General features: G+C 46.2%; 44 protein-coding genes. 22 read left to right on the top strand and 22 right to left on the bottom strand.

What is annotated here, in order from left to right; translation table 11 throughout:
• Positions 1-160: 160 nt before the first annotated feature.
• Positions 161-373, top strand: a complete 213-nt coding sequence (locus tag QUA33_RS18940) for an Hfq-related RNA-binding protein (protein ID WP_333097600.1) — start codon at positions 161-163, stop codon at positions 371-373.
• Positions 374-487: 114 nt separating this feature from the next.
• Here the strand turns inward: QUA33_RS18940 and QUA33_RS18935 are convergent, their stop codons facing one another.
• Complete coding sequence (locus QUA33_RS18935; protein WP_333150222.1) at positions 488-2,803, bottom strand: cation:proton antiporter; 2,316 nt, start codon at positions 2,801-2,803, stop codon at positions 488-490.
• Positions 2,804-2,921: 118 nt separating this feature from the next.
• Between QUA33_RS18935 and QUA33_RS18930 the strand changes: the two genes are divergently transcribed.
• The 8 genes from QUA33_RS18930 (at position 2,922) to QUA33_RS18895 (ending at position 11,427) form a co-directional block, all read left to right on the top strand.
• On the top strand, positions 2,922-4,016 hold the full coding sequence (locus tag QUA33_RS18930) for an acyltransferase (RefSeq protein ID WP_333150218.1): 1,095 nt from the start codon (positions 2,922-2,924) through the stop codon (positions 4,014-4,016).
• A gap of 566 nt (positions 4,017-4,582) precedes the next feature.
• The gene (locus tag QUA33_RS18925; RefSeq protein WP_333150217.1) at positions 4,583-5,644 is read left to right on the top strand and encodes an NADH:flavin oxidoreductase/NADH oxidase; all 1,062 of its coding nucleotides are present in this window, start codon (positions 4,583-4,585) and stop codon (positions 5,642-5,644) included.
• A 168-nt stretch (positions 5,645-5,812) separates the two neighbouring features.
• Complete coding sequence (locus QUA33_RS18920; protein ID WP_333150215.1) at positions 5,813-6,106, top strand: hypothetical protein; 294 nt, start codon at positions 5,813-5,815, stop codon at positions 6,104-6,106.
• 28 nt (positions 6,107-6,134) lie between these two features.
• Positions 6,135-7,040 carry a D-hexose-6-phosphate mutarotase gene (locus QUA33_RS18915; protein WP_333150213.1) on the top strand — a complete coding sequence of 302 codons (906 nt, stop codon included), beginning with the start codon at positions 6,135-6,137 and terminating at the stop codon, positions 7,038-7,040.
• A gap of 332 nt (positions 7,041-7,372) precedes the next feature.
• Entirely contained in the window at positions 7,373-8,899 is a 1,527-nt protein-coding gene (locus QUA33_RS18910; RefSeq protein ID WP_333150211.1) for a phosphomannomutase/phosphoglucomutase, read from the top strand.
• Between the two features lie 52 nt (positions 8,900-8,951).
• Positions 8,952-9,179 (top strand): hypothetical protein, encoded by a 228-nt coding sequence (locus QUA33_RS18905; RefSeq protein ID WP_333150210.1) that lies wholly within the window; start codon positions 8,952-8,954, stop codon positions 9,177-9,179.
• Between the two features lie 560 nt (positions 9,180-9,739).
• A complete protein-coding gene (locus tag QUA33_RS18900) occupies positions 9,740-10,681 on the top strand; it encodes a M23 family metallopeptidase (protein ID WP_333150220.1) in 942 nt (313 codons plus the stop codon).
• A 209-nt stretch (positions 10,682-10,890) separates the two neighbouring features.
• Complete coding sequence (locus QUA33_RS18895; RefSeq protein WP_006631395.1) at positions 10,891-11,427, top strand: late competence development ComFB family protein; 537 nt, start codon at positions 10,891-10,893, stop codon at positions 11,425-11,427.
• A 251-nt stretch (positions 11,428-11,678) separates the two neighbouring features.
• Here the strand turns inward: QUA33_RS18895 and psb29 are convergent, their stop codons facing one another.
• On the bottom strand, positions 11,679-12,392 hold the full coding sequence (gene psb29, locus QUA33_RS18890; RefSeq protein WP_333150208.1) for a photosystem II biogenesis protein Psp29: 714 nt from the start codon (positions 12,390-12,392) through the stop codon (positions 11,679-11,681).
• Between the two features lie 342 nt (positions 12,393-12,734).
• Between psb29 and QUA33_RS18885 the strand changes: the two genes are divergently transcribed.
• Positions 12,735-13,355 carry a chromophore lyase CpcT/CpeT gene (locus tag QUA33_RS18885; protein ID WP_333150206.1) on the top strand — a complete coding sequence of 207 codons (621 nt, stop codon included), beginning with the start codon at positions 12,735-12,737 and terminating at the stop codon, positions 13,353-13,355.
• Between the two features lie 235 nt (positions 13,356-13,590).
• On the opposite strand, the gene QUA33_RS18880 is transcribed toward QUA33_RS18885, so the two are convergent.
• Both QUA33_RS18880 and hemF read right to left on the bottom strand, forming a co-directional pair.
• On the bottom strand, positions 13,591-13,953 hold the full coding sequence (locus QUA33_RS18880; RefSeq protein WP_006631392.1) for an STAS domain-containing protein: 363 nt from the start codon (positions 13,951-13,953) through the stop codon (positions 13,591-13,593).
• A 57-nt stretch (positions 13,954-14,010) separates the two neighbouring features.
• Entirely contained in the window at positions 14,011-15,054 is a 1,044-nt protein-coding gene (hemF, locus tag QUA33_RS18875) for an oxygen-dependent coproporphyrinogen oxidase (RefSeq protein WP_333150204.1), read from the bottom strand.
• Between the two features lie 281 nt (positions 15,055-15,335).
• On the opposite strand from hemF, the gene QUA33_RS18870 reads away from it, so the two are divergent.
• From QUA33_RS18870 to QUA33_RS18855, 4 genes are all read left to right on the top strand, one after another.
• Entirely contained in the window at positions 15,336-16,406 is a 1,071-nt protein-coding gene (locus tag QUA33_RS18870; RefSeq protein WP_333150202.1) for an Mrp/NBP35 family ATP-binding protein, read from the top strand.
• Positions 16,407-16,537: 131 nt separating this feature from the next.
• Complete coding sequence (locus tag QUA33_RS18865) at positions 16,538-16,729, top strand: NAD(P)H dehydrogenase subunit NdhS (protein WP_006631389.1); 192 nt, start codon at positions 16,538-16,540, stop codon at positions 16,727-16,729.
• Positions 16,730-16,897: 168 nt separating this feature from the next.
• A complete protein-coding gene (locus tag QUA33_RS18860) occupies positions 16,898-17,590 on the top strand; it encodes an HAS-barrel domain-containing protein (RefSeq protein WP_333150200.1) in 693 nt (230 codons plus the stop codon).
• 143 nt (positions 17,591-17,733) lie between these two features.
• Positions 17,734-18,036, top strand: a complete 303-nt coding sequence (locus tag QUA33_RS18855) for a Rieske (2Fe-2S) protein (RefSeq protein WP_333150198.1) — start codon at positions 17,734-17,736, stop codon at positions 18,034-18,036.
• 180 nt (positions 18,037-18,216) lie between these two features.
• On the opposite strand, the gene QUA33_RS18850 is transcribed toward QUA33_RS18855, so the two are convergent.
• Together QUA33_RS18850 and xrtO are read right to left on the bottom strand one after the other, a co-directional pair.
• Positions 18,217-21,117 (bottom strand): TIGR02921 family PEP-CTERM protein, encoded by a 2,901-nt coding sequence (locus QUA33_RS18850; RefSeq protein ID WP_333150196.1) that lies wholly within the window; start codon positions 21,115-21,117, stop codon positions 18,217-18,219.
• Positions 21,095-22,666 (bottom strand): exosortase O, encoded by a 1,572-nt coding sequence (gene xrtO, locus QUA33_RS18845; protein ID WP_333150194.1) that lies wholly within the window; start codon positions 22,664-22,666, stop codon positions 21,095-21,097. The genes QUA33_RS18850 and xrtO overlap by 23 nt, the downstream gene beginning before the upstream one ends.
• 142 nt (positions 22,667-22,808) lie before the next feature.
• Between xrtO and smpB the strand changes: the two genes are divergently transcribed.
• The 3 genes from smpB to QUA33_RS18830 all read left to right on the top strand — a co-directional run bounded on the left by smpB (position 22,809) and on the right by QUA33_RS18830 (position 24,937).
• A complete protein-coding gene (gene smpB, locus QUA33_RS18840) occupies positions 22,809-23,276 on the top strand; it encodes an SsrA-binding protein SmpB (protein WP_006631384.1) in 468 nt (155 codons plus the stop codon).
• Positions 23,277-23,984: 708 nt separating this feature from the next.
• Positions 23,985-24,710 (top strand): tetratricopeptide repeat protein, encoded by a 726-nt coding sequence (locus tag QUA33_RS18835; protein ID WP_333150192.1) that lies wholly within the window; start codon positions 23,985-23,987, stop codon positions 24,708-24,710.
• Complete coding sequence (locus QUA33_RS18830) at positions 24,707-24,937, top strand: Osc7112_2153 family protein (RefSeq protein ID WP_333100508.1); 231 nt, start codon at positions 24,707-24,709, stop codon at positions 24,935-24,937. The genes QUA33_RS18835 and QUA33_RS18830 overlap by 4 nt, the downstream gene beginning before the upstream one ends.
• Positions 24,938-25,219: 282 nt before the next feature.
• Here QUA33_RS18830 and QUA33_RS18825 read toward each other — a convergent pair whose 3' ends face one another.
• The 9 genes from QUA33_RS18825 to QUA33_RS18785 form a co-directional block, all read right to left on the bottom strand.
• Positions 25,220-26,668 carry an IctB family putative bicarbonate transporter gene (locus tag QUA33_RS18825; RefSeq protein ID WP_333150191.1) on the bottom strand — a complete coding sequence of 483 codons (1,449 nt, stop codon included), beginning with the start codon at positions 26,666-26,668 and terminating at the stop codon, positions 25,220-25,222.
• Between the two features lie 170 nt (positions 26,669-26,838).
• On the bottom strand, positions 26,839-26,985 hold the full coding sequence (locus tag QUA33_RS18820; RefSeq protein WP_333150189.1) for a hypothetical protein: 147 nt from the start codon (positions 26,983-26,985) through the stop codon (positions 26,839-26,841).
• A complete protein-coding gene (locus QUA33_RS18815) occupies positions 26,960-27,847 on the bottom strand; it encodes a histidine kinase dimerization/phospho-acceptor domain-containing protein (protein WP_333150187.1) in 888 nt (295 codons plus the stop codon). The genes QUA33_RS18820 and QUA33_RS18815 overlap by 26 nt, the downstream gene beginning before the upstream one ends.
• Positions 27,848-28,004: 157 nt before the next feature.
• Positions 28,005-29,447: a 1-acyl-sn-glycerol-3-phosphate acyltransferase gene (locus tag QUA33_RS18810; RefSeq protein WP_333150185.1), complete on the bottom strand. Its 1,443-nt coding sequence runs from the start codon at positions 29,445-29,447 to the stop codon at positions 28,005-28,007.
• Between the two features lie 440 nt (positions 29,448-29,887).
• Positions 29,888-31,894, bottom strand: a complete 2,007-nt coding sequence (locus QUA33_RS18805) for a ribonuclease R family protein (RefSeq protein ID WP_333150183.1) — start codon at positions 31,892-31,894, stop codon at positions 29,888-29,890.
• Positions 31,895-32,195: 301 nt separating this feature from the next.
• On the bottom strand, positions 32,196-32,411 hold the full coding sequence (gene rpsR / locus QUA33_RS18800; protein WP_006631377.1) for a 30S ribosomal protein S18: 216 nt from the start codon (positions 32,409-32,411) through the stop codon (positions 32,196-32,198).
• Between the two features lie 168 nt (positions 32,412-32,579).
• Complete coding sequence (gene rpmG / locus QUA33_RS18795; protein ID WP_190658616.1) at positions 32,580-32,768, bottom strand: 50S ribosomal protein L33; 189 nt, start codon at positions 32,766-32,768, stop codon at positions 32,580-32,582.
• Between the two features lie 38 nt (positions 32,769-32,806).
• A complete protein-coding gene (locus tag QUA33_RS18790; protein ID WP_333150181.1) occupies positions 32,807-33,340 on the bottom strand; it encodes an RDD family protein in 534 nt (177 codons plus the stop codon).
• Between the two features lie 106 nt (positions 33,341-33,446).
• Positions 33,447-33,689, bottom strand: a complete 243-nt coding sequence (locus QUA33_RS18785; protein ID WP_333061297.1) for a DUF7219 family protein — start codon at positions 33,687-33,689, stop codon at positions 33,447-33,449.
• A gap of 633 nt (positions 33,690-34,322) precedes the next feature.
• On the opposite strand from QUA33_RS18785, the gene QUA33_RS18780 reads away from it, so the two are divergent.
• On the top strand, positions 34,323-34,727 hold the full coding sequence (locus tag QUA33_RS18780) for an anthrone oxygenase family protein (RefSeq protein ID WP_333150179.1): 405 nt from the start codon (positions 34,323-34,325) through the stop codon (positions 34,725-34,727).
• Between the two features lie 56 nt (positions 34,728-34,783).
• Here the strand turns inward: QUA33_RS18780 and QUA33_RS18775 are convergent, their stop codons facing one another.
• The 3 genes from QUA33_RS18775 to QUA33_RS18765 form a co-directional block, all read right to left on the bottom strand.
• On the bottom strand, positions 34,784-35,047 hold the full coding sequence (locus QUA33_RS18775) for a hypothetical protein (protein WP_333150177.1): 264 nt from the start codon (positions 35,045-35,047) through the stop codon (positions 34,784-34,786).
• A 519-nt stretch (positions 35,048-35,566) separates the two neighbouring features.
• Positions 35,567-35,941 (bottom strand): DUF4087 domain-containing protein, encoded by a 375-nt coding sequence (locus QUA33_RS18770; RefSeq protein ID WP_333150175.1) that lies wholly within the window; start codon positions 35,939-35,941, stop codon positions 35,567-35,569.
• Between the two features lie 4 nt (positions 35,942-35,945).
• Positions 35,946-36,566 (bottom strand): hypothetical protein, encoded by a 621-nt coding sequence (locus QUA33_RS18765; protein ID WP_333150173.1) that lies wholly within the window; start codon positions 36,564-36,566, stop codon positions 35,946-35,948.
• 102 nt (positions 36,567-36,668) lie between these two features.
• Between QUA33_RS18765 and QUA33_RS18760 the strand changes: the two genes are divergently transcribed.
• Both QUA33_RS18760 and QUA33_RS18755 read left to right on the top strand, forming a co-directional pair.
• Positions 36,669-37,376, top strand: coding sequence for a hypothetical protein (locus QUA33_RS18760; protein ID WP_333150171.1), 708 nt, complete (start codon positions 36,669-36,671; stop codon positions 37,374-37,376).
• Between the two features lie 222 nt (positions 37,377-37,598).
• On the top strand, positions 37,599-38,477 hold the full coding sequence (locus QUA33_RS18755; protein WP_333150169.1) for an SGNH/GDSL hydrolase family protein: 879 nt from the start codon (positions 37,599-37,601) through the stop codon (positions 38,475-38,477).
• A 109-nt stretch (positions 38,478-38,586) separates the two neighbouring features.
• On the opposite strand, the gene QUA33_RS18750 is transcribed toward QUA33_RS18755, so the two are convergent.
• The 3 genes from QUA33_RS18750 to QUA33_RS18740 all read right to left on the bottom strand — a co-directional run bounded on the left by QUA33_RS18750 (position 38,587) and on the right by QUA33_RS18740 (position 42,800).
• Positions 38,587-39,486 carry a DUF4436 family protein gene (locus QUA33_RS18750; RefSeq protein WP_333150168.1) on the bottom strand — a complete coding sequence of 300 codons (900 nt, stop codon included), beginning with the start codon at positions 39,484-39,486 and terminating at the stop codon, positions 38,587-38,589.
• Between the two features lie 232 nt (positions 39,487-39,718).
• Complete coding sequence (locus QUA33_RS18745) at positions 39,719-41,215, bottom strand: carotenoid oxygenase family protein (protein WP_333150165.1); 1,497 nt, start codon at positions 41,213-41,215, stop codon at positions 39,719-39,721.
• Positions 41,216-41,345: 130 nt separating this feature from the next.
• A complete protein-coding gene (locus tag QUA33_RS18740; protein WP_333150163.1) occupies positions 41,346-42,800 on the bottom strand; it encodes a folate/biopterin family MFS transporter in 1,455 nt (484 codons plus the stop codon).
• A gap of 262 nt (positions 42,801-43,062) precedes the next feature.
• On the opposite strand from QUA33_RS18740, the gene QUA33_RS18735 reads away from it, so the two are divergent.
• Both QUA33_RS18735 and QUA33_RS18730 read left to right on the top strand, forming a co-directional pair.
• Entirely contained in the window at positions 43,063-43,524 is a 462-nt protein-coding gene (locus QUA33_RS18735; RefSeq protein ID WP_333150162.1) for a cupin domain-containing protein, read from the top strand.
• Between the two features lie 6 nt (positions 43,525-43,530).
• The gene (locus QUA33_RS18730; RefSeq protein WP_333150160.1) at positions 43,531-44,166 is read left to right on the top strand and encodes a class I SAM-dependent methyltransferase; all 636 of its coding nucleotides are present in this window, start codon (positions 43,531-43,533) and stop codon (positions 44,164-44,166) included.
• A 380-nt stretch (positions 44,167-44,546) separates the two neighbouring features.
• Here the strand turns inward: QUA33_RS18730 and QUA33_RS18725 are convergent, their stop codons facing one another.
• A complete protein-coding gene (locus QUA33_RS18725; RefSeq protein ID WP_333150158.1) occupies positions 44,547-44,936 on the bottom strand; it encodes a hypothetical protein in 390 nt (129 codons plus the stop codon).
• Between the last annotated feature and the right edge of the window lie 114 nt (positions 44,937-45,050).

Genomic DNA, 45,050 nt, shown 5'->3' with positions numbered 1-45,050 from the left:
TATCCTTGCTCTTCGCTGTGCTTATCTCAACGGTCAACTTTCACTTTGATGTATTTGCCAAACTGAGATGCACCCCGCTTGTAGTTGGGACACTAAGGGTTAAACGGTATAAACAGAAGAATATGGTTTAAGGTAATATTTGACTATATTTTTCTGAACTATGTCTGAATTTGAAACCGGATTGCCCAGCGTTCGCTTAATACAAAGCTACATCAAAGACAAACAACAGGTGGAGATCAAACTCCTGACCGGCGACTTACTAGCGGGCAGAATTTTTTGGCAGGATAATAGCTGCATTTGCCTCCTCGATCCCTCAGAAACACAAATTCTGATCTCGCGGCCAGCAATTGCTTATCTCAAACCCAACGGCTGAGGAGAGGGGGAGAGAGGGAGAGTGGAAAAATCTTCCCTCTTCCCTCGAACCTCTTCCAACTTCGGTCATCCTGACCTCCGTTACATCCGTTACAAAATCCGTTGCCGAACTTCCCTAATCGCTAAACAGCTTTTCGCTGACTTGGGCCTTGACCAAAGGCAGCTTTAAAGCAGGTTGCGGCACCGGTGGTGAGGCCGTCCGCTGCATCAAGCCGAGCTCGTAGAAGCCGCCGCACAGCAGCAAACGATCGCCTTCTTGCAAATTGCTAGTTCCGTCCGGCCAGCGAGTAAATTTCCCTTCCCGGCGGATCGCCCGCACCTGCACCCCGTACTGGGTCAGCAAATCTATCTCTGACAGTTTTTTGCCCGCCCAAGGGCTGTTGGCTGGCAGTCTCAGCCACTGGCAAGAACTGTCCCCCTGCGGCACAGCAACTTCCCCTTTCGCCAGCAACTCAAAACTGATGAGTTCTTCCGGTTCTCCCACTACAAAAAGTCGATCGCCCGAGTGCAAAGCTGTCTTGCCGTTAGGATAATCAATTTCCTCGCCATTCTCGCGGACGATCGCCATCACGCTGACCCCTGTCAACTGCCGCAAGTTAGTTTCTTCCAGAGTCATGCTGGCGATGGGAGAACCTGACGGCAAGTTGTACCACTCGCTGTTCATATCTCGAACCGCCACTTTCAAATCCCGCGAAACAGCCAAAGGTTCGCGCGGTGGCCGCAATTCCAGATAGCGGCTGCTGCGAATTTGCTGCACATCTCGCCCGATCGCGGTTGCCGAGAGTCCCATGCCAGCCAGCAAGTGGGAAGACAGTTCTAAACTGGCTTCAAACTCCGGCTGCACAACTTCCCAGGCCCCCAGTTGGTAAAGCAGTTCGATGTCTTTATCTTGGTTCGCGCACACCACAATATCCAAATCCGGGACTAATTCTAAAGCCCGCTTCAGACACAACCGAGTGCTCATGGGATCGGGAAGGGCGATCGCCATTGCTTTTGCCCGTTCCACCCGGGCGGCTTCCAATACGTGCAAGCTGGCAGCATTCCCGTAAATGTAAGGAATTCCTTGGACTCTGCACTCTTGAATTCTACTTTCTGACTCGTCGATCACCACAACTGAACAGTTGCGACTTTGCAGCATTTTGACTAAAATTCTGCCTACTCGCCCGTAGCCGCAAACCACAACATAATTTTGTTCCGGCAAAGTTTCAGCTATAGCCACAGGTTGAGATGTTTCGTCAAAATAGCGCTGCAAAGGCCCGAAATTTTCCGCCCATTTCAATAACTGCGGCACGCTTCTCAATACAAACGGAGTTAGCACGAGGGTGACGGCTGTCGTTCCTAAAATTAACAGGTAAACGTTCCGCGAAACCAGCCCCATAGCTTGGCCGGCACTAGCGAGTACAAAGGAGAATTCTCCTATTTGAGCTAAGCCCAAACCTGCGATCAATGCTGTTTTTAGCGGATAGCCAAATAGTCGGACGATCGGCGCGACGATCAAGAATTTGCCGACAAATACTAGAAATACCAGTCCCAGAATTAATTCTAGATGGTTCCACAGAAACACCGGGTCGATTAACATTCCGATCGTGACAAAAAATAAGGATGCAAAAATATCTCGTAAAGGCTCGACATAAGTGAGAGTTTGGTCGGCATATTCAACTTCTGAAATCATCAAACCCGCCACAAATGCGCCCATCTCGATCGAAAAACCCAAATATTCTGTCAGCAGCGCAATTCCTAAAGCCAAAACCACAACTCCCAGCAAAAACAGTTCCCGACTTTCTGTTTTCGCCAGGTAGCGCAGCAACTGCGGTACGATCCAAATGCCCGCGACTACAGCACCGATCGCAAATAACCCGATCCGCACTAGGGCCCACGCTACCGTCATGCCGATCTCTTCTGCTGGCTGATTGAGTGCCGGCAAAACTGCTAGCATTAACCCCAAGGCTAAATCTTGAACTACTAATATTCCCAGCATGACTTGACCGTGGGAAGTACCGGATTCATTGCGCTCCATCAAGCACTTGAGTACAACTGCTGTCGAAGAAAGCGACAGAATCGCTCCTAAAAACACGCCTTGAGCGGGCGATTCTACCCAGCCTACAGCCAAGGAAATTGCAGTAGTAATGGCGATCGTCAGCACAATTTGCAAGCCCCCCCCGCCCAAACTAATGGCTTTTACTTTCTGGAGTTCGGCGAAAGAAAATTCCACTCCCAAGGCAAATAACAGAAAAGCAACCCCGAATTCAGCCAGGGTGTCTACCTGAATTAATTCTTTAATCAGCCCCAAACCGGCCGGCCCAACTACGATCCCTCCCAGGAGATACCCGAGAATTACCGGCTGTCGCAACAGCGATGCAAAGAGTCCTCCTGCTGCGGCAGCAGCGAGAACTAGAACTAAGTCAACGATCAGTCGGAAGTCTTCTTGCACAACTTTATGAAAAAAGTATAAAGTTATATTATAGTATCTAATGTGTTGACTATATTTGGCGCGTTGAATATAGTTGATAAACCAGCACAACTGCCACCCTTGACCCAGGTATTTTCTCATGGCACAGAGTTCAACTCCTCACAAAAAGCTTAACCTCTTGCAAGTTTATCGAGGGATTGCGGCTGTATTAGTGGTAATGTTTCACCTCAACGAGATGAGCGGCGAGAGATTAAATCAAGTTACTTTTTTTAATTTATTTCAGGCTGGGTGGAGCGGTGTTGATTACTTTTTTGTATTGAGCGGTTTTATTATGGTGTATGTTCACCGATCGGCGATCGGTAAAAAAGACCAGTTAAAATCATTTTTAGTCAAACGCGGCGTGCGAATTTACCCCATATACTGGATAATTACTCTAACAGTTTTGTGTTTTTTCCTAGTAATTCCAGGTTTTGCTAACAATAAAGATTTAAGTGTGGGACAGGTAATTGTATCGCTGCTCTTGATTCCTCAAAAGGACAAGCCCATTCTGGATGTAGGTTGGACTTTAACTTACGAAATATATTTTTATGTATTGTTCAGCATAGCTATTTGGCTGAAGCCCAAACATTCTGCGCCTATACTTTCGGCTTGGCTATTGGTAACGATTTTAAATTTTTGTAAATTTATAAACTTTCCCAAATCTTTTTTCTTGCTAAGTCAAGTATTTGGTAATATGAATCTAGAATTTGTTTTGGGCTGCTTGGCTGCCTGTATTGTGATTAAATATAATAATAAGATTGGCAAGTACAGGTGGATATTATTTGGAATAGCCAATTTAGGATATGTTATTCTAGGAATTCTCGTCGCATGGGGAAACATAGAGTTTGAGCGCGTCACTACTTTTGCAGTGCTAGCAGCTCTGTTAATCATTGCTGCTACCTCGATAGACCTCAAGGATTCCCCGAAAATTCCTTATATTTTAATTTTTTTGGGAGATGCGTCATACTCGATATTCTTGACCCACGGGCCTCTGATTTCAGCAAGTACAAAAATTCTCCAAAAGGCGAAATTAGAAAAATATTTTGACGGTTTCTTTGCTCCGGCTCTACTGGCAATGTTCGCCGTAGTTTTCGGTTGCATATTCTACTCTTTGATAGAAAAACCATTGACAGTTTTTCTGCGGAAAAATATTGTTGAAAAAATGTTTACTCCCAACGCAGAGAGCCGAATTTAAAAAATCCGAAGGTTTGCCGCTTTGGGAAGTTAAGAATCACGATACTGTCTGCTGTGAAATTAATCTCCTTCTAACGGGTTATTGTTACTTTCGTACTCCCAAGCCTAAACTGTGATTTTATTGCTCAAAAACGCACTCGGTCGAGATATTTGAGCTGTATACTGACAAGCCCTCGGAGACTCGAGATTATGGGGATTATGGACAGCCATCTCTATGCACTCGCGATCGAGTCAATTGCCATTGAACGTCTGATTGTGTCAAGCCAGGGGAGTCAAAGTGACGAGGATTAGGTGAAAGCTGCAGTAGCACCTGTAAAGACTGCGCCAGAGCCGATCGAGTCCCTAACTGCAGGACACCCGTATGAGCTAGCTCGGTCACGAACTGAGCATTGCCGATTTCTACATAATTCCCCTCTTCACCTACCTATCGCAGACCCCAGAGTACGAAGCAACGATCGCGCGAACTTCAAAGCTGCGGACTGGGTGGAATGAGGTCAGTCAACTTCCTACTGTGAAGAAAGTCTGTACTTGAGATCTGTGCACTTTATAACTTAAGGGTTTACAACCATGTCGCATTTATTTGAGCCATTGGATCAACGCGGTGTTACATTCCGAAATCGCATTGCAGTTTCTCCCATGTGTCAATATTCAAGCGTTGATGGATTCGCCAATGATTGGCATTTGGTTCATCTCGTCAGTCGAGCCCTAGGAGGGGCAGGGCTTGTCATGACTGAAGCAGCGGCGGTCGAGCCTGAAGGACGAATTACGCCGCAAGATTTGGGAATGTGGCAAGATCCTCACAGTGAAATGTGGGCGCGAATCGTCGAGTTAATTCACCGCAACGGTGCAGTTGCGGGAATTCAACTTGCTCATGCAGGTCGAAAAGCCAGTACAGCAGCTCCGTGGGATGGCGGCGATGTGCTTTCGGAATCCCAAGGAGGATGGACTTCGATCGCCCCTAGCGCCATTCCATTTGAACCCGATAGCCCCGCCCCGATCGCTGTGAGTATCCAAGACATTCAAAACTTGACCGCATCCTTTGTTAAGGCAGCTCAACGCGCCCTCGAAGCAGGATTTGACGTAATAGAGATTCATGCGGCTCACGGCTACCTACTGCATGAATTTATGTCTCCTTTGAGCAATCAACGGACAGATGACTATGGTGGCAGTTTTGAGCATCGCATCCGGTTTTTATGTGAAGTCGTACAAGGGGTGCGAAATGTTTTGCCGGATCGAACACCGCTTTGGGTTCGCATCTCTGCAACCGATTGGGTTCCACATGGTTGGGACATTGAACAAAGTATTGTACTCAGCGATAAATTAAAGTCACTGGGCGTTGATTTAATCGATTGTTCTTCAGGTGCAATTGTACCGGGTGAAAAGATTCCGACGGGTGCAGGTTATCAAACTATTTTTGCCGATCGCATTCGACGCGAAGCCAAAATTGCTACCGGAGCAGTTGGTATGATTACTGCACCCGCGCAGGCCGACCACATCATCCGTACAGGTCAAGCAGATATGGTATTACTTGCCAGAGAAATGCTGCGCGATCCTTATTGGCCGATGCGGGCTGCGAAGCAACTACGTCAATCAGTGCCTGCTCCAATTCAATACGCTCGCGCTTGGTAATTAAGCGGCTTTGCGATCGCCCGGGCGATTGCCTATGCCATTGACAGCCCGGTGATGTGGATGCCAACGAAACGATCGTCCGTCCGACTCGTCAGCAGTTGTAAAGTGGGGCGCATGAAAGTCGAGCGACTCAACGGAATTTAACCCAATGGCTCAACGGGAGACCGAATGGCTGGTGAAATGCACTACATTCGAGGTTGCACAGGTAAGCCGTTGCTGCTGATTCACGGTTTTGCGCGAAGCTGGCGATCGGGGCATCCCATCCTCAACGAGCTCGCTGCTAAACGAGATCGGCTTGCTTACGGAGAAATCAGCAAAGTTTGTCGGTGGGTTCGATCGCACATCGCCTCGCGATCGGTTGGCACTTCCAATCTTTTTGTCGGAGGGCGTGGTGGTGTCGATCGCACCTTCCCCCGTCAAACCCAACAATCTAATCAATCTCGCAACCATAATATCGGATAATTGTAAAGCAATTAACCAAGCTAACAGCATGAGTATTGACCAATTAAACACAGACTACGGCATTGCCGGCCACCTCACCTTCGCCACGGGAAACGGTGGTTTCCCGATGATTCACATCGACAACGGTCAAGCCAAAGCCTTAATTTCTGTGTATTCCGGTCAAGTTCTCTCTTTTCAACCAGCCAGCGAAACTACAGATTTGATGTTCGTTAGCGAAAAAGCCTACTACGCTGAAGGGAAAGCCATCAAAGGCGGTATACCCATCTGTTGGCCCTGGTTTGGCCCCGATCCCGAAGCCTTGGGGCGTCCGAGTCATGGGTTTGTGCGGAATCGTCTCTGGAATGTGCTAGAAACCGCCACAACCCCAGACGGCGCAACCAAAGTCACTCTAGGACTCAAGGATACCGATGAAACTAGAGCAATTTGGCCCCAAGCCTTTGAACTGGCGATCGCAATTACGATCGGCACCACCCTCACTGTAGAATTAATCACCCGCAATCTAGGCGACAAAGCATTTCCCCTCACGCAAGCTTTCCACACCTATTTCCAAGTCGGCGATATTAACCGCGTGCAGGTTTTAGGTTTAGAAAATAGCCAGTATCTTGATAAAGCGGATGGTGGTGTCGAAAAAACTCAAGTGGGTGCAGTGGTAGTAACAGGTGAAGTCGATCGCATTTATCTTGATGTCACCAATGAATTAGTCATTGACGATAGCGCCCTCAATCGTCGGATTCGCATTAAATCATCTGGTAGTAAATCCGTCGTAGTGTGGAATCCCTGGGTGACAATTTCTGCAAATATGGCCGACCTTGATGATGCAGATTATCAGCGTTTACTCTGCGTAGAAACGACCAATGCAGCTACAGATATTGTGGAAGTTCCCCCTCATGGTGAGTTCCGCTTGCAGGCCATTTACAGCGTTGAACGCGACTAAGGAATTAGAGCTTAATTTTAGCGGTGATGGAGCCAAAATTCCCAGTAAGCTGTTCAACATTGCAATTGAATATTTTGGGCGTTGCTCAAATCCCACCCACAAGACTGGGATTGTTTCTTTAAATACAACTTAAATGCCGATTAGCTGATTGAATTGAAAAACTCTGTCACCCTAATGACTAATAATACCAAATCCAACATTTCTCCCCGGTTTATTTCTTAGTCCGCGAAAGAGGCTCGGCGAATCTGACTCGAACTGTCTAGCCACAGACGAAAGTTTGTACGATCGGTTTCAACCGCCGACTCCGATATTTTTACTTACCATCAATTATTATGCAAATCTTCAACTGGACAAAACTTCAAAATGGATCGGACATTCGCGGTATCGCCCTCGAAGGCGTTCCCAATGAACAAGTCAACCTAACGCCCGAAATTGCGACAATTTTAGGTAAATCCTTTGTCAGTTGGCTGGTGCAAAAACTCAATAAACCAGCGGCAGAATTAACGATCGCGATCGGGCGTGACAGTCGCCTATCAGGGCCAACCTTAATGCAAGCAGTCATGGAGGGAATCGCCTCAGTGGGTGCAACCGTGTACGACTTTGAAATGGCCTCAACCCCCGCCATGTTTATGAGTACCATTACCCCTGGTTTTGATTGCGACGGCGCGATTATGCTCACTGCTAGCCATTTGCCATTTAATCGAAATGGCTTAAAGTTTTTCACTGCCAAAGGTGGATTACAAAAGCAGGATATTACAGATATCTTAATACTAGCCCAAAGCAATTACTTTGAGCCAGCCTCATCGCCCGGTAAGATTACAAAGCATGATTTTATCTCAGTTTATGCTAACCAATTTGTCACAAAGATTAGGGAATCAGTCAATCACCCCGATAACTTTGAGCAGCCGCTGAAAGGATTAAAAATTGTTGTGGATGCAGGCAATGGTGCTGGCGGTTTTTATGTTGATAAAGTCTTAAAACCTTTAGGTGCAGACACCACGGGAAGTCAGTTTTTAGAACCCGATGGTACTTTCCCCAATCATGTGCCAAATCCTGAAGATAAACAGGCAATGCAGTCAATTTGTCAAGCAGTAATTGAACATCAAGCTGATTTTGGGATTATTTTTGATACCGATGTCGATCGCAGTGCGGCTGTCGATCGAGTTGGCAAGGAACTCAATCGCAATCGCTTAATTGCGTTGATTTCTGCGATCGTATTAAAAGAACACCCAGGCTCTACCATTGTCACCGATTCTATCACCTCTGATGGCTTGACACAATTCATCGAACAGGATCTAAAAGGCATTCACCATCGCTTTAAACGCGGCTACAAAAATGTGATTGACGAGTCGATACGCCTCAATGAAGCCGGACAGGAATCATGGCTGGCGATTGAAACCTCTGGACATGGAGCTTTGAAAGAAAATTACTTTTTGGATGATGGCGCTTATTTGGTCAGCAAATTATTGATTGAATTGGCTAAGTCAAAACTAGCCAACCAATCTTTGCCAGATTTAATTGCGAATTTAAAAGATCCCGAAGAAAGTGTAGAATTTCGGATTAAACTTGGTGTAGATGATTTCAAGGCTCACGGATCTCGCGTTATTGAGCAACTGCAAGAATTTGTCTCAACGCAAGCCGACTGGAAAATAGTTCCCAACAACTACGAAGGTCTGCGAATTTCCTGCACGTCAGCTAGCGAATCCGGCTGGTTTCTGTTACGATTATCACTCCACGATCCGGTGATGCCTTTGAATGTTGAGTCTAATGTTAAGGGTGGTGTTGCTCACATAGTCGCTCGGCTTTTAGCTTTTTTCCAAACCACCGAATCCCTTGATTTTTCGGCACTATCGATCTAAGTTTTACTGGTGTCAGACAATTACTAAACCCAACCCAAGGAGGAATTTAATCATGTGGCTTTTAATCATAAAATGTTCTGCAGAAAGCTGGGATATCCATTCCAAAGCTTTCAAAGCCATCGCGGCCAAATATCCAGCCACGCCTTCCTCTTCCAAAAAGATGAAAGGCGACGGTCAACGCATCATGGAATATCAGCTTGAGAATGTCAATGATGTAGAGGAATTTATGGAAGAATGCTTGACGTTAGATGGTTTCACTGCTACCTTTGAATCCCTATAATTCTAGGCGATCGGATTATAGCAAGTCTCAATTTTTATCTCATACCATTTTAGAGGTGAGATTTTAAAATTGGAAATCAATAATATTTTGCCAAAAACAGGCTACAATAACTAGAGAGTTAGAGGAAGGTTCTCGGAAAGTAAACCGCCAAGAAAAAATTGATTTAACTGCTCTTGAGTTAAAAATAATTCTGTTGTAGCGCCGTGAACTATAACTAATACCAATTGTTAAAAACAATGTAATAGTACCTAGGACTGATAAAATATAATCATCCGGTTATAGATGAAGAGTGTTTCTGTTATAACTTGGGCTGTCCTAGATTTGTAATGGAAATTGTAGTGTGAGCGTCTGCCTCAAGCGGGCTTTCCTCCCCGCACTACGGGAATTCTTATTATTCTTATCACCTCAAGTTGAGTATTTATTTAAGTTAGTATCTCATCTCCAAATTTTTGACCAAGCTTTTTACCTAAGGCTTTTTCTCTCGACTTATTGCGGATTGCTATAGTTAGTCTAGATAGTTAAAAATATATCAGCGAGACAAAGATTAAGGACACCTAGTGATGATAATGACTGTGATTCGAGGCAACGGCGGGCTAAGTGCCGAAATAGTTACGGGTCGGATTTGGCGGTGGGGGCAGTTGAAAGCAAACAAGCTAACCGCCAGTTCGATCGGGGGAATTGTTGCTGGCTTTCTGAGTTTTGCCCTGCCGGTGCAAGCTTTGCAGGTAGTTGTGACGCCGACAAATCCAGAACTGGGAGATACGCTGTCAGTAATGATTCAGGTTGACGGTAACGGGGGGGAAACTCCAAAAGTTTCTCTCCAGCAAAAAAACTACCCCGCGTTTCCCATCGGCAACGGCCGCTTTCGTGCCTTGCTGCCGACGACGCCGGTAGAGAAAGCCGGTGCCCGCCAAATCCAGGTCACAGGTGACGGACAAGTGCAGAAGTTGAGCGTGCAAGTGCGCGATCGAGATTTTCCCACTCAATCTATCTGGCTTCCGCCTGGGAAAGACGAGGAAGGTACAGATGCTGAATTCGATCGCGTAGACGCATTTAAAGCACTGGTGACACCCGAAAAATTTTGGGACGGCAAATTGTTGCGCCCCAACTCCGGCGAAATTACTACTATTTACGGGGTGCGACGTTATTATAATGGGGTGTTTGCTCAAGACTACTACCACCGCGGCGTTGATTACGCAGGTGCTTACGGTTCCCCTGTCGTGGCACCGGCAGCAGGTCGGGTGTCTCTAGTGGGACGCGAATCGCAAGGCTTCAAAATCCACGGGAACGTGGTTGGTATCGACCACGGTCAGGGGGTAGCAAGTATTTTGATGCACCTCAGCCGGATTGATGTCAAGGAAGGCGATGTCGTGAAAGCCGGTCAAGTAATCGGTGCTCTGGGGTCAACGGGGGCTTCTACAGGCCCTCACCTGCACTGGGGACTTTACGTGCACGGGCAGTCCGTCGATCCTGTACCTTGGCGGCTTCAGGGAGTTGAGTAGGAATTTTTACAGGTTTTGACGGATTTATCAGTCAATTATGGGGTAAGTTTGTGGCTGGGGTGTGCAGATAACTGTTATGGGTTATCTGTAATTGAGTTAGGATTTGTATAAAATTTCTCAACTCAACCCTCACAACTCAAATCTCAAGACGCTAACCATCGCGTCTTCACAAAACTTTATTAATGATGCCGTTGAGCGGGGACGCATATATGAGTATTGAAAAAATTGTTGAACAGGCTTTGCAGGATGGTTATTTAACGCCGTCTATGGAAGCTGAGGTGGGACGGATCTGCAATACGGCTTCGGAATTGTCGATCGAAGAGTACATGGCTCTCGATCGTCTGATGGGATCTTTGTTGACTGGCGAAGTTGTGGTTCTCCCACGCAAACAGTTCATCAACGTTATGGAAGAGTTGGTACTCAGCGATGCGATCGCTAGGGTGGCCGAAATTGAGGCGACGAGCGACCTGAGTCTGGATGTGGGAGATATTGCAGCTTATGCCTTAAATAGGCTGCCACCTCTGTACGCTACGACAGAAGAGGGCGCTCACTTTCAAAGGGCTAGGGCTAAAGAGCAACTTCACGATTTGATTTCCAAAGAAGTCAACGCAGCCATCGCCCGCAACTTAGACAGACCCGACACCCCAAACCCGACAGCTTTGGGCAAGTCTTCTGGAAACGAGGTTCTTTCACAGCTAAGCACTTGGCTGCAAGCTAACGCCACTAATTTTGAACCCCAGCCTTAGTACGACCCCAAAAGCTCTATTTCAGTTAAGCCGATCCCGCTCAATTCAGAAAGCGGGATTTTTAGTTTCTGAGCAACCAACATCTGAAGGCACAAGGTGGAAGCCAGAATTCAAGAAGAACAATTAAAATTTAAGATTTCTTTATTTTGTGTAAAAAATAAAAAATCCCTCTTTCTTATTCCTTGTTCCTGACATCCGTTACATCCGAAGAAAGCGAATCCGTTGCCAAACTTCCTGCTTCCCTGAAAGGATTAATTGTTGCTGTCAGAAGAGTCTGCCGAGGGGCCAGCGGTAACTTTTGTTTCTCGCTTTTCGCGTTTTTTCCGTTCCGCTTGGATGACATCTTGAAGCACTATTCGCGCTTGAGCCATTTTTTCTAAATTGCTGCGGTACAAATCTAAATCTTTGCTAACTTTGTCTTCTGGCAGGTGCAAGGCCGCACTGACTTTAGCGATCGCACCGTTTCGCGTTTCTTGGTCTTTTACTAAGTTAGGATCAGCTTTTTCTAACAGCGAGAACAAACCGATCGCGAACAAGCGGCTGTACTTAAATTGAGGGTTGCTGGCTATCGCCCCTAAAGACGCTTGCAAATCCGCTGTATCTTCAAAGCTCGTCGAGCGATCGAGCCACGAGAGCAACTCTTGTCCGGAAAGTCGCTCTGCCAAGCTTTCCAATCGCTGAGCGTCTTGCTTGTAGCGCTCTGGCTCGTCTTCTAGGGACTTGCACAAAGCGTTAAAAATCGAAACTCTGTCTGCTTCTGGGGCGTACCCAAGCATGAATCGATCGAAAGCTGTCACTACACCCAAAGCATAAATCGGGTCGTATTGAAAATCGGCATTCGCCGAAAGCAAGTGCATTTCTACCATCAACTCTTCCACCACTCGACGGTAAATTGAGTTGATCGGTCGAGTGTGAATCGTATAGAAACTTCGCTTAGTATCTGAAACAGTACGGTTATTGTTCACCTGAGTCTTATAGATAAATAATTTTGCCGTAGCGGGCGTGCCAGCGCGGCGTGAGTAAAGTCGGGGGAGTCAATTCTGCGAGCGGGCTGACAAAAATTGCCAGTTTTTTTTAAGCGTTGCCACCTCCTTGCGAGAAAAAAAATTATCAAAAATATTTTACGCGCGATCGGCAGCAACAATTAATATGTCGCAATAGGAGGGAAAAACCCCAGTATCTTTACAATCATAGCTTAGCTGGGATCGCTCATAAATCTAATCTTCTGACTTGCCCAGCCTAGATATGGTCTTGCATATCACAATAATTTTTTTTGTCAACCCCTAATCGTGAAAAATCAAACAAACATGACAATTTCTCCTGAATTAATAGCTTTAGCCCAATACATGGCGGGCGAATTTGACAACCGGGAACAAGCGCTAGCAGAGCCGACGTGGTACGTCCACCTTCGTATGTGGCAAAGACCACTACCCGTTCCGTTATTTTCCGAACCCAGCATTGCCTTGTTTGCCGAACAAGCCAACATCCTGGAATTAGACAAGCCATACCGCCCCCGCATCGTGCAACTGAGGCACTCACAGATAGCGCCGGGACTTATCGAAGCTCAGTATTATATGTTCCACGACATTACAGCCGTCAAAGGAGCCGGTTGCAACCCCGACTTGCTTGGAAAGCTAACGAAGGAACAAATCCAACTCCTCCCCGGCTGCACCCTGTCGGTTGCAGTGCAAAATTTAGCCTCAAACAGCTATCGCTTTCGGGCATCTTTGCCGGAGGGCACTCGCTGCGGCTTTGCCTACGGGGGGCAAAATTACCAAGTAGACTTGGGATTTGAAGCCGCAGGCGAGGAATTTCTCAGCTACGACAAAGGAATAAACCCCACGACAGGCAAGGCTATCTGGGGAGCTTTAATGGGCCCTTTTAGATTTGTCAAGCGTCAGGATTTTGCTGCTGAGATATTGGTTTGAAGCAAGAAACAAGGAAGAAAGATTTAGCTATCTAGGATAGAAGGCAAGACTTTACCTTGACCTATTCTTCTACTTTAGTGTTTTGGTGAACCCCTCAACCTCTCAAGAAAGGAAGAAAGCATAAGGAAGCTGGCAAGAATTTACCTGCTTCCTGTTCTTGTGCAGGGTTCCGGCGCATTTTGTGAGCCTCAAGCTTAAATTGCGCTTACACCGCAACCGATGCAAGCGGGAGCGGTCAACTTGCGCGCGGCACCCCCTCTAGAGCTTCTTCTTCCGTTTCAAAGATTTCAAACACAGAATCCATCATGGTGACTTCAAACACCAGTTTGGCTTCGGGATGAACATTGCAAATGCGGAAACTTCCCTTAACTTTATCCGCATCCCGCATACCTGCTACAAGTGAGGTCAGGCCAGAGCTATCGATAAAGTTAACCTGACCAAGATTCACTACAACATGGCGGCTAAGTTTGGAAATACACTCTTGCAACTTGAGGCGGAATTGCCAAGCTGTAGTGATGTCCAACCGTCCTGTCGGTGCTAAGACGATAACTGTTGTACCGTCTTGAAGCGTGTGGGTTTTTTGATCAATATGAATCACTGACCCTTCCCTCAAATTTATTATCTATCGCGGTGGTTACTGTCCCAGTAGTTTAACTCAGGTCGGTGACTGCTGAGGCATCCAATTCGCCCAATCTTGCGGTTTTAAGAACTTCGAGTAGAGTTCGGCTTCGGGAGAGTTGGGTTCTGGCTCGTAAGAGTATTCCCAGCGTACCAAAGGTGGCAGGGACATTAAAATCGATTCGGTGCGTCCGTTGGTCTGCAAGCCAAAGGTCGTGCCTCGATCGTACACCAAGTTAAATTCAACGTAACGGCCGCGGCGGTAAAGTTGGAAATTACGCTCGCGCTCGCCGTATTCTTTCGATCGGTGCTTTTCAATAATAGGGGTGTAAGCCGGCAAAAATGCCCGGCCACAATCCTGTACGAAGGCGAACAGCGACTCCCAAGTTCTAGGTTCCGGCACGCCGATGTTGTTGCTGCACTCAGCGGCTTTGCCTTTGACATGATGGTCGCGGTAAAGCGCGCCTTGAGCGCTTTGGTAGTCAAAAAACAGACCGCCCACGCCGCGGGTTTCTTGGCGGTGGGGGAGGTAGAAATATTCGTCGCACCAGAGTTTAAAGGTCGGATAATATCCGGGATGGTGGCGATCGCAAGCTGCTTTCAGAGTTTTGTGAAAATGAGCTGCATCCTCAGCGAACGGGTAATAAGGAGTCAAATCCACACCGCCGCCAAACCACCAAATCGGGCCGGCCTCAAAATAGCGGTAATTCAGGTGAACCGTAGGCAAGTAGGGATTGCGGGGGTGCAGCACCATCGAAGTGCCCGTTGCATAGAAATCGTGACCGGCAGCTTCTGGGTGCTTTGCCAAAATCAAAGCCGGCAAACTTTCGCCCCACACTTGGGAAAAATTGACTCCCCCTTGTTCAAACACATCGCCTTCCCGCATGACGCGAGAACGTCCGCCGCCGCCTTCGGAGCGTTCCCAAGAGTCCTCCTTAAATTTGCCAACGCCATCGAGCTGTTCGAGGGATTGACAAATTTCGTCTTGTAGGGTTTTCATAAATTGGCTGACTCTAGCTCTCGAGTCAGCGGGTGGCAAAAACGGGGAAGTGGCTGTTTTAAGTGTTGTAGAAACTGTCATCCGATTTTAGATTTTAGATTTTAGATTTTAGATTGAAGAATTGCGACCACGGATCAATTCGGGGATTGTGACCAAATTGCTTTCGGTCGTAGAAATTCTTGCCGAGCGCATTTGAGTTTGAGATTGACCGTGAGTCCCAAATCCAGTCGTCATGTAATTATGCCACCGCAGGTCTGCAAATGATCGCTATGAAGTTACATTAAAAAATAGCAATAAAAATATACTTAAACCTGCGATCGAAAATTCGCTAACCCAATTGCAGAGCTATGGTGGAGAACACAATGCCCAATACACTCGATGTTAGTTCAGTCTTAGAAATCCTGCGACCCGTGCAAGACCCCGAACTGCAAAAGAGTTTGGTGGAATTGAACATGATTCGTAACATCAAAATTGACGGCGGTGTCGTCAGTTTTACTTTAGTGCTGACCACGCCTGCTTGCCCGCTGCGAGAATTTATTGTCGAAGATTGCCAAAAAGCGGTCAAACAGTTGCCAGGAGTCGAAAAAGTGGCGGTGGAGGTGACAGCCGAGACGCCGCAGCAGAAAGGAGTGGTCGATCGCCAAGGCATTGAAGGAGTTAAAAATATTATCGCAATTTCCAGCGGCAAAGGCGGCGTCGGCAAAAGCACGGTGGCGGTAAATGTGGCAGTAGCGCTGGCGCAAACTGGCGCTAAGGTGGGTTTGCTGGATGCCGATATCTATGGACCCAACGACCCAAATATGTTGGGTTTGGGGGACGCGAAAGTCATGGTTAGGGACGGAAAAAGCGGAGAAACCCTCGAACCCGCTTTCAACTACGGCGTCAAATTGGTGTCGATGGCGTTTTTAATTGACAAAGACCAGCCCGTGATTTGGCGCGGCCCGATGTTGAACGGAATCATCCGGCAGTTCCTATACCAGGCGAATTGGGGCGATTTAGACTATCTGATTGTCGATATGCCTCCGGGTACTGGAGACGCGCAGTTGACAATGGCGCAAGCGGTGCCGATGGCTGGTGTTGTAATTGTGACGACGCCACAGACTGTGGCTTTGTTGGACTCTCGCAAGGGCTTAAAGATGTTCCAGCAGTTGGGAGTGCCGGTGCTGGGAATTGTGGAAAACATGAGCTATTTTGTGCCGCCGGATATGCCAGACAAGCAATACGATATTTTCGGTTCCGGTGGCGGGGAAAAGACTGCTGCTGAGTTGGGAGTGCCGCTGTTAGGCCGCATTCCGCTGGAAATTCCTTTGCGGGAAGGTGGCGATTCTGGGGTGCCGATCGTGGTGGGGCAACCGGGTTCTGCTTCAGCTAGGGAGTTGCGGGCGATCGCGGGCCGCATTGCCGGTAAAGTTTCCGTAGCAGCCTTAGCCTAACAAACTCTCGTTTCTGGGCTTTGCCTCGCGTTTTCCTGTACACGAAGATTTGCCTAGTTCTCAGGCTCTGCTTGGGAACTAGAAACGAGAAAAGGTAAGCTATAAACAGCCAACTTAACATTCACAGAATTATGATTTTTCCAGGTTCGGCAGTTCGAGTTAAAGATAAGGGTGAGATTTACTACGCCTTTCAAGGACAAGTTCAGCGAGTTAGTGATGGGAAGGTCGCGGTACTGTTTGAAGGCGGGAATTGGGACAAGTTGATTACGTTCCGGCTGTCGCAGTTGGAACTTGTGGATGCTACGGCTGGTCGCGTGAAATAGTTCAGTAGTCAGCGGTCATTAGTCATTGGTAATTGGTAATGGGTAATTAGTCATTGGTAATTGGTAAAGTACCCAAGACCAGGCTACTAACTGAAGACCCTTGACAACCAGCACAAAACCAATGGCTAATGACTACTAACTAATAACTAATAACTAATAACTAAAACTATGCGTTTACCTTTACCCCAATTTGCTACAAAAGAGCGCCATCCCGATCGCATTGCTGAGGTAATCGAGACGGCAACGTCGGAATTTTTGGCTCAATGTTTGGAACCGGAAGACTTAAGTTTTCCCGTGATGCCGCCTTTTGGGAGTTGGGTGAAGGCCGAGGATGAAGAGTCGAAAAATCAAATCTACGGCGTGGTTTATTATGCCACGACTAGCCCGATAGACTCGGTGCACCGAGCTCGCGCTTTGGGTTTATCCCTGGAAGAGTTGCGGGAAGAACAACCGCAGATTTTTGCGATGCTCAAAACCGAGTTTCGAGTGGCGATTGTGGGGTTTGAGGCTGCGCCGGAAAGGTTCAACGGTCACGGGCCATCTAGGGGTAAAATTTATCAGTATTTGCCGCCGCGCCCGCCGCAAATTCACCAGGCAGTTTATCGCTGCGAACCCGATGAGGTGATTGATTTTACCGTGCAGTTGGATTTTTTGAGGACGCTGCTGGGGGTGGCTAATGCGCCGGTGGATGCGCTGACGGCGGCGGCGATTCGGGAGATTTATCAGTTGCGGATGCGCGATTCCCTTCGGGATAGCTACGCTTCACGATCTTGGTTGGTGGAAGCGGGGAGGAGTTTGAGTGTTTTGCTGAAGGATGATTACGACAGATTGAGGGTGATTTTGAGCCAGATTCATCCGTAGGGAAAAGCTGGAATAAAATAATCTGGACTTACGCAAAAAGTGGTTTGACCCGCTACGGATAGCAGTAAGGTGTGCAAGGCGCACCCTACATAATTAGGTTCTGCGTAAGTCAAAGTCGGGTTTTTTCGGAGGAAAAATATTTTATGTGGGTAGAGATAACAGGGCTGAATCAAGTTCCCGAATGGGATATTTTGAAGGTAAAAGTTGAAGGTACTTCGCTGATTTTGAATCGTCAAGGCCTGAATGTCACTTGTTACCGCAATGCTTGCACTCATTTAGAATATCCGATCGACATGGGTAAGGTAAGCAGCGGTATCATTACCTGTCCGTTTCATAAGTATCAGTACAAATTAGATACTGGTAGATGTTTGAATGCACCCAGCGATGCCCTGGAATCTTATCCGGTAAAAATTGAGGGCGATCGCGTTTTTGTAGACATAGATTAGTTATTCGTTATTAGCTAAGTCCGACAGGGGTTTAAACCCCTGTCTCATAGCTCAAGTCGTCTCAAGACGACTGTAGATTAGTATTTGATATTAAGTCCGGCTTAAATACCCCCTCACTCTCCTAGTCTGCGGAGGCAGACTTTGTTTGACAAGGAGCGGTTTCAACCGCCGAACCATCTTTCAACCTACCATTTTCGCGCGCCGCTGACGGAGGAAAACCGCTAAAAGCCCGATCGCACCTACCGCCAAAAGCAGCCATTCTTCGGGTTCAGGAACCCCCGAAACATTCAGAGGATTATTCGGCTTAGTTAACTCCTCCTTACCAGATTCTACCTCTCTGTCAAATCGATCGCTCTTAGCTTCCGCTGCTTTTAGTTGCTCCCTTTGCGCGTCATTAACTAACACAATCATCGAAGAATAAGGCGTCACCACTTTGAAATTTTTAGCTACTGCGTGCATTGCATCCAGTTGCGTCAATTGATTGGAACTTTTCTGCTTGCTAAGTGCAGTTATTAACTGCCGCGCAGCTATCGGTTTAAAGCCTTCATTGCCGGCATTTTTTGACTCTGCGACGGCCGCCGATTTTGCAATTTTTTTCGGCTGCGGGGTTTTGGCATAACTCCAAGCATAGCCGTCAACAACGCTAACTGTAGATTGACCCGAAGCTGCTGTCGTTGCTACTCGCTGCATCGCCTCTTTCATATCTGTAGAAACTCCGCCGCCGCTATCTTGAATAAGCTTCAATGTTGCGTCGTCGTAGCCGGGGGGCAAACCTCCCAAATGCACTGTCCATAGCGGTGCAGAGATGGAAAGTTTAGGTTTGCGATCGTCCGACAATTCGTAACTGTGGCGATCGCTCACCACAAATACAGTATCGTAACTTTTATCGCCCCGCAACTGTGCAAACTGTTGCAGCATATCTTTGAGCTGGATTGTACCGTAAAACGTCACCTTTGCCGCATCGAAATTGCGTACATCTTCCACCAACTTAGGCGGCATTCCCGCAGCGCTGGCGACATACAAATCAACAGCATTTTTGCCTTCTGCATTAGCTTTCAACCATTCAAAAGTCTCTTTTACTTCTTTATTTTCCGCCACCATGCTGCGAGAAGTATCGAGAATAACTGCAAACTTCTTGCGTTGCGGTAACAAGTAATTTGCATCAGCCAACGGCTTAGCAGAAATGATATTTCCTCCCGGTAGAACCGCCTGCTGCGCTGTTAGAGGTTGCTGTGCGGCGGCGGGCAAAAAGGGTGGCAGCCAAGTTTCTCTTGCTTCTTTCCCGCTGTATTTTACCTCTTTTCCGGCGATCGTGCGGCGCGTATTTTGGTTCCAAAAAATGTTGCGTTTCTCAGCCAAAACAGGCATAGCCCAACCCTGCGGCTGGCGCATGACTTTGTAAGTAAGCCACAGGTGCATTTCCGTTGGCCCTTCTGTTTGGGTGAATTCTCGTTTGGCCGGGATTGGAAAAGCGCGCAAGCGGTATTGTTTGGGGCCAATTTGTTCTAGCAAAGCCGGATCGACTCTTTCTACTACCTGTTGGTTGTAGACTTGCTGGGCCGCACCGCGAGGCGATACAGTAAATGCAAAACGTTTGTTTAAATCGCCAGTATCGCCCAGCCAAACTCCTGTAACTGCGGCGCTTTCCGGCAGCGAAAAGTAGTAGAATACTTCTTGCAAGTTCGGCGTTTGATTTTTGTAAACTTCGTAGAGTTGAACGTCAGCCCAGTCGCCGTTTTCTTTGACAGTCACTTCTTGCGATTGCAACCATACTTTTTCCTGATTGACATTCAGCAAACCCGCTTTAGCTTCTTCCTGGTTTGAGGTTGACTGTACCGCGTGTTTTACTGCTTCTGTGTCGCCTTTTTGCAGTTCCGTATCGAAGAATTCGCCGTAGAGTTTTTCGGCTTTTTCCACATCAGCACTAGAGCCTTGATACAAAAACGGCGACATTAAAAAATTATAGCTGTTCTGCAAAGTTTGAGCCGCGCCGTCAGGGAAAATCCAACTATTTTTGTATATCTCATAAATGTGGTTGTTTTCTCCTACAGTGCTCAGGTAGCGGTAAGGGGACAAATAAGCGTTAACTAAGCCCGCTCGAATCATATCAGACTTGGCTAATAAAGTTTGGCGGCTGCTGTCGTTTGCGGGGTGATTCGCTAGCATTTTCAGTGCTGCAACTTGTGGCTGCTGCTGCAAAGCGGAGAAAATAGCCAGCCAAGCTGCTATGACTCCCAAACTTCCGATTAGCGCTTTATTTTTCCCGTATTGTGCAGCAAAACTCTGCCATATTTTCCGCCCGGAATGAATGTAGAGAAAGCCGTATAGCGAAGGCATGACAACGAATAAGCTACAGGTTAAACCAAACAATATAAACGATAGCGGTATCCAAATTAAAGCCGAGGCCCACGCCCCGTATTTAAACATTTCCAGAAATTGTGAAACCCATGTAAACTTAAAAAATTGAATGACGACAAATAAGAGTCCATAAAGTGTATACAATGCCACAGGTACAGCGTAATAAAGCAGCAATGTTGCCGCCCAAGTGCCAACTACTACCATTAAACTGTGACATCCTAATTGCAGCCACGCACTTCGCTTTTCTCCGATTAATCTGAAAATACGAGGCTGTTTATTATGGGAATTCTGGGAATCGAAAATATTTTGAACATTTTCTCTTTTACCCAGATATCCGTACAGCATTTCCACTGAAAATGCTGCAATGCACAAAGCAATAGTAGCGATGATTTGAGAACTAGCTGGAGTGAGTTCTCGCAGCAGGAACAAGCGGAGCAAACAAAGCAAAAATAGCGGTGCTTCTACGCCGTAAAACCAACGCATTAGCTGTAGGGGTTGCTTGCTAAAACGCCTAGCTCCTATTACAGTACATACAGTCGGTACTGCGATCGTAGCTGCCATCGTCAAAGAAAACTCTAGCGGGATGGTGCCATCGATTGTGGCCTTAATTAATGGCCCTCCTATAATAGGCAAAATTCCCAAGTAAACAATCGACAAAAAGGTCAAGTTCCAAACCCAAAAAATTGCTTGAAAAATTCCATCAAATACCTGTTTTATTTTCATTTATTTGTCCTGACAAGCTTTGTTTAACGGTAGTGTATACATCACTCACAAACTCTTTTACTTCATAATTTTCTGCTGGTAGCGAACTGTCAAATAAAATGGAAACTAGCACCCAATTGTGATTTTTGTGAGTGATATCGCTGCCGATACGAGAGATGAAGTTATCGGTAGTTAGCTGTGCAGATTGCAGCCAGTATGCTGCTGATAATTGGTAGTTTTTGAGAGACAGCCAGCGCCCTGTTACTGAAGGAGTTAGTTGTTTTTTTTCTATGCGATTGACTGGAATTCCGCTGGCTACAAAACACAACTCGGGGGCGTGATAAGTTTGCCAAGATGTGCTCGCTACTGTGAGCATGGAACCGCGCAAGTTGCCGGCGATAAATCGGATTTTTTGTGTTTGCGTGTCTGGATAGTTGCCAAAGAATTTTTGTTCGCTAGGATTCAGGGGAATCGACTCTGATTTAATGTATTCAGGTAATGTTAAAGGTGCGATCGCCATTTTTGACGTTTCTACATGAGACAGTTGAGCCATGACTGCCAAAACTGTCACTGCTGCAATTATTCCGGGTTTTGCTAAAGGGTGATTTGGGAGTATTCCTGAGTTTGGTTTTGCAGAAATACCGCTGGTTTTTTCTGGCTGAAATTTCGGTACTCGTTGCAGCATTAACCACGTCACAAAACAAGCACAGACTAAACCGACTATCCCCAGAGGAACGTGCATAATTTGTGCTAGATTTGGCTGTTTAAACACTTCTGAAACCAGGACTAACACGGCAACCCGCGCAGCGTTAGCACACACCAACATTAAGAGATTAGCAGCGCCGACTGCTACCCATCTTAAACTCAATTTACGGCCTTCCAGCCAGGTAGCAGCTAGCAAAAATAGTGTTCCGACTAATAGGGTTTTAATGCCACTACAAGGCACGTCAACCTGAGCGATGCCGTTTTCCAAAACGATAATATCGTAAGAAGAAATAGCCCCAATGTGCAGCATTGAGAGCAACTGTTCTACTACCTGAGCAGTCAGCACTCGCGCCGGCAAACCTAATCCGCTATTCAACTGACTGTTGAATGGTAAAATACAAGCCAGCAAGCCCGCAACTGGCAAGTTTTTTTGCCAAAAGTTCTGCTCCACCAATAAGCCGCACAGCCCGTAAGTTCCGAGGATAAATAGCAGGACATTAACTTGTTTGATATCAATTATGTACTGAAGGGCGATCGAGCAAATACCCGCACCCAACATCAACAGCAGCGGATATCGCCTCAAAACGAAATTGGGCGAAAATCCCGGCGGGCGATCCTCTTCGAGGGCTGCGCTAACGGAGTTCCCGCTCGATCGCACTACTAATGCTACAATCAAAAAACCAATTACTATCTTGTACAGTGTGGGTATCTCAACAAACGAGGATAACAGCCACTTAACTGCCGAGATATTGGCCCAAAACCAAGCAAGGGCTAACAAACAAGGAGCCAGCCAAACCAAATTAACCCCAGAATTGGGACTGACAGCATCTGGAAGGTCAGAATTGGGAATATTGGTGCGCTGCATGATACCGCTTGACATTCAGGTTGGTGACATCTTAGCTCAGCAAAATTAGTAATGTCTAGACCGGTTATTTAAGTTTTGTCAAGCTTCGATTTTCTCTACAGAGAAGCTAGCGTTATAATAATTAATTTTAGCGGAGGTAAAAATGAGCGAAAAAAGCCCAGGATACAAAATTGTTAGCGATAACCGACAAGCGCGCCACCTCTATGAAATTATAGAGACATACCAAGTGGGCATAGAGTTGAAGGGAACCGAAGTCAAATCAATTCGGGAAGGAAAAGCCAATTTGCGGGACGGATATGGTTTAGTTCGGAACGGGGAACTGTGGCTCATCAACGTTCACATTTCGCCTTGGAGAAGTGCTAGCAACTATTTTAATCACGAACCCCGCCGCACCCGTAAATTGCTGATGCACAAGCAGGAAATTCGCAAATTAATCGGCAAAGTCGAAGAAAAAGGTTTGACTTTAGTGCCGTTAAAAATGTATTTGAAAGGCGGCTGGGTAAAACTCGATATCGGTTTGGGTAAAGGGAAAAAACTGTACGACAAGCGCGAAGATTTGAAGAAACGCGAAGACAAGCGAGATATGGAAAGAGCCATGAAGCAATTTTAGTCATCCGTCATTAGACATCTCCGAAAAAGAAACTTAAACCTTTGCTAATCAAAGGGTGAAATTGAATTTCGGAAGATGTTTATTAGTCAGGAGTAATTAGTAATTAGTGATTAGTGATTGTCCCTAGGGATGGATTATTTTAGCTCGCGTTTGGTTAATTACTTATCATAATATTTCTCAATATCTCCCCTTTAGGATTTAGAGGGCTTCCATCGTCACTACAAACTTAATTAGAGTTATTTCACCGGAGTCCATCCCATCGGCTCTCTTGGGGTTGTGCTGGAAACGTTAGTGTGAGCGCCTCCCTGACCCAGGCTTTCGGACTCCTACCACAAGAAGTTTTATTTTTATAATCCTCTAAAACTCAGGCGAGCCATCTTATCTCCTAATACAGTCGCATATGGACGATCCTCGCCCCGCAAGTAAGTATTATTACTTATCTACCGCCAACAGTCGTGCCTTCTTCCGGGTTCCGGCTTCCCGGTTCTTTTTTTTGAAAATATCCGGATGGCTTGTGGAGCCCCATGAATGATTAACCTATGCTCGAATACATCTGTGTAGTGGGGCTTTACCCAACCATTCGGCTGTCGACTGACAAACTCTTATGAGAAATCGGCTCAAACCTGAGCCATTTCGTAAGATTATGACGCCATTAGGGTGGCAATTAAATATGGCAAGCTAAATATCGCCCAACTCTCAAGTTAAAAAATGCTAAAAATCACACCATTAGCTAACATTTTCAATGCCATGAAAGAGCCAGCAAAAAAGCATCACAACTCCAAGTGGGGAGCCTTATTGCTGATGCTAGCAGTAGGCTTTAGCGGCTGGAAAATTGCTTTGCCGGAACTGGCATCTTTTTTTAATAATATTGCGTTTGAAAACTACAAAGCCAATCGATTAGCGGATACTCAAAAAGCATATGAGTTAGCCCTCTGGGTAGATCCAAAAAGCCGAACAGCTCTTTACAATTTAGGATGGCTTTGCGAAGAGGTACAAGATTTACAGTGCGCCAGAGGAAAATATCTGCAAGCTGCAAAACTCGGTCTGCCTGCTGCTTACAGCAATCTGGCTCGATTATATATAGTCGATCAAAAAAACTATCCGGCTGCGGTTCACTTCCTGTGGCAAGGTTTGAAATTAGCTGAGGACGATCAAGTAAAATATTCTTTACTCAAAAACTTGGGATGGGCTCGCCTGGAACAGGGTCGATATTCAGAGGCATTGCAACATCTGAATGAAGCGATTAAACTTGATAGTGAAGGACCCGCAACTTACTGCTTAAAAGCGCAAGTCCTAGAAAAAATGAAAAATACGAAGGAAGCGCTACCGCAGTGGAAAATTTGTCTAAAGTATGCGGATTCTCAAGAATTCGATGAGGATATATGGATAGGGATGGCACGTCAACGATTAAACGAGGAAAAAACAAATAAATGAAACGCACAGTTTTGTTTTCATCAACCATACTGGCAATTATAACGGTACTGGAGCTAAGTCAAGCCTCAACAGCACTGCCAACTCCTTCGACTGTTAAAATTACCGTTAATGAATCAGTCGAAACGCCGTTCGACTCCAATCAAGCGAGGAGGTGGCGGTGCAGAGATAGAGATGGTGGAAAATATCCGTGTCCCAGATTCATCATGCCTTCGGAGAGCGAAGAATAAGAGTTATTTTCAATAAATTTTGTAGAGTGTACCATCACCACTTTACAACAACAGGTATGTAGTATGTATTAGTAGTATGCAGGGTGCGCCCTCCGCACCTTATAGCATTTGAGATGCGAGATTAAGAATTGAAGAATTGGAAATAACTTATGGCTATAATGGTTTGCAGCTTGCATAAAGCTGCATTCTTTTTTTTGCACTGATATAACTCTTAATCATTGCTGTGTCGGCTATTGCTGGAATCCGCACTGGGCGGGGAGAAAGCCCCGCCAGCAATTTTATCTACTCGGCCTCCGTCAAAGCTGAATCTTGGTGCTGCTGATGCGAGTTGCTGTAAAAACTAGCAATAATCGCCACCATCAACCACCAAAGCATATTAACTTCCGGCCGGTACCAAACTGTATCGACAAAACCGTGGGCCATCATGCCGGCTAAAGTTGCGATCGCCCCAATCAACCAAAACCCCTGATTCGATTTGAGATTTTGGATTTGAGCTTCTTTCTCTAAACTAGAGATTTTAAATTGTGAATCCCGCAGATGTTTGATCTGCAACAAACCTTGATTGACGGTGACAGTCATCAGCCAAAGGAAACACATTAAACCGATAAAACCGGTTTCCACCGCAATTTCCAGCAGCACGGAATAAGCGCTCAAAGCAGTGAATTTGGGCCTCATATAAAGCGGATAAACTTTATTAAAAGCAGTGTTTCCCGGTCCAATTCCGAGAATGGGTCGATCGCGAATCATGTCAACCACCGCCGTCCAAACATTAATCCGAAAATTGTTACTGCTGTCATTTCGGCCGATAAACATACTCGAAACTCGATCGCGCAGAGGCTCCACTAAAGCCACTCCCAAAATTAAGGCTCCCGCCAAACCTCCTAACCCTAACGGCAGCGCCCAATTTCGCCAGAACCGAGGCATCAAAGGGCTGTACCAGTACCACAGCAGCACTAAAAATACCACAAGTAGAGCCACAAAGCCGATCCAAGCACCCCGGCTGTCCGTGTAGCGCAAACAGGCGCAATTCACCACCAGCATCGTCAGCGCTAAAACTTTTGTTCCCCATCCTTTCCACACAAAAAGTGCGGCAGCGCTCAATGCAATGGCTGGCAGCAAATAGGAACCAAGCAAGTTAGGATTTCCCAGAAAACTGTAAACTCGCGTGACATTGGCTTGAGTAGAAGTCGGATCGTTCCAAGTAGCTAATGGTGGCACTTTATCAATCCACTGCCGCACGCCGTAGAAACTGACAATTAAAGAGACGTTCAAAAATACGGCAATTAACCACGATCGCCAACGGGGCGATCGCAATATCCGAGCCATCAGCGCAAAAAACAGCAAATACAGCGTTAGCTTGCTCCAACCAGTAGCAGCGGCGACTTTCACCGGCGACATCGCCGTTGCGACAGTGGCTATGCCCCAGTACAGCAGAACCAGCAAATGAATCGGCGTGAAAGGGATCTCGCGATCGTCCGAAACAGTCAGCAGCACCCAAAATGCAGCGCTAGCCGCCATCAACACCCCCACCAAGGCATTGTTTACAAACGGCGCCAAACCGAAAGTCAAGGCCAGCAAAACAAAACCCAAGGGTTCGGCCCACTGCATCAGCCAGCTACTCTGCCGCCAACTGCGTAAAGAGCCGATCGCCAAATTGAATAAATAACTTCTACTTTGCCACTGAGAGAGCGGCAAATTTGCCAGAGTTAACTGTTGCCAAACTGAATTCATTTTTAGATTAATTATTGGTAATTGGGAATTGGGAATTGGGAATTGAGTCTAAAACCATGAACAATTGGTAGTAACTCCTATCTTGCGCCATTCTTCCTTAAGGCTTTTCTGGTCGGCTCCACAAAGAATAAATTTCTTGTGGGGGGCACGGGAGCCCGCGCATAAAAGCCTTATTGAGAATGGTGCAACATCTCAGTATTAATTAACAAATGACTTGTTTCTTCTTCCTTCTTCTTTCCATCCGTTACATCCGTTACATCCGTTAGAAAATCCGTTGCCGAACTTCCTTCTTTAGCCTTCCAACAATTCCGTAGCATTTGTGCAGGGCAGCCAGAGCACGTAGCGATATCCAGATTCCGGGGCGCCTTGAATTGAGAGTTCACCGCCTTGAATTTCCACCAACTGGCAGCAAAGCAGCAGCCCCAAGCGTTCCCTGGCCCCATAACCAGCTAACACCGGTGCGGTATCCTCGGCATTCTGGGCCACCAAATCCGCCAACTCAGAAAACGCCAGCGTTAATCGCTGCGAACCCTGTGTCGGGAGTGGCGCTTCGAGTCCGAGGGAGTCGGTTTCCGAGTGCAATGGGGAACCGCTAAGAGATCCGGCCTTCAACAAGTAGTCGGTGTAGAGTTTAGCATGGGGCAAACTTTCCCCTAACCAAGGATGAAAAACCCAAACTCCAATGTTGATACCGTCTTCTTTCCGAGAAACGTGGACTCGAATCACGCTGCCTGCCCCAGCAGATTGAATAATGCTAAAAATTAAGTGGTGCAGCATTTGCTGAACCTTATCTTTATCTACCAACCAGATGCGCGACCCGGGCCCCATCGACAAATTAATTTCTTGCTCTCGTCTACTTGCCACCGACGACAGGATTGTCACAACCTGTTGGCACAAAGTTTCTATATCGACTGCGGTTCGCTTCAAGGTGAAAGCGGAATCGTCTAGTTCTGCCAGTTCCAAAATTTCTTCAACTAGCGATCGCAAAGAGCGGCTGCTGTCTTGGATCACGTCAATATATTCTTTTTGCTTGCTCGTTAAGGGGCCATAAATTTCTTGTTTCAACACGCTTGCCATGCCGAGGACAGAAGTGAGCGGTGTGAGCAATTCCTGCGCTAAATTATTCAGCAGTTTTACTTTAATTGAGTTAGTAGACAAATCGATAGGTTTGTTAGTCATCGCTAATTTTTATTGGTTCATTGTCGAGCGAGGGTTTGCGGTTCATTAGACCTATTCCAAAAGTTTATAACAATCTGTTTATAATTCACCACAAAAAAACGTAGTGAATAAAAATATATATTCCTTCTTCCCTAGAAGCTCTTCCTTATTTGAGTAATTAAGATTTAATCATTGCTTCTAAAGCTGATTGCAAGTCTTGAGTGAGTTCGGCAACTGCTAACCTGCGGCTGGTTTGATATCGATCCCAACGATCGCTCACTGATATGGGTTCGCCCACGGTCATTTGTACCTGCTGTTTGCCCAACTTCGGTCTGCCGAAAGGATTTCCCCCTTTGATGCGAGCCAGTACGTCCCACAGGAGTAAAGTTGTTTCTGCCAAACGTTCTGCTGTCAGTTGTTCTGCGACGTACCTGCCCGTGACGGACACGAAACTTTCTACAAGTCTCATGTGCCACATCCGAAGACTTGCTTCTTCAGCGAGGCGATCGGCTAATCCTCTTTCTAAGGGAGGAAGTGCTGCAATATCTTTGATATCTTCTCGGTAAATATAATCCCAGCCTGCTTGTTCCACACGGCGGCAGCGGTCTATTAAACTGCCTTTGGGCTTTAAGTTAAAATATTCTTCTGCTACTTGCAAACCCACGTCTAACAGGGCTTTCAGTCTAGCCATCATTACTTCATTTCCAGAATCATTTCCCGTTTTTTCTGGTAGCGATAATGATGTTAAAATAGATGTTTCAGGCTGTAAGTTTTTATGATAAAAACGGCTGTAAAACTCTTCCATTACTGCTAGTAAGTGGCTGCCCAGTCGAATCAGACGCAGATATTGGAATTTGTGATTGTGGTTTTCGGAATCGGGATTTGCGGTCTCTAAATTAGCGAGATCGGTGCGTTCTAAGGGTGGCAGTCGGCAATCGATTTCTAATTGAGTTAAAAGTTTTTCTAGGGGTTGCCAAGGTGGGTTGACATAGCGGTATTGAATGCCGATCGGCACAATTAAAACTTTTTCAGTGCGTCCGGCTTTGAGCAAATCTTCAACGCACCAGAAACCCATTTGAGCAATTCCCGGTTCGAGGGGACTGACTATTTCATTGTGACCGTTGGTAGCGCCTTCTGGGGCGGCGGCGATCGGGAATTGGCTGTTGGCAAATAAATTGCGGGCAGATCGCAATCCGACGCGATCGATCTTCCCGCGAACAATCGGAGTGCCACCGAGTTGGGAATACAACCAGCCGACTCCTGCACCGGCCCACAGGGGAATGCCGCGATCGTAGATAAAGTGGGAATGTACCGGGAATTGCAGGGGAATGCCTTTGGCCCGCGCTGCCTGGGGAACGAGTTTCCAAATTAGTTGTCCCAAACAGTAGGGATCGTCTGAGTTGGGGTGGCGGAAGGCTAGCAAGAAGCGAACTTTCTGATTTTGAAATTGGTGGAATAGTTCGGCGAGGGTTTCGACATTTTCGGCTTGAACGTGGCTGATACTCGTCCGAAATCGCAGCCACCAAGGGAATATTTGCTTACAACCTTGCACCACTAGCGGGTTGTAGGCTGGGGGTATGAATTCCAGCGGCGGCTGAACTTGGCTAATTGAATTGGGCATTTGGGGATTTTAAATTTTAAATTTTAGATTACTAGGTGGGGGTAAAAACTTCCAATTTTTAGAATGCTGAAGTTTTTTTTATTAACCGCAGAGGACACAGAGGACACGGAGGAAGAGAGGAGATAGCAAAGCGTGTCAATTTAACGTCAAAAGTATTACCCGTCTTGGATCGGATATGATGTCGAGTCGATCGACCCCAATATTTTGGTCGGGGCGGGTTTACGGGATTTCTGGCTTATATTACAGATCGGGGGTGAACTAGCCCTGACCAGAATTACGATTATTTTACAGGACTAGATATGAAACCATCATCTTTTTTACCCCCCTACCCTTGACAAGGGGGATGCGAGGGGATCAGAAACTCGACTAAAAACGAGATTTATCCTCAGTTTCAGCCTTCACCACAGCTTTTTGCAATCTAAAATCTAAAATCTAAAATCCTATTGTGCGGCTTCAAATATCATTTCTTGGAAGTTAATGACATCCGATCGCGGATCGCAGTGGGTGACTTTGACTTCTAGCCGATCGCCTATTTCGACCGATCGACCAAATCGCATTGCCAATTCTAAACCCAATTCTTCCAATAAAATCAATCCCAGATTGCTGTCTTCCCTCAACCAGCGCAGCATTAAAGCTTCCCAAACTTCGTCTGGGTTGCGCCGCAAATATTCCAATCCCCAATAGCGGTTAGTTTGGCGTTCGACAGTGGATGCTTCTTTAACTGCGGTGCCGAGACACATCACAATGTCCTGTATTTCTTCAGCGGAAAAAGGCAGTGGTTCGCCCCGCAGGTGGGCTTTGATTTGGAAGTGAGTCAGCAAGTCGGTATAGCGACGGATCGGGGAAGTAACTTGAGTGTATAATTCCAAACCCAAGCCGGCGTGGCGTCCGGGGGTAAGGCCCATTTCGCTGCGGGGCATACACCGACGCACGGCGCAAGCGCGGGCGGGGCCTGCAGGTACAGCTAGCAGTTCTTCATCGGGAGGGAGTTCGGGCTGTGGCTGATAGCGGTAGGGTATTGGTAGGCTGTGAGCTTGACCGTAGCGGGCGGCTAGTTCGCCTGCTAAAATCATCATTTCGGCTACTAGCATCCGGGCTGTGGAGTCGTCGATGACGTGGATTTTGATATCGTCGCCGTTGACTTTGATGACGGATTCGGGCATGAAAATGCTGATTGCGCCTTGGGCTTCCCGCCATTTTTGGCGCAGTTTTGCTGCTGAGGCGATCGCTGCTATTTCGGGTTCTGCTTCGATTCCCAACTCCAGCATTTCGTCTACGTCATCGTAGGTCAAGCGGTAGGTGGGTTTGATGGTGCTGATGTGGATGCTGTAATCTTGAGCCGCGCCGATTTCGTCTAAGGTGACACTAAAGCTGAGGGCGCTGCACTCTTTGCCTTGAATTAAACTCATCGGCCCGGTTGCCAAAGCTGGGGGAAACATGGGGATCATTCCCGTGGGCAGGTAAACCGTAGTGGTGCGCTTTCTGGCTTCGAGGTCGAGTTCGTCTCCGGGGGAAAGCAGGCGGGTGGGATCGGCGATGTGTATCCACAGGCGCTGCTGGCCGTTTTCGAGGAATTCTAAGCTGAGGCCGTCGTCGATTTCCGTGGTGCTTTCGTCGTCGATCGTGTAAACCTTGAGGTGAGTTAAATCGAGACGATTTGTGTCGGAGTCGGTTGGGGGATTTTCTAGGCAGCGTTGGGCCACTTCTAATACCTTTGCGGAGAATTGTAGGGGAATTTGGCTGCGCCGCAAAAACAGGTTTTCGTGGGTACTCCACAGGCCGAGATCGACGAGGAGGCCAAATGCTGCTTCGGGGTTTTCGGACCGTTGTAAGCTGGCTAAAGTTTCTAAGGCTGGGGTGCGGTGCGTTGCTTCTTCTCCGAGGAGGGCAAAGCGTTCTAGGGCGTCGAGGCGAGTTCGATCGCTGTGTTCCCAATCTACATTTTCCCCTGCCAGCCGCTGTTTGACTCGATCCCAAAATCCTTGGGATTCTTGGTGTCGCTGCTGTTCTACTTCCTGCTGGTGTTTGATTTCGGCTACTTGGGCTGCCGGTCGCGGTTCGTAGCGATCGCCCTTTTGTTTGAAATACAGTTTGTCTGTTGACAGCAAACAGTAAGCAGCGTAACACTGGGCCCCACTACTCTCAGAAAATAGCAGCATTGCCAGGGATTCAGGATCTGCTGTTTCTCCGTCACCGACTAAAAGTTCCCAAGCGACTTCCAAACTCGACGGATCTGAGTATGCTTCTACTTCTTTGAGAAATTTGGGAATATCGGAGGGTTTGTAAGTTTCTCCGATTACTTCGTAGGTGATTTGTTTGGGCGGTATGCTGTGCGGTTGACCGTTTTCGTCTACCACGACCCAGTTTTTCTTGCCGTCGGGGCGATCGGCAACTGCCAGACGGCGGTCGCCGTGCACTCTAAATTCTACTAACGTTCCCTTCTCCACTTGCCAGCTTTATATTTGAGATTTTGGATTTTTACAGTAGCCACTTATCGAGTTTCGAGCTTGCGATTTTAGATTTTGGATATTGGCAATTTTTCTGGTCAATTGTGAAAGTTAAAATCTAAAAAGTTGTTTTTTCTTCTTGCTTTTTTTTAACTTCTGACTTGTGATTAAGACTTGCGCTGCGGCTACTCTTAACCCTATTCCGCGATTATTTCGCTGCACTCTTAACGACAGAAAGACGTTTTTTTCGCGCAAGTCTTATTCCCAGTCCAAAATCTAAAACCCAAAATCCCAAATCCTGTTAACCTTCTTGGTTTACGAAGGGCATCAAAGCTACAATTCTTGCTCTTTTGATGCTTCTGGTCAGGTCTCGCTGCTGTTTGGCAGTCAAACCTGTAATCCGGCGGGGCAAAATTTTACCGCGTTCTGTGACGTATTTTTTGAGCAAATCGACATCTTTGTAGTCGATAGGGTCTCCAGGTTTGATGGGCGAAACGCGCCGGCGAAAGTAAGTCATGGTTTGTTGTTTGTTGACTGTTGTTTGTTGACTGTTGATTGTGAGTTTTTAGTTATTAGCCGTTAGTTGCTAGCCGTCAGGAAAGCATTGGTTAGTTATCTGCTTTTTGCCGATCAATATCAATTGCCAACAACTGATGACTGATGACTAAGGACTAATGACTAATCACTACTTGATCTCTTTGTGGGCCGTGTGCTGGTTGCAGTGGGGGCAGAACTTTTTGAGTTCCAGCCGCGCCGTCGTGTTGCGACGGTTCTTGGTGGTGGTGTACCGAGAGACGCCTTTTGAGCGTTTGCTTACGTTTGTACGGCACTCAGTACACTCTAGAGTAATTATGATGCGGACGCCTTTAGCCATAATTCTAAATAAATTTCGACTAATTTAAACACAATTTATTATCTTCTCACATTGCTCTGCACTTGGTCAAGCAATCTTCTAACTTTGATGTCTAGGGAGTAGCCACGGCGGGCTCCGACGACGATCGTCCCGCCGATGCGATCGTGGAAAGCTTGGGGAAACCTTTCGGTGGAGGTGAGGGCAACGCTACAGTCGATCGCCAGGGGCAGAATCAGCAGCAAGACGGCGGCGTTGGTAGATGTGATCCCAGCTATACCTGCGAAGGCTAAGGCGGCGCAAAAGCCCAGTAAGGCTTCGCGCTTGCAGAGTTCTTGCACTCCGGGAGTCCGGTGGAATCTGGTATCGGCAATTTTCATGTCCAAGGCCCAGCGCCCGATACTTTGACCTTGGTTTTTCCTGACGATGGCTACGCGCAGGATCAGCCACAGCAAAACAAAAAATATCGTTTGGACGATCGCATTAGTGCCCAGAAGCAAACTGGGCAGCCAAACAGCGATTCCGTCGATGCAGAGGGCCGCGGCGCGGCGGCCGAGGGATACTTTGGGAAGGAGAGGAACTAGGTCGGAACTCATAGGCAAAAAGGTCGATCGCCACTAGCTACTTTTTCATCTTAAGCGGTGGATTAATCGATCGGCATCAATGGGGCGTAACTCAACTTCCAAGCCAACCGCTAATTATTCAAGCTGAAAATGGATTTTCGCCAATTCCCAACTGCTTTTTCGAGTTTTCCACTTCTTCCCAAAGTTTTTGTATTTGAGTAAATGCCTGTTCCACAGAGATTTTACCGTTAGATGTCAAGGAACTGATGTAACCCACTCGCTGAGAAAACTCTTGTAAATTCGCATTAAATACCAAATTCTCTGGCTTTACTTCACCGTAATAGCGATTTTGAGGATATAAAAAATTTGAATTTGCTACCATTGCTTTAACCTCGCCTGAAAACTTGTTTCCTGAACTAATAGATATTATAAACCGCGATGACCTTCTAAAGTTGTGTTGTAAGTAGCAGAAGTCATGTGACATTTGACGAACTTTTTTGTGATGGCTATTACACCGACAGATCGGGGGAACAAAAACATCAGTAATTTCACTTGTACAATTTACGCAGGCGGGGTCAACAACTAAGTTTCTGCCTTAAGGCTTATAACTTCGGATTTGCCGTCCCAACCAGGTTTTTGTTAGTGCAGGACTGAGTTATTGAAATAAGTGACAAAAAAACCAAAAATGGATAATATTATTGCAGACATCAATAGTTAGATTTTTAGTAAAAAACTGCATAATGTCTGCAAATGCGCGTCATCAGAGCATGGTAGTGGTTGAAAACTTAACTTTTATTTGCGGTCTGCTTTCCACCCTGTCCATTTTACGTCAAGTTGCTCGGCTCAATATCAAGGTTGAAAATGCAATGAGACAATGCACTAACAAGGCATTGGACAGTAATTCGCAGGAGGTTTTAGGACAATGGTTGACTACTCGCTTTTCACATTGAAGCTTTTCTCGGCACTAGGCAGCGGGCTGATGGCTGGAGTCTTCTTCGCCTTCTCGACGTTTGTGATGAAAGCCCTTGCCCGACTCCAACCAGCACAGGGTATTGCCGCTATGCAAGCCATCAATATAACGGCGATCGCTCCTTTATTTATGACGGCGCTATTCGGAACGGCTGCAGCTTGCATCTTTCTGGCTATCTCCTCGCTGTTAAAGTGGCATCAACCCGGTGCCTCTTACTTACTCCTTGGCAGCCTGCTCTATCTTGTCGGTACTGTAGGAGTGACGATCGCGTTCAATGTGCCGCTAAATGATGCGCTGGCGACTGTCGATCCAAGCAGCACTGAGGGTGCGAGCCTATGGGCTAGATACTTGAGCGACTGGACGTTCTGGAATCATGTTCGGACGGCTGCGGCGGTTGCGGCATCGGCTTCACTTACCATTGCGCTTTGTTATCGAGCGGTACAATTTTAATTTTACATTTTTAATTTTGATCGATCGCGCGATAGATGCGATCGCAAAAACGAAATTTATTGAGGAGGGTAATTATAATATGGTTGTGCTGATGGGGGGTCATATTGATAGTGATCGTAGGGGCTTTTATTTGAATTAAAAGAAGCCAACCCCAAAAACATTATTATTATCACTGCTATGATACATCCACACCCAGACGAAGTATTTTCTTGAGAAGGAGCATCCTGTAATTGATTTGTGTTTTTGGTATTGTCTTCAATGTTTTGAGTAAAAATTTGGGTATTATATTCAATATTTTGACCAGTTGTATAAACTTCCAAAAGTTTTATTGCCCCGTTTGGATCGCTAAGCTCTTCAAGATATGTACAGGCCAGATCAACAATTGCTCTTGTATCTACACCTCTTCTACTTTTCCATACCTATGTTCCGTATTGAGTTACATACAGCAGATTCCACGCAAATAGAGTACACCTTAATCCCAAACACTTACCAAAATGGTTGACAAACCCTTGCAACCGTACTCCATAAACCTGGAAATTGCTGTATTTATTGATTTTTTGTTTTCCTTCCTTAGATGTCTTAAAATTAGTAGGTGCTTTATTAGGAGGCTTCCCTATTGCAGTGTAAAGATTAGTAAGAGAAACTTGTTTATTCTCAATTGTTATTTCAATTCCATTGTAAATTAAGTTAGCCATAATTACACCAAGATTTTGAATTACTTAAATTTTGATCTTTGCTGATCCATCATTAATCAACTGTTTTACATCTTTATCAACGGATTATCTAGGGGTAGATAGCCACATAGGATGCAGAGATCGCACATAGTCAGGGCTTTAATTTCATTCTTTTGGCAAATTTGGATCTTCGCGACAAGTCGAGAGTGGTAATGCTTCACCGCTTTGAATCGTGATAATCCTCATCCGACTGCTATCTACAACAACATTTAAACAAGCACAGTTATATCCGTGATTGCCATTGGTTAGAACAACTTCTTTTCCATCAGAGATGGGAATGGTATCCATCCCTTTAGGTGGAGATTGACCTTGCAGTGAGATAGTCCAAGTGCCATCTCTGTCTTTTAAATACCAATTTCCAGGCGTGGGATTTTGCAACCATCCACATCTAGTTTCTGTCGCTTTAACAGGCAAAGCTATGACAGAAAAAAATGAGATGATAGCAAGTATAAGCAAGCTTCTTTTCCTAACTCTAATCATTTCATCACTTCCTTGGTAAAGTATCACTACAGCCAGCTTCTTTAAATTGTTGAAGCAACCGATTTCTATCCGCTGGGGGAAGGGAACTCATTAATTTAGCTGGAGTGACTAGCGGTTTAGGCCAAGCGTATACGAGCATACCAGCTTCATTATTTCTAATCTGAATAAAAACGACTCCTAAATAGTTGCCTTGTTGAATGAGACTCGCCAAATTAGTGGTTTTGATGGATTTTCCAGAGATAGTTCCTTGAGCAAAACTTATCTCCATGTCATTTTCTCTGGGAATAAAAGTTATAATACAAATTTTACCTTTAAGAGTTGAAGGGTAAATATTTTGAGTTTGGTAAATATTTTGAGTTTCTTCTCTTAGTGCCATCCATTGACCGAGAAAAGGTGCTACATCAGGATTAACTGGCAACCAAGCTCTAACAAACGCTTTCCATTTCTTAGTCTCAGTTTCATTACGGCGATCTCGAATATAAAAATCATGATTTCTCGGCGGCGGCGCAGCCACAAAATTGCGAAACAGATTCATTAATGCCTGCAATTCATTCTCAGTTGGGTATCGTTTAGATTGTTGTGCAATAATTGGTAAACAGGAACCAAAAATTATTAAATTGACCATCAAGGCTACTAGCCGGCATTTTCTCATAAGTAATACTCTCAAGTTCTGTTAACCCTTAATTTACCCGCAAATCAGCACATCTCCTCCTTGCTCGTAAAACCTATGTATAAACCACCACTCCCACAACCCCAACTCGATCGCACGCCAATCACCTCCGATCGCACTGTGCTAAATAAAACATACGCGATCGCCAAAAAAGCAAAGCGTCACAATTTGGCAAAACTAATGACCTGTGCGATTATATTACTGCCTGCAAACCTAGCTTTTTCTGCTTCTACTTACTTAGGTAGCGAACTTAGTGCTGAGGCTGACAGCGCTAAATTTACTCAAAAGGTTAACATCATCCTGGCTCAAAATAGCACTCAGGTTCCGCTGAGCATTCGGTATGGTGGGACAGAAGCTAGGGGAGGCTTTGTCCTCATGCGACTTACTGCACCGAATCGAGATACAACTCAACCGGCTTATGGTGGCAAGCTTGGTCTCTACGATGTTCATCTTGCCAAAATGTTTGAAACTTCCCATTTTTTGTGCCAGCAGTTTAGAGGCGTTCCCGGTTATGAATGGGTTTATTCAGCAGGTAATGGAAGTATTCGCATGGGAAACTTTAGAATTCCCTGTAGTTTAGCTAGCGAAACGGCTTCAACTTACGGCTTAGGTAAGCCAGAACGCACAAGCATTGCCAAAGATACCGAGGGCGGCCCTCCTGAATCAGATGTCTATTCTATTCCGATTTTAGACATCACCGGTTCTAAGGTTCAGCGGTGGATGAATTTTGTGCAAAATTTTAAACCAACTAGCAGGGATATGTAGCCACCTGCGAGACTAAACGCTCAAACCTGCAATAAGCGTCATTTCTCAGCGTTCGACCGAGCACAACTCGACTCATCTGGCCAAAGGTCTCACGCCGAAGTCCAGGATTGTTTGCAACTATAATGGAATTGATGGCTCACTCTCAGAAGACTCAGGCTAAAATCTAGGATTAAGGTGAGGACACGCATCAAATAGGCTCTTTTTCATTCTTCCTTCTTCCTTATGTCTCTCAATGTGCGTCAAGCGAAGCTATCCCGAAGAAAATCGCCCCGTCCCAAACCCCGGCTGAGGCAAGTTTTAATTAGACTTGCCATCGCCGTAATTGCTGCTATTATCGCCTTCAACCTTCCTCACTCTTTAATTCCAGTGTTTAAAGAATCCGTATCCCAAGCAGCGCCGGCACCAGAAATCCAGAACTTGCTCGCCGGCAAGCGCAAAATTGTGATAGTGGGCGACAGCATCACCGAGGCAGGGAAATACCCCGGAGGTTACGTTTGGCTGCTGCAACGCTATCTGAATGCCCTTTATCCCGATCGCACGATCGAAATCGTCAACGCGGGGATCGGCGGTAACAAATCGACTGATATGCAAGCGCGCTTCCAGAAAGATGCGATCGACCAAAAGCCAGGTTTAGTGATGATTAATGTCGGAGTCAACGACGTTTGGAACGCTTTCTTCGACTTCCCAAACAATCAGTTTTATCCGGAAGGCAACTGGTCCGCGGGAGTGCAAGTGGCAGAATATCGAAAGAAAATAACTCAAATGGTGCTGGCGGCAAAAGCCGCAGGAATTCGAGTTGTACTGCTTTCTCCTACTCTGATAGGGGAAAGTATCGACGGCCCAGAAAATCGCAGGTTGCAACAGTATGTGGCCGCGATGCGAGAAATTGCGTTAGAGAATCAGTGCTTGTTTATTGATTTGAATACGCCTTTTCGGGAAGTTATTGGCACGTATCAAAAGCACGCGGGCAAGACTCTGAATTTGTTGGCTGCAGATGGAGTTCACCCGAATCCGTCGGGGTATCAAATTATGGCTTTTACTATTTTGCGAGGTTTGGGAGTACCCTCAAATGATATTGAGAATTTAGAAGTCAAAAAGTGAATCTTTGAATTTAGTTGGCTGTTGACTGTTGACTGTTAATTGAAAGTCTCCAGGGTAAAATCCCGCTGATTTCTCTCTGGACTTAATCCTTCAAATCTCAAATCTCAAATCATTCAATTGGCGGATGATACCGCTTCAACCAACAACTACCAATAATCACCAACGCCACCACAACAATAATTTCCGTCCAAAAAAACGAAAGGAAATCGCTTGCAGTTCCCACCGGAGGCACCCCCGGCTGAGCATTGCGAATCGCGGGAAAAGCAAACAGCATGACAGCAGTCCAACTCAGCATTCCCACTTCCGGCAACTTGCCTGATTTCATCACTTTCAATGCTAGCAAAAATGCCATTATTGACAACACCCACATGATCACAATAATCACTAAAGCAAAGAATTTGACCGGGAGCGATCGAGTTGCAGAAACATCAATATAAATAAAGATAGATGAATTCTCCTCCATCGGCTTATAACTGATGTCGAAACCTGGAACGTCGGCATTAAACTTAAATTCCAGCGGCACGGGATTCAGTTCAAATGGAGCAAACTTTTTACCGATCGAAGGCAGCGGGTCAATGGAAATAGCTACTTTAGCAATGTGCCTATCAAACGGGTAATTGTTAATTTTTCCTTTGACTAAGTTAAACTTCAATGCAGGGACAATCATCGGTTTGCCTTCTTTAAAGGTAATTTCCGAATCCTGTACATTTGCGCCGTTAACTGTCATTAACAAGTCTTGAGCCGGGTAAGTTGGCCCTTTTTTATAGATACCTTTGAGTTCAAACTGCAAGCGGGCTTCTAGTTCGTTTTTAATGGGATCGACGGCAATTAATGTCATTTTGACCTCAACCAAGCCTTGGGACGCTACAGCGCTTTCTGGAGATGGATTGTAAGGCTCTTGAGCGTTAGCATTGTGAGAGTAAATAGATAAGATGATTGCGAAAATTGCGAGGAAGTTGCAAATTAAAATAAGTATTTTTTTTAAATTAAATGTGTTGATAGTTTGCATTTATTATGATATTTTTCATCTTGAATAGTTGTTAGCACTCCCGGCAATCCGCCAGGGGCTTAAACCCTTGGCTCATAGCTAAAGTAGGTTGAAACCGACTAAAGAAACTCGATCGATAATAAATGTTGGTTTTAGTCCTATTTTAGAGGACTTTCGCTGTGAGCCGGGGGTTGAAAACCCCCGGCGAGCTGTGGCGCTCATCGGCGCAAGAACCAGGCGAATCAACGGGCCACTACGAACCGATAGGAAGGAGTACATTTGGTGTGAAACTTCCGTGCAAACCGTAGGGAATGTGCTGTTTTAAATGCAAGCGCGCTAGGGGCCCTTTGGTGATGTCGCGAGCATCTAAAATCACTAAGGTCGATCGATGATGAGCTGCATCATACATTAAAAGCAGCAGCCAGCCGTCATCCTCAGCAACAGCATCGGGACGGAGAACAAACACCGGTTCCCCCGCAAAACCGCGCGGTGCCGCACTCCAAATTTGTCTTTCACCAGTCACGAAATCCATTTTGAGGATAGCTTGCAAAGGAGCATTTCCCGTGGGAGCATCAGCAGCACCGATGTAAAGATATCGGTAAGGTTGTCCGACATTATTGGGATGCAAAGTTGGAAACTCGCAGCACCTAGTTTCAACAACTTGATGCTGAACGGTTTGGTCTTGCAAATTTAACTTAAACCGCCACAATTCGCCCGCTGGAACGCTCTCAAAATCTATCTCGCGAAAATCTCCGTCCGCCTCTACAGTGGGAAATGATTCGTAGCAAACTGAATCAACAAAAACTTCGTCTCCTTCTTCCCATGCGTTGCAGTGGTGGAAGACAAAACAAGGTTCCGTTTCTAATATCTTTACCTCGTCAGTCCCGTTGCGGGGAATTAAAATTGCTTGCGTTGGCTTGTTTGGCGAAAATTGAATGCACTGGGAGGCACTCCGCAATCCTAACACGAATGGTAGAGGATTAAATGAGACGGGATTTTGGAAGAATATACAGTAATTCGGGGTAATTACCATGTCGTGCAGGAAGGCAAAACCCGGTATTGTATGGGCGTGACGATCCAAAAGTTTGCCGCTTTCGTCGAGTTCGTAAATCGTGATGGTACTCGACAAACCGGGCTTGACGGAAAAGTTTACTAATCTGTCTCCTTTGCCATTTTTCCCTTTTTCAATTCTGGGGTGGGCGGCGAAGGCTTCACCGGGTTGTAAAATGCCGTCTAGGGTGTCTAAGCCGAGTGTTTCTAGGGTGCGGGGGTCGAGTCTGTAGGGTTCTGCTGCTTCCCAAAGCGCTAGCAGTTTGTCGCCCCAATAAATGATGTTGGTGTTGGCAATGTTTTTGATTTTGACATCAAAGATGTTGGCTAGCCAGCCGCCCGGTTTCTGCGTGCCGAAAACGCCTCGGTGGAGAATTTTTCCGGCTTCTTGTTCGGCGAGATAGCCTTCTGTGCGGACGAATCGGTTGCGGAAATGGGCGCGGCCTTCGGATATTGCGATCGCACAAACCATCCCGTCACCGTCAAACGGGTGGTGGATGGGTTGGCCGTTGATATCCAATAATCCGGGCCCGTTGCGAAAGAATGTGCCTTGCAAGCCGGCTGGGATTTCGCCTTCTATGTCGTCAATCCAGTAGTCGGATTCGTTGGGTTGAGATTCGTAGCCGCGCTGCCAGTCTGTGCGATCGTATGATGAGTTTTGAGCTGCGGTTTGAGGTTGGGAAATCTGTAATTTTTGCATGGGTATAATAAGCTTTTCTTGATTTAACCGCAGAGAGCACAGAGGCCGCAGAGAGAGGGAAAGTCGGAGAATTGGGAAACACAGTTAAATTCATCCGTGTATCCCTGTCAAAATCCGTGTGTGCCTGCCTTTATTTGCTGTCTGCGGTGCGGCTTTGTGACCTTACTGTCGGTACTAAGTCGGGAAAGTATTCGGGCATGAAATGCTGTCCGCCTGGTTTGGAACTGCCCATTTCTGGTTCTAATACGGGAAGAGACTTTTGATTGTTTGGATCGCCGCTTTCTGTACTATCGGCGGGCAACCAATTTAAGAACGGTAGCGGCAGAAGTGTGGACAGGTTTGTGATGACAATTAGCAGCCAGAGGTTATCGAAATTGCGATCGGTAATTCCTAGTAAGTGGGTCAAAAGTGCGCCACCTTCGTGAGACAAAAGTCCTGCTAAATTTGTGATTGACATCAGCAGCGCAAATAAAGTTGCTTCGACGCCTCTGGGACACAACCGGGCGGAGAGTACCAGCACCGGCATATAAGCAATTTGTCCGATTACTGTCAGAATCAGGCTGTCTCCGATGCTGAACCATTGATCGTCAATTCCTAAAGCTCGGTTGGCATGAGTTACTAATAATAAAGTAGTCATGCCCAAAGCAGCCGCAATGACCGTTGACCAGCCAAAAATTACTCGAAATGGAACTGTTTTGAGGAAGCGTTGAAACAGCCAGATGCCTGCGAGGGCGGCAATGCTGGTAACGAGGCGCACTCGTCCGAGAAATTCTGGTTGAAAGCCTAATTCGTTAGTGGTGAAAAAGAAGAAAGCCGAGTCTGAGCTTGGGGTGGCTTGCCAGAGGAAAAGAAAGGCTGTGGGCAACCAAATTGTTTTTTGGGTAACAGCTTGCCGCAGTTGTTTTAGTTGGTCTTTGACAGTTTCAAAGTCTGTTCTTTTGTTGGTTTTTTCTTCGGCAATTAACCAAGCTGTTGCTGATACAATTAGCGGGAAAGATGCGGTGATTAAAAATATTGTGTGGGTGCTGAAGTGTTGCAGCAGGGAACCGCTGAGGTAGGCGGTAATTAGTCCGCCGAGGGCTGAAGCGCCCCAAGACAAGGATTGCAGGGAACCGGCGTCTGTAACGGATTCTTTTCTGGCCCTTTCGACTACCAGGGAGTCGGCGATTACGTCGCTGACGGCGAGGGAGAGGGAACTCAGGGCGATCGCGCCTGTAGCTGCCAGCGGTGTGTGTACAAGTGTTGCGAGGCTTACCCATGCTAAGGTTCCCAGCAGCCCGGAGAGGACGATGTAAGGGCGTCTGCGGTAGCCGAATATCGGCAAGCCGTCGGACATGAACCCGAACACGGGTTTGATAATCCAAGGCAGGGCTACGACGCCCAGCATGGCGGAGACTTCTGCCGGACTCATACCTAGTTCGTCTTTGAGAAAGAAGCTGACGGCTAAGCGGGCGAGTCCGAGAATGCCTTGGACGAAGTAAATCAGTAAGATGGCTATGAGTTCGGGGGTTGGCTCATTCCCAAAGAATACTTTTTCTTTTAAAGATTCTTTGAGTTTGCTGACGCCGGAGGGGGAAACGAGCATTTGAGCAATATTTCTTAATGAATCTCAATATTTATAACACATTCTTAATGAGTTGGGGGAACTGTCGGAGGTGGGAGGCGAGAGTGGCGGGGATCTGGTAAGTGCTATAAAATTGTATTTATCTTGAATTTAAGCGTGTTTTGTAATAATAAAAACAGAAAAAACGAACCGCGAAGGCGCGTTAGGCGAAGCCGCGCGTAAACCCTAGGACGCCAAGCAAGAGAAAGAATAGAAAACTCATAACTGCTGTCAGCTTTGTTATATGATTATTGAGCCTAAAAATGTGCCGGAAATTACGGGTTCCAAGTACCCTCAGCAATTCCAATCTGCTGTTGCGGGGAGAGTTAAAAAACGCTTGGGCGAAGCTGCCGGATTGCAGAATTTTGGGGTAAATTGGGTGAGACTTGCGCCGGGAAGTTGTTCTGCTCTCAGGCATTGGCATACCCGTCAAGATGAGTTAATCTATGTTCTGGAAGGGGAAGTTACTCTGATTACAAATTCGGGAGAGCAAGTGCTGACACCGGGTATGGCAGCGGGTTTTCGGGCGGGGGATGCAGATGGGCATCATTTAGTTAACCGCTCGAATGCAGATGTTGTTTATCTCGAAATTGGCGATCGCACTCCGGGAGATAGTGCCGAATATCCCGATGACGATCTAATTGCCAAAGCTAACGGGAATAGTTGGATTTTTACTCGCAAAAATGGCGAGGTTTATGAGAGTTGAAAATTTATGAGTCAAGTGAATCTTTGGACTTCGGCGGAACACGCTTTGTGGTATCTTGCTAAAGCTGATGGCATTCCTCACCGCACTGAAGGTGAAGCGGTTTTGTTGGAGGAAGTGCCGAAAAATGTGAAGCGAATTCTGGATGTGGGCACGGGAGACGGGCGGTTGTTGGGTCTGCTTAAGTGCGATCGACCAAATGTTGAATGTGTGGCGATCGACTTTTCGCCGACAATGCTGGAAAAAGCCAGAATTCGCTTTGCTGATGACCAGAATGTCACAGTAATCGAGCACAATTTTGACGAATCGCTACCGGATTTGGGCAAGTTTGATGCGGTTGTTTCTAGTTTTGCGATTCACCATGTAGCAGACGATCGCAAACGTTCGCTTTACGCCGAGATTTTCGAGCTTTTGGAACCCGGAGGCATCTTTTGCAACTTGGAACACGTAGCATCTCCAACTCCGGCTTTGCATCAGAAATTTCGAGAGGCGCTGGGTATTAGCGATTCGCCAGACGATCCGTCTAATAAATTGCTCGATATGGAAACGCAATTGCGGTGGTTTAGAGAAATTGGTTTTACCGATGCAGACTGTTATTGGAAGTGGTTAGAACTAGCTTTGTTAGTTGGTGTCAAACCTGTTTAGCTGCGGGCAAGGACTGCATTGTCGTGTGCTTTTAAAATAGGAAATAGTCACAATTAGTAAGGTGCGTCAGATTTTTAAACCCTCAATAATCGTTTTAGAAATTTACCTGACGCACCCTACAGCTTGATTTTATTATGTCCGTTGCCTAAGTCCTGAATATAAGAGGTTGCTGTCATATTAGAAGTCGATTGCGAACAGTTCTGGTTATTTGAAAATAACCAACAGAGTATTGAGGAGAGAACAGGCGAACTCTTAACCCAAACGATACAGAAAGCAACCGTTTTTTGGAGTAGCAAGCAAATTGAACCTCCAATTTACACTTTTAGTTAGTTGGGATGGAAGATATTGTCCGGTCGCTCGCACATTGGGATCTTACCCAGTTAGAGGGCTGTTTTAAGAGTTATCAACCAAACGATCGAATTAACAACAAACAAAAAGGTATAAAAAATATAGATTGATGGAGCGCAGATAGCTCGACCTAAAGAAGGCATTTTAATTGTTTTTAATGAACCGAGCGGGTGAACAAGGCCTTCCGGTATAGAATGGGTTTTAAAACTTTCATCTAAAGCGCTTTCATCATTCAAGAATTGGGTAACTGCATTGACTCTTTGTATGTAATACAATTGCACCTTCCAGTAGGTAGCTTCTAAAAACCAGAAACCAAAAATTATAACGTATCCTAGGGGAACCAACGCATCTATTTTGCTTGTAAAAACCCAACCAACTAACGCTACCCAAATGGTAATTGCCGTAGTTTTTAATTGCATCATAATTGTTGTGAAATTAGCTATTTTTGTCTCTAGTTCCTCGGGAGCGTGTCACTTTTGCAATAAGTACAAATACTTAAATAAGGCTGTTGTGACCAATTGCAGCCATTCTGAGTA

It is taken from the genome of Microcoleus sp. Pol14D4, assembly GCF_036701245.1.
Taxonomy (GTDB): domain Bacteria; phylum Cyanobacteriota; class Cyanobacteriia; order Cyanobacteriales; family Microcoleaceae; genus Microcoleus.
The sequence above is the reverse complement of the archived record's forward strand: the minus strand, read 5'-3'. Positions and strand labels throughout refer to the sequence as shown.

Coding starts and splice junctions, on each gene's coding strand:
- QUA33_RS18940 (WP_333097600.1), top strand. CDS start 161: ATGTCTGAATTTGAAACCGGATTGCCCAGCGTTCGCTTAATACAAAGC.
- QUA33_RS18930 (WP_333150218.1), top strand. CDS start 2,922: ATGGCACAGAGTTCAACTCCTCACAAAAAGCTTAACCTCTTGCAAGTT.
- QUA33_RS18925 (WP_333150217.1), top strand. CDS start 4,583: ATGTCGCATTTATTTGAGCCATTGGATCAACGCGGTGTTACATTCCGA.
- QUA33_RS18920 (WP_333150215.1), top strand. CDS start 5,813: ATGGCTGGTGAAATGCACTACATTCGAGGTTGCACAGGTAAGCCGTTG.
- QUA33_RS18915 (WP_333150213.1), top strand. CDS start 6,135: ATGAGTATTGACCAATTAAACACAGACTACGGCATTGCCGGCCACCTC.
- QUA33_RS18910 (WP_333150211.1), top strand. CDS start 7,373: ATGCAAATCTTCAACTGGACAAAACTTCAAAATGGATCGGACATTCGC.
- QUA33_RS18905 (WP_333150210.1), top strand. CDS start 8,952: ATGTGGCTTTTAATCATAAAATGTTCTGCAGAAAGCTGGGATATCCAT.
- QUA33_RS18900 (WP_333150220.1), top strand. CDS start 9,740: ATGATAATGACTGTGATTCGAGGCAACGGCGGGCTAAGTGCCGAAATA.
- QUA33_RS18895 (WP_006631395.1), top strand. CDS start 10,891: ATGAGTATTGAAAAAATTGTTGAACAGGCTTTGCAGGATGGTTATTTA.
- QUA33_RS18885 (WP_333150206.1), top strand. CDS start 12,735: ATGACAATTTCTCCTGAATTAATAGCTTTAGCCCAATACATGGCGGGC.
- hemF (WP_333150204.1), bottom strand. CDS start 15,054: ATGACAGTTTCTACAACACTTAAAACAGCCACTTCCCCGTTTTTGCCA.
- QUA33_RS18870 (WP_333150202.1), top strand. CDS start 15,336: ATGCCCAATACACTCGATGTTAGTTCAGTCTTAGAAATCCTGCGACCC.
- QUA33_RS18865 (WP_006631389.1), top strand. CDS start 16,538: ATGATTTTTCCAGGTTCGGCAGTTCGAGTTAAAGATAAGGGTGAGATT.
- QUA33_RS18860 (WP_333150200.1), top strand. CDS start 16,898: ATGCGTTTACCTTTACCCCAATTTGCTACAAAAGAGCGCCATCCCGAT.
- QUA33_RS18855 (WP_333150198.1), top strand. CDS start 17,734: ATGTGGGTAGAGATAACAGGGCTGAATCAAGTTCCCGAATGGGATATT.
- QUA33_RS18850 (WP_333150196.1), bottom strand. CDS start 21,117: ATGAAAATAAAACAGGTATTTGATGGAATTTTTCAAGCAATTTTTTGG.
- xrtO (WP_333150194.1), bottom strand. CDS start 22,666: ATGCAGCGCACCAATATTCCCAATTCTGACCTTCCAGATGCTGTCAGT.
- smpB (WP_006631384.1), top strand. CDS start 22,809: ATGAGCGAAAAAAGCCCAGGATACAAAATTGTTAGCGATAACCGACAA.
- QUA33_RS18835 (WP_333150192.1), top strand. CDS start 23,985: ATGCTAAAAATCACACCATTAGCTAACATTTTCAATGCCATGAAAGAG.
- QUA33_RS18830 (WP_333100508.1), top strand. CDS start 24,707: ATGAAACGCACAGTTTTGTTTTCATCAACCATACTGGCAATTATAACG.
- QUA33_RS18825 (WP_333150191.1), bottom strand. CDS start 26,668: ATGAATTCAGTTTGGCAACAGTTAACTCTGGCAAATTTGCCGCTCTCT.
- QUA33_RS18820 (WP_333150189.1), bottom strand. CDS start 26,985: ATGCTACGGAATTGTTGGAAGGCTAAAGAAGGAAGTTCGGCAACGGAT.
- QUA33_RS18815 (WP_333150187.1), bottom strand. CDS start 27,847: ATGACTAACAAACCTATCGATTTGTCTACTAACTCAATTAAAGTAAAA.
- QUA33_RS18810 (WP_333150185.1), bottom strand. CDS start 29,447: ATGCCCAATTCAATTAGCCAAGTTCAGCCGCCGCTGGAATTCATACCC.
- rpsR (WP_006631377.1), bottom strand. CDS start 32,411: ATGACTTACTTTCGCCGGCGCGTTTCGCCCATCAAACCTGGAGACCCT.
- rpmG (WP_190658616.1), bottom strand. CDS start 32,768: ATGGCTAAAGGCGTCCGCATCATAATTACTCTAGAGTGTACTGAGTGC.
- QUA33_RS18790 (WP_333150181.1), bottom strand. CDS start 33,340: ATGAGTTCCGACCTAGTTCCTCTCCTTCCCAAAGTATCCCTCGGCCGC.
- QUA33_RS18785 (WP_333061297.1), bottom strand. CDS start 33,689: ATGGTAGCAAATTCAAATTTTTTATATCCTCAAAATCGCTATTACGGT.
- QUA33_RS18780 (WP_333150179.1), top strand. CDS start 34,323: ATGAAAGCCCTTGCCCGACTCCAACCAGCACAGGGTATTGCCGCTATG.
- QUA33_RS18770 (WP_333150175.1), bottom strand. CDS start 35,941: ATGATTAGAGTTAGGAAAAGAAGCTTGCTTATACTTGCTATCATCTCA.
- QUA33_RS18765 (WP_333150173.1), bottom strand. CDS start 36,566: ATGGTCAATTTAATAATTTTTGGTTCCTGTTTACCAATTATTGCACAA.
- QUA33_RS18760 (WP_333150171.1), top strand. CDS start 36,669: ATGTATAAACCACCACTCCCACAACCCCAACTCGATCGCACGCCAATC.
- QUA33_RS18755 (WP_333150169.1), top strand. CDS start 37,599: ATGTCTCTCAATGTGCGTCAAGCGAAGCTATCCCGAAGAAAATCGCCC.
- QUA33_RS18750 (WP_333150168.1), bottom strand. CDS start 39,486: ATGCAAACTATCAACACATTTAATTTAAAAAAAATACTTATTTTAATT.
- QUA33_RS18745 (WP_333150165.1), bottom strand. CDS start 41,215: ATGCAAAAATTACAGATTTCCCAACCTCAAACCGCAGCTCAAAACTCA.
- QUA33_RS18740 (WP_333150163.1), bottom strand. CDS start 42,800: ATGCTCGTTTCCCCCTCCGGCGTCAGCAAACTCAAAGAATCTTTAAAA.
- QUA33_RS18735 (WP_333150162.1), top strand. CDS start 43,063: ATGATTATTGAGCCTAAAAATGTGCCGGAAATTACGGGTTCCAAGTAC.
- QUA33_RS18730 (WP_333150160.1), top strand. CDS start 43,531: ATGAGTCAAGTGAATCTTTGGACTTCGGCGGAACACGCTTTGTGGTAT.
- QUA33_RS18725 (WP_333150158.1), bottom strand. CDS start 44,936: ATGATGCAATTAAAAACTACGGCAATTACCATTTGGGTAGCGTTAGTT.